This window comes from Streptomyces sp. NPDC002676, assembly GCF_053592455.1.
On record NZ_JBSFVT010000016.1, the window covers coordinates 96481 to 152854 of the forward strand.

At 71.5% G+C, this 56374-nt stretch carries 50 protein-coding genes and 3 pseudogenes (1 of these 53 cut by a window edge); 27 read left to right on the forward strand and 26 right to left on the reverse strand.

Annotation, left to right across the window (positions count from 1 at the left end; translation table 11 throughout):
- Positions 1-1606, reverse strand: a 1606-nt coding sequence (locus ACWD3E_RS32695) for an ATP-binding protein (protein ID WP_451391161.1), incomplete at its 3' end; no start/stop codon positions are given.
- Positions 1607-1950: 344 nt separating this feature from the next.
- Here ACWD3E_RS32695 and ACWD3E_RS32700 point away from each other — a divergent pair.
- Positions 1951-3006, forward strand: coding sequence for a DUF2510 domain-containing protein (locus ACWD3E_RS32700; protein WP_451391162.1), 1056 nt, complete (start codon positions 1951-1953; stop codon positions 3004-3006).
- Positions 3007-3139: 133 nt separating this feature from the next.
- On the opposite strand, the gene ACWD3E_RS32705 is transcribed toward ACWD3E_RS32700, so the two are convergent.
- Complete coding sequence (locus ACWD3E_RS32705; protein WP_451391163.1) at positions 3140-3754, reverse strand: TetR/AcrR family transcriptional regulator C-terminal ligand-binding domain-containing protein; 615 nt, start codon at positions 3752-3754, stop codon at positions 3140-3142.
- A 236-nt stretch (positions 3755-3990) separates the two neighbouring features.
- On the opposite strand from ACWD3E_RS32705, the gene ACWD3E_RS32710 reads away from it, so the two are divergent.
- Positions 3991-4794, forward strand: coding sequence for a phosphatase PAP2 family protein (locus tag ACWD3E_RS32710; protein WP_451391164.1), 804 nt, complete (start codon positions 3991-3993; stop codon positions 4792-4794).
- The gene (locus tag ACWD3E_RS32715; protein WP_451391165.1) at positions 4791-5741 is read left to right on the forward strand and encodes a hypothetical protein; all 951 of its coding nucleotides are present in this window, start codon (positions 4791-4793) and stop codon (positions 5739-5741) included. Before ACWD3E_RS32710 ends, ACWD3E_RS32715 begins: the two co-directional genes overlap by 4 nt.
- Before the next feature lie 172 nt (positions 5742-5913).
- On the opposite strand, the gene ACWD3E_RS32720 is transcribed toward ACWD3E_RS32715, so the two are convergent.
- The 3 genes from ACWD3E_RS32720 to ACWD3E_RS32730 all read right to left on the reverse strand — a co-directional run bounded on the left by ACWD3E_RS32720 (position 5914) and on the right by ACWD3E_RS32730 (position 9721).
- Complete coding sequence (locus ACWD3E_RS32720) at positions 5914-6759, reverse strand: phospholipid scramblase-related protein (RefSeq protein WP_451391166.1); 846 nt, start codon at positions 6757-6759, stop codon at positions 5914-5916.
- A 66-nt stretch (positions 6760-6825) separates the two neighbouring features.
- Complete coding sequence (locus ACWD3E_RS32725; RefSeq protein WP_451391167.1) at positions 6826-8874, reverse strand: phosphocholine-specific phospholipase C; 2049 nt, start codon at positions 8872-8874, stop codon at positions 6826-6828.
- A 172-nt stretch (positions 8875-9046) separates the two neighbouring features.
- Positions 9047-9721, reverse strand: coding sequence for an MmyB family transcriptional regulator (locus ACWD3E_RS32730; protein WP_451391168.1), 675 nt, complete (start codon positions 9719-9721; stop codon positions 9047-9049).
- Between the two features lie 240 nt (positions 9722-9961).
- On the opposite strand from ACWD3E_RS32730, the gene ACWD3E_RS32735 reads away from it, so the two are divergent.
- From ACWD3E_RS32735 to ACWD3E_RS32745, 3 genes are all read left to right on the forward strand, one after another.
- The gene (locus tag ACWD3E_RS32735; RefSeq protein WP_451391169.1) at positions 9962-10627 is read left to right on the forward strand and encodes a helix-turn-helix domain-containing protein; all 666 of its coding nucleotides are present in this window, start codon (positions 9962-9964) and stop codon (positions 10625-10627) included.
- A 20-nt stretch (positions 10628-10647) separates the two neighbouring features.
- Entirely contained in the window at positions 10648-11217 is a 570-nt protein-coding gene (locus ACWD3E_RS32740; RefSeq protein ID WP_451391170.1) for a toxin-antitoxin system, toxin component, read from the forward strand.
- A gap of 386 nt (positions 11218-11603) precedes the next feature.
- Positions 11604-11831: a hypothetical protein gene (locus ACWD3E_RS32745; RefSeq protein ID WP_451354322.1), complete on the forward strand. Its 228-nt coding sequence runs from the start codon at positions 11604-11606 to the stop codon at positions 11829-11831.
- A gap of 52 nt (positions 11832-11883) precedes the next feature.
- On the opposite strand, the gene ACWD3E_RS32750 is transcribed toward ACWD3E_RS32745, so the two are convergent.
- Positions 11884-12567 (reverse strand): 4'-phosphopantetheinyl transferase family protein, encoded by a 684-nt coding sequence (locus tag ACWD3E_RS32750; protein ID WP_451391171.1) that lies wholly within the window; start codon positions 12565-12567, stop codon positions 11884-11886.
- Complete coding sequence (locus tag ACWD3E_RS32755; RefSeq protein ID WP_451391172.1) at positions 12515-13420, reverse strand: metallophosphoesterase family protein; 906 nt, start codon at positions 13418-13420, stop codon at positions 12515-12517. The genes ACWD3E_RS32750 and ACWD3E_RS32755 overlap by 53 nt, the downstream gene beginning before the upstream one ends.
- A 281-nt stretch (positions 13421-13701) precedes the next feature.
- Between ACWD3E_RS32755 and ACWD3E_RS32760 the strand changes: the two genes are divergently transcribed.
- Both ACWD3E_RS32760 and ACWD3E_RS32765 read left to right on the forward strand, forming a co-directional pair.
- On the forward strand, positions 13702-14850 hold the full coding sequence (locus ACWD3E_RS32760) for an ATP-grasp domain-containing protein (RefSeq protein WP_451391173.1): 1149 nt from the start codon (positions 13702-13704) through the stop codon (positions 14848-14850).
- A 295-nt stretch (positions 14851-15145) separates the two neighbouring features.
- A complete protein-coding gene (locus ACWD3E_RS32765; protein WP_451391174.1) occupies positions 15146-16834 on the forward strand; it encodes a carbohydrate binding domain-containing protein in 1689 nt (562 codons plus the stop codon).
- 280 nt (positions 16835-17114) lie between these two features.
- On the opposite strand, the gene ACWD3E_RS32770 is transcribed toward ACWD3E_RS32765, so the two are convergent.
- A complete protein-coding gene (locus ACWD3E_RS32770) occupies positions 17115-18452 on the reverse strand; it encodes a 6-phospho-beta-glucosidase (RefSeq protein WP_451391175.1) in 1338 nt (445 codons plus the stop codon).
- A 293-nt stretch (positions 18453-18745) separates the two neighbouring features.
- Between ACWD3E_RS32770 and ACWD3E_RS32775 the strand changes: the two genes are divergently transcribed.
- Positions 18746-20158, forward strand: a complete 1413-nt coding sequence (locus ACWD3E_RS32775) for a glycoside hydrolase family 16 protein (RefSeq protein ID WP_451391176.1) — start codon at positions 18746-18748, stop codon at positions 20156-20158.
- Positions 20159-20195: 37 nt separating this feature from the next.
- Here ACWD3E_RS32775 and ACWD3E_RS32780 read toward each other — a convergent pair whose 3' ends face one another.
- Complete coding sequence (locus ACWD3E_RS32780; RefSeq protein WP_451391177.1) at positions 20196-21077, reverse strand: helix-turn-helix domain-containing protein; 882 nt, start codon at positions 21075-21077, stop codon at positions 20196-20198.
- 189 nt (positions 21078-21266) lie between these two features.
- On the opposite strand from ACWD3E_RS32780, the gene tkt reads away from it, so the two are divergent.
- Genes tkt through ACWD3E_RS32815 form a run of 7 tightly spaced genes read left to right on the forward strand, consistent with a single transcriptional unit; the run spans position 21267 to position 30226 of the window.
- Positions 21267-23342 (forward strand): transketolase, encoded by a 2076-nt coding sequence (gene tkt / locus ACWD3E_RS32785; protein ID WP_451391178.1) that lies wholly within the window; start codon positions 21267-21269, stop codon positions 23340-23342.
- Positions 23343-23368: 26 nt separating this feature from the next.
- Complete coding sequence (gene tal / locus ACWD3E_RS32790; RefSeq protein ID WP_451391179.1) at positions 23369-24538, forward strand: transaldolase; 1170 nt, start codon at positions 23369-23371, stop codon at positions 24536-24538.
- A complete protein-coding gene (gene zwf / locus ACWD3E_RS32795) occupies positions 24535-26127 on the forward strand; it encodes a glucose-6-phosphate dehydrogenase (protein WP_451391180.1) in 1593 nt (530 codons plus the stop codon). The genes tal and zwf overlap by 4 nt, the downstream gene beginning before the upstream one ends.
- Positions 26124-27050, forward strand: a complete 927-nt coding sequence (gene opcA / locus ACWD3E_RS32800; RefSeq protein ID WP_451391181.1) for a glucose-6-phosphate dehydrogenase assembly protein OpcA — start codon at positions 26124-26126, stop codon at positions 27048-27050. Before zwf ends, opcA begins: the two co-directional genes overlap by 4 nt.
- A gap of 1 nt (position 27051) precedes the next feature.
- On the forward strand, positions 27052-28752 hold the full coding sequence (gene pgi, locus ACWD3E_RS32805) for a glucose-6-phosphate isomerase (RefSeq protein ID WP_451391182.1): 1701 nt from the start codon (positions 27052-27054) through the stop codon (positions 28750-28752).
- A 2-nt stretch (positions 28753-28754) separates the two neighbouring features.
- Entirely contained in the window at positions 28755-29633 is an 879-nt protein-coding gene (gene gnd, locus ACWD3E_RS32810) for a phosphogluconate dehydrogenase (NAD(+)-dependent, decarboxylating) (RefSeq protein WP_451354308.1), read from the forward strand.
- Positions 29634-29638: 5 nt separating this feature from the next.
- Positions 29639-30226, forward strand: coding sequence for a histidine phosphatase family protein (locus ACWD3E_RS32815; protein WP_451354307.1), 588 nt, complete (start codon positions 29639-29641; stop codon positions 30224-30226).
- A 42-nt stretch (positions 30227-30268) separates the two neighbouring features.
- On the opposite strand, the gene ACWD3E_RS32820 is transcribed toward ACWD3E_RS32815, so the two are convergent.
- Positions 30269-32221: an ArnT family glycosyltransferase gene (locus ACWD3E_RS32820; RefSeq protein WP_451391183.1), complete on the reverse strand. Its 1953-nt coding sequence runs from the start codon at positions 32219-32221 to the stop codon at positions 30269-30271.
- A gap of 254 nt (positions 32222-32475) precedes the next feature.
- Here ACWD3E_RS32820 and ACWD3E_RS32825 point away from each other — a divergent pair, with 254 nt between their 5' ends.
- Positions 32476-33144 carry a TetR/AcrR family transcriptional regulator gene (locus ACWD3E_RS32825; protein WP_451391184.1) on the forward strand — a complete coding sequence of 223 codons (669 nt, stop codon included), beginning with the start codon at positions 32476-32478 and terminating at the stop codon, positions 33142-33144.
- 18 nt (positions 33145-33162) lie between these two features.
- Here the strand turns inward: ACWD3E_RS32825 and ACWD3E_RS32830 are convergent, their stop codons facing one another.
- Positions 33163-33759, reverse strand: a complete 597-nt coding sequence (locus tag ACWD3E_RS32830) for a TetR/AcrR family transcriptional regulator (protein ID WP_451391185.1) — start codon at positions 33757-33759, stop codon at positions 33163-33165.
- 144 nt (positions 33760-33903) lie between these two features.
- Between ACWD3E_RS32830 and ACWD3E_RS32835 the strand changes: the two genes are divergently transcribed.
- On the forward strand, positions 33904-34785 hold the full coding sequence (locus ACWD3E_RS32835; RefSeq protein WP_451391223.1) for an NAD(P)-dependent oxidoreductase: 882 nt from the start codon (positions 33904-33906) through the stop codon (positions 34783-34785).
- Position 34786: 1 nt separating this feature from the next.
- Here ACWD3E_RS32835 and ACWD3E_RS32840 read toward each other — a convergent pair whose 3' ends face one another.
- Positions 34787-35224: a PPOX class F420-dependent oxidoreductase gene (locus ACWD3E_RS32840; protein ID WP_451391186.1), complete on the reverse strand. Its 438-nt coding sequence runs from the start codon at positions 35222-35224 to the stop codon at positions 34787-34789.
- Positions 35225-35414: 190 nt separating this feature from the next.
- Between ACWD3E_RS32840 and ACWD3E_RS32845 the strand changes: the two genes are divergently transcribed.
- Entirely contained in the window at positions 35415-36638 is a 1224-nt protein-coding gene (locus ACWD3E_RS32845) for a serine hydrolase domain-containing protein (RefSeq protein WP_451391187.1), read from the forward strand.
- An 18-nt stretch (positions 36639-36656) separates the two neighbouring features.
- Here ACWD3E_RS32845 and ribA read toward each other — a convergent pair whose 3' ends face one another.
- Positions 36657-37316, reverse strand: a complete 660-nt coding sequence (gene ribA / locus ACWD3E_RS32850) for a GTP cyclohydrolase II (RefSeq protein WP_451391188.1) — start codon at positions 37314-37316, stop codon at positions 36657-36659.
- Positions 37317-37355: 39 nt separating this feature from the next.
- Here ribA and ACWD3E_RS32855 point away from each other — a divergent pair, with 39 nt between their 5' ends.
- Complete coding sequence (locus ACWD3E_RS32855; protein ID WP_451391189.1) at positions 37356-38150, forward strand: creatininase family protein; 795 nt, start codon at positions 37356-37358, stop codon at positions 38148-38150.
- Between the two features lie 125 nt (positions 38151-38275).
- Here the strand turns inward: ACWD3E_RS32855 and ACWD3E_RS32860 are convergent.
- The 5 genes and pseudogenes from ACWD3E_RS32860 to ACWD3E_RS32880 form a co-directional block, all read right to left on the reverse strand.
- Positions 38276-39208 (reverse strand): annotated as a pseudogene (locus tag ACWD3E_RS32860) (lysylphosphatidylglycerol synthase transmembrane domain-containing protein); the annotation flags it as partial.
- Entirely contained in the window at positions 39205-40179 is a 975-nt protein-coding gene (locus tag ACWD3E_RS32865) for a trans-aconitate methyltransferase (RefSeq protein WP_451391224.1), read from the reverse strand. The gene ACWD3E_RS32865 and the pseudogene ACWD3E_RS32860, both read right to left, overlap by 4 nt.
- 35 nt (positions 40180-40214) lie before the next feature.
- On the reverse strand, positions 40215-41378 hold the full coding sequence (locus tag ACWD3E_RS32870; protein WP_451391225.1) for a glycosyltransferase family 4 protein: 1164 nt from the start codon (positions 41376-41378) through the stop codon (positions 40215-40217).
- Positions 41379-41383: 5 nt separating this feature from the next.
- Positions 41384-41782: a 6-pyruvoyl trahydropterin synthase family protein gene (locus ACWD3E_RS32875; protein WP_451391226.1), complete on the reverse strand. Its 399-nt coding sequence runs from the start codon at positions 41780-41782 to the stop codon at positions 41384-41386.
- A gap of 147 nt (positions 41783-41929) precedes the next feature.
- Positions 41930-42919, reverse strand: a complete 990-nt coding sequence (locus ACWD3E_RS32880) for a zinc-dependent alcohol dehydrogenase (protein ID WP_451391190.1) — start codon at positions 42917-42919, stop codon at positions 41930-41932.
- 107 nt (positions 42920-43026) lie between these two features.
- Here ACWD3E_RS32880 and ACWD3E_RS32885 point away from each other — a divergent pair, with 107 nt between their 5' ends.
- Positions 43027-43794 carry a CDP-alcohol phosphatidyltransferase family protein gene (locus tag ACWD3E_RS32885; RefSeq protein ID WP_451391191.1) on the forward strand — a complete coding sequence of 256 codons (768 nt, stop codon included), beginning with the start codon at positions 43027-43029 and terminating at the stop codon, positions 43792-43794.
- A gap of 63 nt (positions 43795-43857) precedes the next feature.
- On the opposite strand, the gene ACWD3E_RS32890 is transcribed toward ACWD3E_RS32885, so the two are convergent.
- The 7 genes and pseudogenes from ACWD3E_RS32890 to ACWD3E_RS32920 all read right to left on the reverse strand — a co-directional run bounded on the left by ACWD3E_RS32890 (position 43858) and on the right by ACWD3E_RS32920 (position 50279).
- Positions 43858-44565: a YcnI family protein gene (locus ACWD3E_RS32890; RefSeq protein ID WP_451391192.1), complete on the reverse strand. Its 708-nt coding sequence runs from the start codon at positions 44563-44565 to the stop codon at positions 43858-43860.
- Between the two features lie 40 nt (positions 44566-44605).
- Positions 44606-45190 (reverse strand): hypothetical protein, encoded by a 585-nt coding sequence (locus ACWD3E_RS32895; RefSeq protein ID WP_451391193.1) that lies wholly within the window; start codon positions 45188-45190, stop codon positions 44606-44608.
- Between the two features lie 110 nt (positions 45191-45300).
- Positions 45301-45657, reverse strand: a pseudogene (locus ACWD3E_RS32900) (family 16 glycosylhydrolase); the annotation flags it as partial.
- Between the two features lie 63 nt (positions 45658-45720).
- Positions 45721-47085, reverse strand: a complete 1365-nt coding sequence (locus ACWD3E_RS32905) for a GH1 family beta-glucosidase (RefSeq protein ID WP_451391194.1) — start codon at positions 47083-47085, stop codon at positions 45721-45723.
- A 38-nt stretch (positions 47086-47123) separates the two neighbouring features.
- Entirely contained in the window at positions 47124-47963 is an 840-nt protein-coding gene (locus tag ACWD3E_RS32910) for a carbohydrate ABC transporter permease (RefSeq protein WP_451391227.1), read from the reverse strand.
- A gap of 7 nt (positions 47964-47970) precedes the next feature.
- Entirely contained in the window at positions 47971-48957 is a 987-nt protein-coding gene (locus tag ACWD3E_RS32915) for a carbohydrate ABC transporter permease (RefSeq protein ID WP_451391195.1), read from the reverse strand.
- Between the two features lie 5 nt (positions 48958-48962).
- The gene (locus tag ACWD3E_RS32920; protein ID WP_451391196.1) at positions 48963-50279 is read right to left on the reverse strand and encodes an ABC transporter substrate-binding protein; all 1317 of its coding nucleotides are present in this window, start codon (positions 50277-50279) and stop codon (positions 48963-48965) included.
- A gap of 196 nt (positions 50280-50475) precedes the next feature.
- On the opposite strand from ACWD3E_RS32920, the gene ACWD3E_RS32925 reads away from it, so the two are divergent.
- From ACWD3E_RS32925 to ACWD3E_RS32950, 6 genes and pseudogenes are all read left to right on the forward strand, one after another.
- A complete protein-coding gene (locus ACWD3E_RS32925; RefSeq protein WP_451391197.1) occupies positions 50476-51771 on the forward strand; it encodes an ROK family protein in 1296 nt (431 codons plus the stop codon).
- A 486-nt stretch (positions 51772-52257) separates the two neighbouring features.
- Positions 52258-53472, forward strand: coding sequence for an MFS transporter (locus tag ACWD3E_RS32930; protein WP_451391198.1), 1215 nt, complete (start codon positions 52258-52260; stop codon positions 53470-53472).
- A gap of 232 nt (positions 53473-53704) precedes the next feature.
- Positions 53705-53893 (forward strand): annotated as a pseudogene (locus tag ACWD3E_RS32935) (RNA polymerase subunit sigma-24); the annotation flags it as partial.
- A 313-nt stretch (positions 53894-54206) separates the two neighbouring features.
- Positions 54207-55217: a MarR family transcriptional regulator gene (locus tag ACWD3E_RS32940; RefSeq protein ID WP_451391199.1), complete on the forward strand. Its 1011-nt coding sequence runs from the start codon at positions 54207-54209 to the stop codon at positions 55215-55217.
- A gap of 40 nt (positions 55218-55257) precedes the next feature.
- Positions 55258-55671: a roadblock/LC7 domain-containing protein gene (locus ACWD3E_RS32945; protein ID WP_451391200.1), complete on the forward strand. Its 414-nt coding sequence runs from the start codon at positions 55258-55260 to the stop codon at positions 55669-55671.
- Positions 55672-55675: 4 nt separating this feature from the next.
- Complete coding sequence (locus ACWD3E_RS32950; RefSeq protein ID WP_451391201.1) at positions 55676-56104, forward strand: hypothetical protein; 429 nt, start codon at positions 55676-55678, stop codon at positions 56102-56104.
- 61 nt (positions 56105-56165) lie between these two features.
- On the opposite strand, the gene ACWD3E_RS32955 is transcribed toward ACWD3E_RS32950, so the two are convergent.
- A protein-coding gene (locus tag ACWD3E_RS32955; protein ID WP_451391202.1) for an ABC transporter substrate-binding protein crosses the window boundary here: on the reverse strand, positions 56166-56374 show its 3' portion. Its footprint extends 931 nt past the window's final position; only the last 209 of its 1140 coding nucleotides appear in the window; the start codon falls outside the window, past its right edge; its stop codon occupies positions 56166-56168.

The window sequence follows — 56374 nt, forward strand, 5'->3', positions numbered from 1 at the left end:
ACCGCATCCGCACGGGTCCGGGCTCATGCCGCGCGGCCTCGGCCTCGACCGTGCGGACGGCCTCCTCCAACTGGTCGTTGTGGAGCAGCGCGTGGGGCAGCCGGACCACGGCGTCGACACGCCGGTCGCCGTCGAGCCCGGGCATGCCGAGCGCGAACTGCAGGTGGTCGATGGTGACGGCGGGCGCGGTCAGCAGCGTGGCACAGCCCAGTTCGTAGAGGACGTGCGCGTGGACCTCGGGGCGGGGCGGCTCCTGCAGGGCGCGTTCCAGGCAGCGGCGGGCCGCGTCGGGCGCGCCGACGGCCAGGTGTTCGCGGGCGGCCTCGCGCAGCTGCTCGACGAGTTCCTCGTCGTCGTCCGGGTGGACCTTGAGCAGATGCCGGGAGGCCTCGGCTGCGCCGCGTCCCGTCTCGGTGACGATCTGCGCGGCGACGCCGTGCATCGCGGTTCGCATGCCGGGCGGGATGGAGTTGTAGACGGCGGACGCGATGAGCGGGTGCACGAACTCCAGCTCGCCCGTGCGCCGTTCGGTGCCCGTGGGGCCGATGGGGCCCATGGGACCCATTGGGCCCGTGGGTTCGGGTTCGGTGAGGATGCGAGCCGTGCCGAGCAGTTCCGCGCAGTCCTGGGCCACTTCGGGGCTCAGCCCGGCGAGCCGGGCGGCGAGGTCGACGCTGATCCCGGTGCCGAGGATGGCAGCCGCCCAGGCGAACTGGGTGGCCTCCAGGCCGAGTCCCTTGAGACGGTCGACGAGCCCTCCGCCGCGTGCGGACCGGTTCAGGGCACGGAGTTCGGCGGCCTGCGCCTCGACCGGCCGGAGTTCGCTGTCCTGCACTTTGGCGAGGAGTTCGACGGTTTCGTAGGGGTTGCCGCCGGTGACGGCCCACACCTCGCGGCAGAACGGGTCGTCGGCGTACCGGCCGAGGGTGGTGCGGGTGAGTCCGGCGGTGGCGGCCGGAGTGAGGGCGCTGAGGTTGCTGACGCCCGCCGCAGCGGCCACCGTGTCGAGGTGGCGGGCGCTGTCGCCGCTCACCTCGCCGGGCCTGCGGGCGACCACGACCAGCACGGAAAGTTCGTCCAGGCGTTCGACGAAGGCGGCGAGCCAGCGCAGCGTCTCCTGGTCGGCCCAGTGGGCGTCGTCGACGAGCAGCACCAGCGGCCACTCCCGCCGGGCGAGCCGGCGTACGGCGGCGACGAGGCCGTCGCACACGTACTGGGGGTCGGCGCTGCGCCCGCCGGGGTCGGCTATGCCGAGCGCGGGGCCGGCGATGTCGTACCAGTCGCCGAGGTACTCGCGAGCCTCCTCGGGGAGTAAGGAGACGAGCGCGGGCTGGAGCAGCTGCCGTACGACGTTGAACGGAACGGACTTCAGGGTCTCGCCGCCGCGCGCGGACCAGACGGTGCAGCCGCGGCGTTCGGCGATGCGGCGCGTCTCGGCCAGCAGCGCGGTCTTGCCGAGTCCGGCCTCGCCGCGCAGGAGCAGCAGGCTGCCCGCGGACGACTGATCGGCGCACAGGACGTCGAGTGCCTGTGAGACGGCCGCGATCTCCGCGTCCCGCTCCCACAGGGAAGCCGAGGCGTCCGCCGGTGGCCGTCCCTCCGTCATCCCGTTTCCTCCCCAGGCCGCCCGAATGACGTACAGAGCACGAGCGTAGCCCTCCGGTGGGGTGTGCGGTGGCCTGTCCGGGCAGCTGTTGCCCCGCCGGGTGAAAGAGCGTGCGGGCAGGCGACGCGTCTACGGGCGGACCGGCCGCCGCGCGGCCGACGGTCCGTCAGCGGGGCCTGGAATCACGAGCGATCCGTGTCCGGGCCTGCGGAGGGCGCCGAGGAGGTGCGGCGGCGGGTGTTGCGGGGATGTGACGGAAAAACCTGGGGCGGAATGTGCCGTTCCAGTGGATTGGCGGCGGATGCTCTCAACGAACTTGCACCGATGCCTCATACGGTGGGGACATGACGCAGGTGACTCCTCCCGGGTGGTACCCCGATCCCGGGCAGACGAATGACGGTCCGCCCACCGAGCGCTGGTGGGACGGCACGGCCTGGACGGACCAGACCCGCCCCACCGGGGCCGCCGCCACGTGGGGTCCCCCGCCGCAGCCGGCTTATCCGGCGCAACCCGCTCCCCCGGCCCAGCCCGCTCCCCCGGCGTACGGGGCGTACTCCGGCTATCCGGCGTACCCCGCGCCGCCGCCTGCCGTGCCCCGCCGCGGACTGCGCACGGGTATAGCCGTGGCCGTGACGGCGGCCGTGCTGGCGAGCATCGGCGTCGGGGTGTACGCCCTGACCAAGGACGACGGCGGCAGCGGGAACCGTGCCGGTTCGCACCAGGGGCCGGACGGCCAGGACGGCGCCTCCGGCGGCGGCTCGGGTGGTTCGGGAGGGTCCGGCGATTCCGGTGGGTCCGGAGGGCCGGGCGGCTCCGGAGGTTCGGGCGGCGCCTCGCCCTCGCCGAGCGGGCCGCAGGCGCCCAGGATCAAGGGCGGCGGTAAGGTCCCGGACCCGTTCAACGGGATCAGCCTGCCCGTACCGGAGGGCTGGAGCGGGCAGCCGATCAACATCGGCGCGGGGCTGTCCTCCGACAGCCACTACAAGTGCCCCGGCGACCCCTCCAAGACGTGCACGCCGGGCGGCGCGTACTCGGCGTCCTCCAAGACGCTGCACATCAGCGGCACCACCCCGGAGCAGGTCGCCAAGAACGACATCGCGGCCAACGCCAAGCAGTCCTACGGCGGCATCACCTACGGCGGCATCACCTCGCACCAGGTGCTGGCCTCCAAGGCGGTGACGGTGGCCGGGCTGAAGGGCTACATGGTGCGCTGGAAGACGGTCACCAGCAAGGGCGCCGACGGCTATGTGGAGTCGCTGGCCTTCCCCTCGCCCGACGACGCCGGGCAGATCGTCGTGGTCCGCTTCGGCGTCGACGTCGGGCACGAGGTGTCCGTCATCGACGAGATCACCCGGGGCATCACGGTGTCGTCCGGCGACGGCAACGGCCAGAACGTGTGACAGACGACGGCCGGGTGGGGCGCCCCTCCGCTCAAGAGGAGCCCCACCCGGCCGGGGTGCGCGCCGCCCCCGTCCCCACGGTGCGGCGCGGGCAGGCCGCCGTTCAGTCATCCCGTGAACGGCGGCCTGAGTCTCAGGTCAGTCCGAGCGCGGGCAGCACGGCTGCCTCCACGAACCGGACGAGGTAGTCGGAGTCGGCGTACCGGCCGCACAGGACCGGCCGGACGCGCAGGACGCCGAACATCATGGCGGGGACGTACTCCAGCGCGGGATGGCCGGCCGGGACCTCGCCCCGCTCCACGCCCCGCCTGAGTATCTCCTGGAGCGCCGCGATCTCGGGCTCGACGAGCGCCTCGCGCAGCGCCTGGGCCAGCTCCTGGTCCACCGTCATCGCGTGCGCGAGCGCCTGGTGCAGCTGGGTGTCCTTGCCGGACCAGTCACCCACGCACCGTGCGGCCTGCCGCAGGTCCTCGGCCAGCGAGCCGGTGTCGATGCCGCCGATGCGCACCCGGCTGCTGGCCCGCAGCGCGGCTGCGACGAACTGGGGCTTGGTCTTCCACTGCCGGTAGAGCGTGGACTTGCTGCACCGGGTGGTCGCGGCGACGCCGTCCATGGTCACGGACTCGTACCCGCACTCGCGGATCTGGTCCAGCACGGCGTCGAAGAACTCCCGCTCACGCTCAGGCGTGATCTTGGAGCGGCGCGAGGCGACGACCGACTCCGGTCCGTCCGCGGCCTGCGACGTCATGCGCTGCTTCCCCTCACTGCTCGTGTACGCCACGTGTGTGTCACAACTGGCTGCTGCTGTTTGTCACTACTCGTGTACGGCCCACTGCTGCATCCATCAAGAACGGGCGCCTGGCTCCAGTGTGTCGCACATCAATCGATACGCCAGTGTACCGGTACTGGACCGTATCGGTACACTGCCGTATCGGTACGGAAACGTATCGATGACTTCACGACCGTCAGCGAAGGGGCCGGGGGATGACCACCCGAACCGAGCCTGCACAGGCAGAAGCGGCGCCGGACGCGATAGCCCGTCCGCCGCTGCTGCGCGAGTTCCTGCTCGTCGCCGGACTCTTCCTCGTCTACAAGCTCGGCCGGCAGCTGGCCACCGGCCACAGCGCGGGTGCCTTCCACAACGCGCACCGCGTGTGGGACCTGGAACGGACCCTGCACCTCCCCGACGAGACCTCCATACAGTCGGCACTGCTGCACGGCCACACCCTCGTCCGCCTGGCGAACACCTACTACGCGACCGTCCACTTCCCGGCCACGCTGGCCTTCCTGGTCTGGATGTACCTGCGGCGCCCCGCGCACTACGTGTGGGCCCGCCGGGTCCTCGCCGTGGTCACCGCCGCCGCCCTGGTGCTGCCGTTCACGTTCCCGCTGGCGCCGCCGCGGATGCTGACCGGGACGGGCCTGGTGGACACCGCCCGGATCTACGGCCCGTCCGTGTACGGTCCACCGTCCAGCGACCACCTCTCCAACCAGTTCGCGGCCATGCCGTCGCTGCACTTCGGCTGGGCCCTGATGGTGGCGATCGGGCTGATGGCGGCCACCCGGTCGCGGTGGCGCGGGCTGTGGCTGCTGCACCCGCTGATCACCCTGGTGGTGATCGTGGGCACCGCGAACCACTACTGGCTCGACGCCATCGTCGCCACGGCCATGCTCGGCGTGGCCCTCGCGGTGATCCGCCCGCCGGACCGCATGCCCGGCCCCGCCGGGAAGCGCGGCACCGGCCGGCTCACCCCGCGCGAGACCGCCCTGGCGGGAGCGGGCCGATGAGCGCCGCCACCCTGGCCGCCGTGGCCCTGTCGCTGGTCTCGGCCGTCGCCTACGCTCTCGCCGCCGTCGCCCAGGAGCGCCTCGCCTCCCGCAATGCCGACGCCGGCCTGGTACGGCTGCTGTTCACCGGTGCCTGGTGGTCGGCGGTCGGCCTGAACGCCGTCGCCGCGCTGCTGCACGTGATCGCCCTGAAGTACGGCCCGCTGACAGTGGTGCAGCCGCTGGGCGCACTCACCCTGGTGGCGGCCGTGCCGCTGGGGGCGCGGGCCGCCGGCCGCCGGGTGACCGGCGCGGAGTGGCGCGGGACCGCGCTCACGCTGCTCGGTCTCGCCGCACTGCTGGTCTCCGCGTCGGGTCCGGCGCCCGAGCGGGCGCTCACACTCACCGAAGCGCTGACCGTCGCCGGTACGACCGCCGCGCTGGTCGGCCTGCTCGCCCGGCCCGGTGCCCGGCCGGGCCTGAGGCACGCGACCGCCTCCGGATTCGCCTCGGGCGTCGCCTCCGCGCTCACCCAGACGGTCACCGTGGCGGCCACGGACCGCTCCGGTCCGGTGCTGAGCGTCGAGGTGATGGTGGTCGCCCTCCTCGTCGCCGCGTTCGCCACCGGCGGGCTGCTGCTCTCCCAGACCGCCTACCGCGAGGGCCTGGGCGCCCCGCTGGCCCTGGTGACGTTGGCCAACCCGGTGGCCGCGGCGGTCATCGGCCTGACCCTGCTCGGCCAGGGCCTCAAGGGCGGCCCCGCCGGGATACTGCTGGCGCTGGCCGGGGCCGGCCTGGCCTCCTGGGGCGTGATCGTGCTCACCCGCTCGGCTCCGGAACCCGACCGCTCCGACGAACACGAGGAGCACCCGGTCGCCGCGGTCCTCGCACTGGAGGCGCAGGCGGCGGCCACGGAACCGGTGCTGGTACCCGAGCAAGCGGAGCCGGGGCACCTCAGCGCGCTGTAGCCGGGCGACTGCATACAGAAAACGGTCGACCGCATATCGCAAACCGGCGGCCGACGCCGTCCCATCGGACGCGTCGGCCGCCGTTTGCATACGGCAGCTGCCGCATTGCGTAGGGCAGCTGCGCAATGGCGTATGCCTGATGCCGTATCTCGTATGCGCCGGACCGCCCGGCTCAGCCGAGGCCGCGCGAGTCCTGCTTCAGCGCGGTGTCGACCGTCAGCGCCGTCGCCACGACGAGGCTCAGCAGCGGCTCGGGGAGCTGGTAGTGGATCTGCAGGACGTAGTTGTCCGCCGTCGTGAACAGCGTCTTGGCAAGGCCTTCCCAGGTCTTGGTGATCCGGGCGACCTCGTTGTCCGCGTGGTCGACGATGGCGAAGTTCCATGCCCGCCAGTTCTCCGCCTTGATCGCGCCGACCTGCTGGCCGTTCGCGTTCATCGCGAAGTTGATCTTGCCGATCATGTTCTTCTGGACGATCTCACCGACCGGCGAACCGTCCGGACGCGTCACGATGACCCGGGACTTGAAGATCTTCGCGGGCCGGGTCAGCATCAGCACCGGCTGACCGTAGGCGTCGCGGATCTCCAGCTTGTGGGTCAGGAACTGGTCGATGCTGGAGAGGAAGCGCAGGATCTTCCTCAGCGCGCCCTGGCCGACCTCGGTGACCGAGCCGATCTCGCGGCCGTTCTGATCCATGACCTTGTACTCGTTGGTCAGCTCGATCAGCTTGGCCTTCTGGTTCACCACCAGGACCGGCTCGGTGAAGAGGGTGCCGCCACCGGGGCCGTGCGCCGCGACGCCGGCCTGCTGCTGCACCTGGCGCTGCACCTTGGGGTCGACGGACTGCTGCTGCGGAACGGCATGCTGCTGCGGAACGGCATGCTGCGGAGCCTGCCCGGCGGCCTGCTGCGCCGGGTTCGTGTGCTCGGTCCACTGCGTGCCGTCCCAGTACCGGAGCGTCTGGGGCGCCCCGTGCGGATCGGGGTACCAGCCTGCAGGAGTGTTTGATTGCGTGGTCACCGAGGCACACTATCCTGATGTGACCGGTACCTGACCAGTCCGCACGGAGCGGTGTTCATTGCCCGTTCACTCCGTGATGAGCGCCGGGTCGCTGACGCCGGGAAGCCCGTTCTCCACGTGACCTGCGAAGCCGCGCAGATAGGCCGGGTCGGCGTCCGAGGTGACGGTGAGGTCGTACCAGCGCTTGCTCGCCGCGAGGCAAACCGTCTTGCGCACGGTCGCGCCGGGCGCCACCGTCACGGCGACGGGGCTGCCACCGTAGCCGTCGGCCAGCTTCAGCTTCGCGGTGCCGGAACCCTTGTTGGTGAAGGTGAGCTCGATGTCGTCGCCGGCGTGCCGGGCGGTGACCTCGGGCCCGGCGACCCGGTTGCGACCCTTGAAGGCGCGCACGAAGCCGTTCGGGCCGTGCACGGTCAGGTCGTAATTGCCGCCGGAGTAGACCGAGTTCCAGGTGTCGGAGACGGTCTTGCCGGCCTCGGTGGTGTAGGTCCAGGGGCCGTCGGTACGGCTGTTGGACGTGACGAGGAAGGCGGCACCCGCCTGCGCGCCGGAGGCGAAGGTGAGCGTGAACTTGCCCTGCTTCGTGTCGGCCGAACCGTCCACCGTCGGCGCGTACTTGAGCGGCCGGGTGGGGCGGCTGCCGCGCTCCTGCCTGGGCAGGGAGGGGATTGCGGGCGGGGTGGGGACGTAGTCGGGGTGGCGGACCCGGTCCGGCGGCTGGTAGCTCGTGGTGGACGGCAGCGCGACCGGCGCGGTGTCCTGCCGGGAGAAGTCGAAGGCGCTGGTCAGGTCGCCGCATATGGCGCGCCGCCAGGGCGAGATGTTCGGCTCCTGCACGCCGAAGCGCTTCTCTATGAACCGGATGATGGAGGTGTGGTCGAGGGTCTCGGAGCAGACGTAACCGCCCTTGCTCCACGGGGAGATGACGAGCATCGGCACGCGCTGGCCGAGTCCGTAGGGGCCGGCGACGTGGCCGGCGTCGCCCTTGAACAGGTCGAGCGTGGGGTCGACCGTCGACTTGCCCTGGGCGGCGGAGGCCGGTGGGTAGGGCGGGATGACGTGGTCGAAGAAGCCGTCGTTCTCGTCGTAGGTGATGAACAGCGCCGTCCTGCCCCACACGTCGGGGTTGGAGGTGAGCGCGTCCAGCACCTGGGAGACGTACCAGGCGCCGTAGTTGGCGGGCCAGTTGGGGTGCTCGGTGAAGGCCTCGGGGGCGACGATCCAGGAGACCTGCGGCAGCTTGTCCGCCTGCACGTCGGCCTTCAGCTGGTCGAAGAAGCCCTCGCCCTTGCGCGCGTCGGTGCCGGTGCGGGCCTTGTCGTACAGCGGGTCGCCGGGCTTGGCGCCCCGGTACTGGTTGAAGTAGAGGAGGGCGTTGTCGCCGTAGTTGCCGCGGTAGGCGTCGTTGATCCAGCCCCAGCCGCCGTTCGCGTCGAGGCCGTCACCGACGTCCTGGTAGATCTTCCAGGAGATGCCGGCCTGCTCCAGGCGCTCGGGGTACGTCGTCCAGCCGTAGCCCTTCTCGTCGTTGCCGAGGACCGGCCCGCCACCCTTGCCGTCGTTGCCGGTGAACCCGGTCCACATGTAGTAGCGGTTGGGGTCGGTGGAACCGATGAACGAGCAGTGGTAGGCGTCGCAGATGGTGAAGGCGTCGGCGAGCGCATAGTGGAACGGGATGTCGGCGCGCTGCAGGTACGCCATCGTCGTCGACGACTTGGCGGGCACCCATTTGTCGTACTTGCCCTGATTGAAGGCGGAGTGCCCATCGTTCCAGCCGTGCGGAAGGTCCTGGATGAAGGCCATGCCCAGGTCGTCGGCGTCGGGGTGGAAGGGCAGGATGTCCTTCGTGCCGTCGGACTGCTTCCAGACGGACTTGCCGTTCTGCGTGACCGCGCGCGGGTCACCGTAACCGCGGACGCCGTTCATCGAACCGAAGTAGTGATCGAAGGAACGGTTCTCCTGCATGAGGACGACGATGTGCTCGACGTCCTGCACCGAGCCGGTGGCGTAGCGGGCGGGCAAGGCGGCGGCGCGCTGGATGCTGCTGGACAGCGCCGTGAACGCCGTGGTCGCACCCGCCAGTTGCAGGAACCTGCGCCGGTTGACTTCGGACATGTGTGAGAGACCTCTCATCCTGACGAGCTGCATGGTCTGGAACTTGCGTGAATCTGCGCGGTGCGAGTGTTCCAAGAGCAACAAACGCCAGGGAAGGGTCTGGAGGCGCCCATGTGAAAGTTGTCCGTACAAGTGAGGTCGGTGTACGGCGTGGGCGCGACCCTGCGGCCGGTCAGCCCTCCGCTGCGGGGACGACCGTCAGGTGCGCGCCCGCGTCCCGGGACCGGCGCGCGCGGCGAGTGGTGGGCGCGGCGGGGCGGCGGGCCTCGCGCGGGATCATCGTCAGGCGCCGGTGGCCGAACTCCCGCAGCGTCCTGGTGGTCTCGTCCACGATGCGGCACTCGGTGGGACCCCGCCCCGGGTCGGGCGGGAACAGCAGGCGGACGGCTCCGTCGAGGTCCGTGGCGCCTTCGCCGACCGCGCTGATCCAGTGCGGCAGGCCGCACCGGTAGGCTGCCTCCATGATCGGGTCCTGGGCGATGTCCCGCCGGATCGCCTGGAGTTCGAGGTCGTGGCCGTAGCACTCCAGGGCGACCCTGAGGTGGGCCAGCATCGGCAGGCACCAGCCACACTCGTGCTGGCCGAGTACGTCACCGGCATCCGGGTGGAAGAGGACGAACCGCAGGAAGTTGTCCGTGGGCATGGCGCCCGGGTGCGGGCGCAACCCGCGGAAGAGTGTCTCGAAAGCGCGGTTGGCCGCCGCCACGTTCCAGCGGTGGTCGACGATCAGCGACGGGAAGGGGACGGCCTCCAGCAGCGCGGCGTAATCCTGGAGATACGCCTGGGTCTCGCGGGCGTCGGGGACGGGCCGCGGCGCCGGCCGCTGCCCACCTGCCTGATGTGCCATCGGGAGGTCACCCCTCTTGCCTCTGCGGCCTTCACGCGGCGATGCGATCCTGCTGCCCCGACAAGAGTCATGTCAACTATCGTGGCATTTCATGCCTGTTGACGGCCGGAATTCGCCACAGTTGTGGCGACACCTGGATGTGAGTTCGAGGCACCCGCTACTCTCCGGGAAGTTCACGACAACCGCTTGTGAGAACCACGGACGCACCCGAAGCCCTTGAGAGACACAGGAGTTCTGTCGGTGACGGATGGCTTTGAGGATCCGGGCGCCACGGGGACCGCTGAGCTTTCGGCCGTCGTCGCCCGCGTCACCGCGCTCGCCGACCGGCTCGGTGTACCGCACGCCGAGGTCTTCGCCGTCGGCCGGCTCTCCGTCGCCTGTGGTGTCCCGGAGGCCGTGGTCAAGGCCCTGCTCAGCGGCCGGCCAGCGGGTGAACCGGACGTCCAGGCACGCTTTCTGCAGCGGCTCGACCTGCTGCGCCGCACCCGGCTGAAGCCGAACGGCCGCAAGTACACCCAGCAGGAGATCGCCGACGGGGCGGGCATGTCCCGGCAGCAGGCCGGGGCCCTCATCAACGGCGACCGGCGGCCCACCATGGAGCACTGCGACGCATTGCAGCGGTTCTTCCGCGTGCACGCCGGCTTCCTGACGGCGGAGGACGCCGAGGCGCTGGCGGGTGCGCTGCAGCGCGCCGAGCAGGAGCTGCTGCAGAAGCTCGCCGACCGCGAGCGGGCCGTGGCCGAGGCCGCCGATACGGCCGAGGATCCGCTGGAACGGCTGCTGCAGGACCACGGGGTGCGCGGGATCGCCTGGCGGGCCGCTCAACTCCCCACCGACCAGCACCGGGACAAGGTCGCCGAATGGCTCGACATGCTCCTGGAGAGCGTCAAGCGGCCAGAGTCGTGATCCGGGATCGGTGGAGAACTGTGGGCATCGGCAGGGACATGCGCCGGCTGTGCGGCGAGCTGGTGGGCGGGCTGGACCTGCACGCACCGGCGCCGCCGCAGGAGCTGTACCACGCGCTGTGCGAGGCGATGAGCCACCGCCGCGGCCGACCGGTCCTCTTCCGTACGGCCGTCTTCCCGCCCGAAACGGCCAGCGGGATGTGGCTGGACATGGCCGACCGCGATCTGGTCGTGGTGGAGGAACGCACCGCCCCCGACCACCAGTTGGTGATCCTCGGCCACGAGCTGTGGCATCTGCACGCGGGTCACCACGGTCATCACGTCGACGACACCGACGCCGGCGTGGCCACGCGGCTGCTGGGCGACGACACCGACCCGGCGGCGCTGCGGGCCGCGGTGCGCGGTGTGGCCGCCCGCACCCGTCCCCAGCACGACGAGGCGGAGGAGCGGCAGGCCGAGACCTTCGGGCTGCTCCTGGCCAGCAAGTGCCGTACCTGGCTGGCCGGTTCGGCGTTGCGCGGGCGCGTGCAGCGGGACGACGTGGCCGGACGCATCGAGGCGTCACTGGGCTACCCGGGGCCGCAGGGCTGATGCGTGCCGGGCGGTACGCCGGTACGGCGCTGCCGAAGCCGCCACGGCCGCAGGGTCACCACGGCGGCAGGTTCGGCACGCCCTGCGCGGTGGACGACGAGCGGTGCCGGGATTCGGGCCCGCCCCGTCCCGCGCCGCGCAAGCCGCGCCGGTAGACGGGCGGCGTACGCCGGGCGCACGTCGCACTCCGTCAGCCCTTCTGCGCGCCGCCCGCGGGGCTCGCGAAAGTCGCGGGAACGTTTTCGCCTCCGCTGAGCGGGGGAACCGGGACAGCGCGCAACGGCGTTGTCAGTGGTGGGCGGCAAGCTGGGGATGCGCGCCGTGCGACGCGGCGCGCGGCGCCGCAGGGCGCGTGACCGTGACGCCGACTCGGGGAGAGCCGACCGATGCCCACCGCCGTAATGACCGACCGTGAGCGTGCTGCCGTACAGGCCTATCTGCGGCTGCTGCATACCGTGCGCGCAGCCTTCGACGGGCCACCGGACGGCGGCCGGCCCGTCGTCGTGCCGCCCGCCGTGCTCGCCGAGGCCGAACAGGCCCTGGACCGGGCGGGGCTGGCGGGAAACGAGGCGGAGTTCTTCCGGCTGCTGCGCGGCTGGTGCCCGCCCGCCTGAGCCGGCCGCGGGTGATCGTGCGGGAGCGTGCGCCGGGCCGACGCCGCCGTCGTCAGGAGTGCGGGACGACGACGGTGGTGGTCACCACTCCGTCGCGCACGCCCCACCGGCCGTCGAAGGCCTGGAGCCGACGGCCGCCGACCTCGGGGCCGGGGACGAGGAGTTCGGCGCGCAGGGTGCCGTGCCACGCGCCGTCGGGAGCGGCGTGCAGGGTGATGTCGGCCTCGGAGAAGTCCAGCCACTCGCCGGTCAGCGGGAACCACGCCTTGTAGACGGACTCCTTGGCGCTGAACAGGATGCGGTCCCAGTGCACGGCGGGCCACTGCGCGGCGAGCCGGCCGAGCCGCTGGGCCTCGGCGGGCAGGAACACGGCGTCGCCGACGCCCTCCGGGAGCGGCCCGTGCGGTTCGGCGTCGATGCCGAGGGAAGCCAGGTCGGTGGCGCGGACCAGGGCGGCGGCGCAGTAGCCGTCGCTGTGGGTCATGCTGCCGATGACCCCGGCGGGCCAGCGCGGTGCGCCCCGTACGCCGCTGACGACGGGCTGCGGGGGCACGCCGAGCTTCTCCATGGCGCGCCGGGCGCAGGCACGTACGGCGGCGAACTCGCGGCGGCGCTTGGGCACCGCGCGCGCTACGAGCGCCTCCTCCTCCGGGTAGAGCGGGGCGTCCTCCCACAGCGGGTCGTCACGGTGTGCCGCCACGGCCACGACCGACGCGGGCAGCAGTTCCTCGATCACCGGTTTCGTCCTCCGTCGGCAGGATGCGGCGCGGTCGTCCCGGGGGCCCGGGGCGCTTGCGCCACTCTCGGGGGTATCCCACGGAGACCTCTTCGAAGCGGACTCCGTCGTGCCAGGTGGTGCGGGGGATGTGCAGATGGCCGTAGACCATCGTGGCGACGCGGAACCGGCGGTGCCAGTCGGCGGTCAGTTCGGTGCCGCACCACATGGCGAACTCCGGGTACCACAGCACGTCCATCGGGTGCCGGTCCAGCGGATAGTGGTTGGCCAGCACGGTCGGCAGATCCGCGGGCAGCTCGGCGAGCCTGCGCTCGGTCTCGGCGACCCGGGCCCGGCACCAGTCCTCGCGGGTCGGGTAGGGGTCGGGGTGCAGCAGGTACTCGTCGTTGCAGACGATCCCGGTGCCGTGCGCGTAGGCCAGGCCCTCCTCCTTGGTGGCGCAGCCGGCCGGCAGGAAGGAGTAGTCGTACCCGAGGAAGAGCGGGGCGACGGCGACCGGGCCGCCCGCTCCCTGCCACACCGGGTACGGGTCCTCGGGCGTGACCACGCCCAGTTCCCGGCACACTTCGACCAGGTGTTCGTAGCGGGCGACGCCGCGGAGGGTGACCGGGTCTGCCGGGTGGGTCCACAGGTCGTGGTTGCCGGGCGTCCACAGGACCTTGCGGAAACGGCCGGCGAGGGTGGCGAGGGTCCAGCGGATGTCGGCGACGCTGTCGGCGACGTCACCGGCGACGATCAGCCAGTCGTCGTCCGTGCCGGGACGCAGCTCCTCGACGAGGGCTCGGTTCTCCGGATAGGTGATGTGCAGGTCACTGATGGCCAACAGCTGTCCGGCCCCGGCCGCAGGCTCCACCCCGCACCCCTTTCGATCATGTCGTCCGCACCACAAGAACACACGTTCCCAAACAGGGCAAGGGGATTCGAGGCCGTGTCGAGCGGCGATCGAAAGCGCTGCCGCACCCCGGGAATTCCGTAACACGCGCGTTGCACGCGGATCTCTGTGAAAGCCGTATGATCGCCCCACCATCGACGCCCCAACCTCCCCTCTCACAGGGCCGTTTGGTGACCCTTCCTTCCTCCTGCCCGGGCACGGGCCGCTGCACCGTGCCCGAAAACCCCCGAAAGGCGGCCTGCATGCCCTCTCGCGTACGCGTCTGGCTCAACCGCACGTACGCGGAGAACGTGTTCTTCATGGATCAGCTGCGGAGGAATCCCAGCGACCGCGCGGTGGAGATCCATGCGACGCACGGCGACGCCGACTCCCCCGTGCTGGCCGCCGCCGACACCGCCGACCTGGAACCGGAGGGCCTGTCCCCGGCCGGCTATGTGGAGTACGCCCTCGACCAGTGCGCCCGGCGAGGCATCGACGTGTTCGTGCCCCGGCTGCACCAGGCGGCGATCGTCGCGCACCGCGCGGAGTTCGCGGCGGCCGGTACGGCACTGCTGGCGCCGACCCCGCAGGCGGTGGCCGTGTTCGAGGACAAAGTGACCGCGTACGAGGCGGTCCGTTCGGTCGGCGTGCCGGTGCCGCCCTGGTGGCGGGTGCGCACGGCGGACGAACTCGTCGCAGCCGTCGAGGAGCTGGAGGCAGGCGGGCACCGTGCGTGCTTCAAGCCCGCCTCCGGCGCCGGCGGGGTCGGTTTCCGGGTGATCACGCGCGCCCCGTTCTCACTCACCCATCTGGACGGCTTCCCGGGCCCGTACGTACAGCTAGACCTGGTCGTCGGGGCGCTGCGGCGGGCCGAGCAGCCCGTGGACTGGCTGGTGATGCCGCGCCTGGAGCAGCCGGAGGTGTCCGTCGACTGCCTGACCGGCCCGGACAACCGGGTCCGGCTCGCGGTGGGCCGCACCAAGAACGGCCGCCGCCGCGGCTTCACGCTGCACGAGCAGTGGCTGGAGCCGGCCCGGCTGATCGCGGAGGGTTTCGGGCTGCACCACCTGTCCAACATCCAGTTCCGCATGTACGGCGACCGTCCGGTGCTGCTCGACGTCAACACCCGGCCCGCCGGAGGCCTGCACCAGCTGTCGCTGTGCGGAATCAACGCCCCATGGGCGGCAGTGCAGTTGGCGCTCGGCGAGGACCCGGGGGTGATCGAGCCGCCGTTCCTGGGCCAGGACTACACGGTGGTGTCCGGCCCGCGCCCGCTGCTGCCCGCGACGCTTCCGCGGCAGCGGGCCGGGGAGGCGGAGCTCGTGCTGCCGGCGGTTCCTGCACAGACGGCCGGGGTGGCGACCGAGGCTCTGCCGCTCCAGAACCTGCCGCTCCAGAACCTGCCGCTCTAGAACCTGCCGCTCCAGAACCTGCCGCTCCAGAACCTGGCGCTCCAGAACCTGGCGCTCTGGACCCTGCCGCTCCAGGCCGTACGCGTCGCACGAAGCGCATCCCGTTTCCGGTATGGACCAATCCCGTTCCACTCCTTGACAGTTGGATTGGTCCATACCACCTTGGTTGTCGCACCACTCAGTACTTCTCCGCACTCCCCGCACTCCCCCACACCCTGGTGCACCCCACGCACCGCAACGCACCCTCAGCACCTCCGTGCACTCCCGAACACCCCCATCCCCACAGGGAGATCGCGTGCGCCATACATCCGGGCGTCCCAGACGCCGGCTCCTCGCCCTCCTCGGCTCCGCCGCTCTCGCGCTCGGCGGGACCATCGCCCTGCCGGGCACGGCCGAGGCCGCCGACATCCTCACCAACCCCGGCTTCGAGTCGGGCAGCCTCTCCCCCTGGACCTGCACCGGCAACCTCGGTTCGGTCGTCTCCTCCCCCGTGCACGGCGGCACCAAGGCGCTCCAGGGCGCGGTGACGTCGAGCGACAACGCACAGTGCAGCCAGACCGTTTCGGTGCAGCCGAACACGACGTACACCCTCAGCGGCTGGGTACGCGGCTCGTACGTGTTCCTCGGCGTCGACGGCGGCGCCTCCACCTGGACGACATCCCCGTCGGCGTACAGCCGGCTCAGCGTCTCCTTCACCACCGGGGCCAGCCAGACGAGCGCCACGATCTACGTGCACGGCTGGTACGCCCAGGGCACCTACTACGCCGACGACATCAGCCTCGACGGACCGGGCGGCGGCGGAGGCGGCGGCGACACCCAGGCGCCGACCGCGCCCAGCGGGCTCGCCTCGACCGGCAAGACGTCCTCCAGCGTGTCGCTGAAGTGGAACGCCTCCACGGACAACGTGGGCGTGACGGCGTACGACATCTACAGCGGCTCCAGCCAGGTGCTCAGCGTCTCCGGTACGACGGCCACGGTCGGCGGGCTCTCGCCGAGCACGGGTTACACCTTCACCGTGAAGGCACGGGACGCGGCCGGGAACGTGTCGGCGGCCTCCAACGCCGTGACCGTCACGACGGACGCCGGCAGCGGCGGCGGCACCGGGTTCAAGCAGGCGGCGCCGTACCTGTACGAGGGGTGGGGCGATCCGCCGAGCCCGACGACGGTGATGAGCGCGACCGGGATCAAGTGGTTCACGATGGCGTTCGTGCTGGACTCGGGCGGCTGCACCCCCGCCTGGGACGGCAGCCGGGCGCTGACCGGCGGCGTCGACCAGTCCACCATCAACGCCGTCCGCTCCGCAGGCGGTGATGTCGTCCCGTCGTTCGGCGGCTGGCAGGGCAGCAAGCTCGGCGCCAACTGCTCCTCCGCGAGCGCCCTCTCGGGGGCGATCCAGAAGGTGATCGACGCCTACGGCCTGAAGGCCGTCGACATGGACATCGAGAACACGGACGAGTTCGAGAACGAGGCCGTGCAGGCGAAGATCCTCACCGCGCTGAAGACCGTCAAGGCCAACAACCCTGGTCTGAAGACGATCGTCACCTTCGGCACCTCGACCACCGGTCCGACCTACTACGGCAACCGGCTGATCGAGCAGGCGCAGTCGCTCGGCGCGAACATCGACGTCTTCACCATCATGCCGTTCGACTTCGGCGGCGGCTCGGACATGTACGGCAACACCGTGAACGCGGCGGAGGGCCTGAAGGCCAAGCTCAAGTCGGCCTTCGGCTGGGACGACGCGACCGCGTACTCCCACATCGGCATCTCCGGCATGAACGGCCTGTCCGACCAGCAGGAGAACACCACCCCGGCGATCTGGACCCAGATCCGCGACTGGGCGAACACGCACCACATCGCACGGCTCGCCTTCTGGTCCGTCAACCGCGACCGGCCGTGCCCCGGCGGCGGCGTGGTGAGCAACTGCTCCGGGATCAGCCAGAACAACTGGCAGTTCACGTCCATCACTTCCGGCTTCACCGGCTGAGCACACCCCGCACCAGGTCTCGACGTCCCTCCGGCTTCCGGGCCGGGGGGACGTCCTGTCGCTGCCCCCTTCTGTCGCGGTCGGCTTTTTTTCTTTTCTTTCCGACGGGGGTGTATCAGGAGCCGTCCCGCGGGCTCTACATGGTGAGGCACAACGGGGGAGCCACGGGGGAACGCAGGGGGAAACGGGGGAGCCACGGGGGAACGGGGGATCGGGCCGGCCGGCCGCTGTCACGGGGAGCGGCCGGCCGGCCCGGAGAGCGTGCCGCAGCTGCCGGAACCTACGTGAGGTAGGCCAGACCGGGGTGGACGGCGGTGTAGTCCTCGACCAGGCGCCGGGCCACGTTCACCGAGTCGACGAGCGGGTGCAGCGCGAAGGCCTTCACGGCCGCCGCACGGGAGCCGGACGCGGCGGCGGCGAGGACCTCCCGCTCGACCGCCTTGACCGCGCAGACCAGGCCGGTGGCATGGCCGGGCAGCGGGTCGACCGCGACCGGGTGGGCGCCGTTGGCGTCGACCAGGCAGGGCACCTCGATGACCGCCTCGGAGTCCAGGACGCAGAGCGTGCCGCGGTTGCGGACGTTGAGGATCAGGGTCGTCCGCTCGTCGCGCGCGATGGCCCGCATCAGCGCGAGCGCCACCTTCTCGTAGCCGCCGGACAGGTCGTCCGCCGCGCGTTCGCCGGCGCCGGCCGTCTCCCGGTTCTCGGCCATGTACGTCGCCTCGCGCTCGGCGCGGGTGCGGTCCCAGACGTCGAGGGCGCAGACGTCCGGGCGCCGGGCCTGCGCGTAGAAGTCCGCCTGCTGGTCGCGCAGGAAGGCGCCGCGGGTCTTCTCGGCCTCCTGGTAGGCGCGGACGGTCTCCCGGTTGAAGTAGTAGTAGTGCAGGTACTCGTTGGGGATCGCGCCGAGCGACTGCAGCCAGTCGGCGCCGAAGAGCCTGCCCTCCTCGAAGGAGCCGAGCAGGCGTGGGTCGGCCAGCAGGCGCGGGAGTTCGTCCCGCCCGCCGACGTGCAGCCCGCGCACCCAGCCGAGGTGGTTGAGGCCGACGTAGTCGATCCACGCCTCCCGCGGGTCGGCGCCGAGCACCCGGGCGATACGGCGGCCCAGCCCGATCGGCGAGTCGCAGATGCCGAGGACGCGGTCGCCGAGGTGGCGGGACATCGCCTCGGTGACCAGGCCGGCGGGGTTGGTGAAGTTGATGACCCAGGCGTCGGGGGCGAGGCGGGCGACACGCCGCGCGATGTCGACGGCGACGGGAACGGTTCGCAGACCGTATGCGATACCTCCCGCGCCGACGGTCTCCTGCCCGAGGACACCTTGCGCCAGCGCGACGCGCTCGTCGTCCGCCCGGCCCTCCAGGCCGCCGACGCGAATCGCGGAGAAGACGAAGTCGGCGCCGCGCAGGGCCTCGTCGAGGTCGGTGGTGGTGGTCACCCGGGGGGCGTCGGGCACCGCCGACGCCTGCTCATCCAGTACGCGGGAGACTGCATACAGTCGACTGTCGTCCGTATCGTGCAGAACGACGTCCGTCACCCGCCCTTCACCCCGGTCGGTCAACAGCGCACCGTACACAAGCGGCACCCGGAATCCGCCGCCGCCCAGAATCGTCAGTCTCACGCCTGCACCCTTTCGCTCACCTAGACGCTCGATTCTGCTCACCCGACGCCCCGTGCGGGCAGCGGCGCACGATTCCGGTCGCCGAATGAGAGATCTCCTCGAAGCGGACACCAGCCGATCCGGGCAGCTTCACCGCGTGAACTCCCGTGAGAACAAAGGACTTTCCTCGCTTCAAGCCTTGACGGCCGCAGGGCCGGGGAGCACATTGGCGACACCCTGAGAGCGCTCTCAGAACCGCGGAGGGCGCTCTGCCGGGGCTCCCGCACCTCACCCCGTAACCGAGAGGCCCCCCCATGCATGATTCCTCCGGCACATCGAGATCCGGACCCCGCTCCCGTCCCCTGCGGCGCGCGCTCGTCGCCGTCGTCGCCTCGTTCGGCCTGGCCGCGGCCGTCGCCGGCGCCGTCACCGCGCCCGCGCACGCCTCCGCGCCCACACCCCCCACCGGCTGGACGCAGGTCTTCGCGGACGACTTCGACGGCGCGGCCGGCTCCCCCGTCAATGCGGCCGACTGGCAGTACGACACCGGGACTTCTTACCCCGGCGGGGCAGCGAACTGGGGCACCGGCGAGGTCGAGTCGATGACGTCGAGCACCAGCAACGTGGCGCTGGACGGCAACGGAAACCTGCTCATCACCCCGCGCCGCGACGCCTCCGGCAACTGGACCTCCGGCCGGATCGAGAGCACGCGCACCGACTTCCAGCCCCCGGCCGGCGGCAAGCTGCACGTGCAGGCCCGGATCCAGATGCCGAACGTCACGGGCGCCGCCGCCAAGGGCTACTGGCCGGCGTTCTGGATGCTGGGCGCGCCGTTCCGCGGCAACTACTGGAACTGGCCGAGCATCGGCGAGCTGGACATCATGGAGAACGTCCAGGGCCTGAACACCGACTGGGCGACGATGCACTGCGGCACCAACCCTGGCGGCCCGTGCAACGAGACGTCCGGCATCGGCGGTTCGACCGCGTGCGCCGGGACGACCTGTCAGGCCGGTTTCCACACCTACGCGATGGAGTGGGACCGCTCGACCAGCCCCGAGGAGATCCGCTTCTACCTCGACGGCGTCAACTTCCACACCGTGAAGGCGACCCAGGTCGACGCGACGACATGGGCGAACGCCACCAGTCACGGCTACTTCCTCATCCTGAACGTGGCGATGGGCGGCGGCTTCCCTGGCGCGTTCGGCGGCGGCCCGGACAGCGGGACCGAGCCGAACCACCCGATGGCCGTCGACTACGTACAGGTGCTGCAGTCCTCGGGCGGCGGGGGCGGCACCACTCCCCCGCCGTCCGGCGGGCGGAACGCCTACAGCGCGATCCAGGCCGAGTCCTACGACGGCCAGTCCGGCGTGAGCACCGAGACCACGACGGACGTCGGCGGTGGACTGGATATCGGATACATCGCGGGCGGCGACTGGGCGCTGTACAAGGGGGTCGACTTCGGGTCGACGCCGGCCACGCAGTTCTACGCGCGCGTGGCGAGCGGGGCCGCGTCCGGGGTGAGCGGGCTGGTCGAGGTGCGCCTGGACAGCCGGAGCAACCCACCCGTCGGCAGCTTCGCGGTGGGCAACACCGGCGGCTGGCAGACCTGGCGGACGGTCCCGGCCAACATCAGCTCGGTGACCGGCACGCACGACGTCTATCTGACCTTCACCAGCGGCCAGCCGGCCGACTTCGTGAACGTGAACTGGTTCGACTTCGGTCACTGACCCCGCCCCCGGGCGGCGCTGCATCGGGGAGACGCCCCTAGCGCAGCTCCGCCCGGAAGGCCGCCGGTGTCCGGCCGGTGTGCAGGTGGAAGAACTTGGAGAAGTTCGCCGCGTCGGGGAAGCCCACGGCCACGCCGACGCGGCCGATCGGCAGGTCGGTGTGGGCGAGGAGGCGCTTGGCCTCCAGGGTCACGCGTTTGTCGATGAAGCCCTTGGGGGTCTCGCCGGTGGCCGCGCGGACCGCGCGGACGAGGGTGCGGCGGGAGTAGCCGAGCGCGTCGGCGTAGGAGCTGACGCTGTGGTTGGTGGCGAAGCTCTGCTCCACGGCGTCCCGGAACAGGGTGAACGTGGTGTCGCTCTGCTGCTGGGAGGCCTCGGCCGAGCTGGCCGCGAGGTGGGCGAGGCGCAGCAGGAACGCGGTCAGGCTGTGCCTGAGGACGGCCGTGTGCAGGCTCAGCGGGAGCGTGGCGGTGTCCTCGTACTCGCGGCGCAGTTGTTCGAGGGACGCGCGCAGCGCGGTGAGCTGGGCCGGATCGGGGTGCAGCAGGGGCGGCTGGTCGTAGCGGTAGAGCCCGGCGGCCTCGACGGTGGCGCGGGGCAGGAAGCCGGGCTGCATGGTCAGGACGGTTCCGCGGTACTCGCACTCGCGCGAGAAGCGGTGGACCTGTCCGGGGCGGATCCACAGCAGGTCACCGGCGCCGGCCTCGTACTCGGTAAAGTCGATCATGTGCCGTACGGGGCCCCCGGTGAAGAGCATGACGACGTGGAACTCGATGCGGTGGACACGGTCCAGCGGGGCGTCGGCGTGCCATCTGCGCTCGGTGCTCATCGGGCCGACCTGCATGCCCACGCCGCCGACGCTCAGGTCGACGGGGAAGGGGAACGTTCTGATCTCGCCGGGGTCGGTTCTGTCTGCCATGTCCTACTCGCGCCGCTCTTCTGTCGCTCGCCCCGCTCAAGGCGCTCGGACCCGGCGCGGGGGTGTCCCACTTTCACCACAGGCTGACACACCCTGCCCTTCCCGCTTAAAAGTCAGACTTTTAAGGTCGAACGCGGTTAACCAGCAGAGCCTTAAGTTCCATGACCTCTTGAAGTGGACTGTTATCAGATGAGCACGCAGACGCCCGACAGTCTCGAATGGACCGAACTCGACCGGCGTGCCGTCGACACCGCGCGCATCCTGGCCGCGGATGCCGTCCAGCGGGTCGGCAACGGTCACCCCGGCACCGCGATGAGCCTGGCTCCTGCCGCGTACACGATCTTTCAGAAGGTGATGCGTCATGACCCCGCCGACCCGGAGTGGGCCGGCCGCGACCGCTTCGTGCTGTCCCCCGGTCACACCTCGCTGACCCTCTACACCCAGCTGTTCCTCGCCGGCTACGAGCTGGAGCTGGACGACCTGAAGGCGTTCCGCACGCACGGCTCGAAGACGCCCGGCCACCCCGAGTACGGGCACACGGCAGGCGTCGAGACGACCACCGGCCCGCTCGGTCAGGGCGTGGCCAACGCGGTGGGCATGGCGATGGCCGCCCGCTACGAGCGCGGCCTGTTCGACCCGGACGCCCCCGAGGGCAGCTCCCCCTTCGACCACACCGTCTGGGCGATCGTCTCCGACGGCGACCTGGAGGAGGGCGTCTCCGCCGAGGCCTCCTCCCTCGCGGGCCACCAGAAGCTCGGCAACCTGGTCTTCCTCTACGACGACAACCACATCTCCATCGAGGGCGACACCGCGACCGCGTTCTCCGAGGACGTGCTGAAGCGGTACGAGGCCTACGGCTGGCACACCCAGCGGATCGAGCCCACCGCCGACGGCGACGTCGACGTCCCCGCCCTGTACGCGGCGCTGAAGGCCGCGCAGGCCGAGACCGGGCGGCCCTCGATCATCGCGATGCGCACGATCATCGCCTGGCCCGCTCCGAACGCGCAGAACACCGAGGCCTCCCACGGCTCGGCGCTCGGCGAGGACGAGATCGCCGCCACCAAGCGCGTCCTCGGCTTCGACCCGGAGCAGACCTTCGAGGTCACGGACGAGGTCCTGAAGCACACCCGCCAGGCCCTGGACCGGGGCGCGCAGGCACATGCGGCCTGGGACCAGCGGATCGCCGAGTGGCGCGCCGCCGGCCCCGAGCGGGCCGCGCTCTTCGACCGGATCGGCAGGGGTGAGCTGCCCGAGGGCTGGGAGGACGCCCTGCCGGTGTTCGAGGAGGGCAGGTCCGTCGCGACGCGTGCCGCCTCCGGCAAGGTGCTCCAGGCGCTCGGCCCGGTGCTCCCGGAGCTGTGGGGCGGCTCCGCCGACCTCGCCGGCTCGAACAACACGACCATCGACAAGAACAGCTCGTTCCTGCCGAAGGGCAACCCGCTGCCCGAGGCCAACCCGTACGGTCGTACCGTGCACTTCGGCATCCGCGAGTTCTCGATGGCAGCGGAGATGAACGGCATCGCCCTGCACGGCAACACCCGTGTCTACGGCGGAACGTTTCTCGTGTTCTCCGACTACATGCGCAACGCGGTACGGATGTCTGCGCTGATGCAGCTGCCGGTGACGTACGTGTGGACGCACGACTCCATCGGTCTCGGCGAGGACGGCCCCACCCACCAGCCGGTCGAGCACCTGGCCTCGCTGCGCGCGATCCCCGGCCTGAACATCGTCCGCCCGGCGGACGCCAACGAGACCGCGATCGCCTGGGCCGAGATCCTGAAGAGGCACGCCACCAGCCCCGCCCCTCACGGGCTCGCGCTCACCCGCCAGGGCGTGCCGGTGTACGCGCCCGACGAGGACGCGGCCAAGGGCGGCTACGTACTGCGCGAGTCCTCGACCGGGACCCCGGAGGTGATCATCATCGCGACCGGCTCCGAGGTGCAGCTCGCGGTGGCCGCGCGGGAGCAGCTGGAGGCCGAGGGGATCGGCACGCGCGTGGTGTCGATGCCGTCCGTGGAGTGGTTCGAGGAGCAGGACCGGGCCTACCGGGACTCCGTGCTGCCGCCGTCGGTGAAGGCGCGGGTCGCGGTCGAGGCCGGCATCGGTCTGACCTGGCACCGGTACGTGGGCGACGCCGGACGGATCGTCTCCCTCGAGCACTTCGGTGCCTCCGCCGACGCCAGGACCCTGTTCGCCGAGTTCGGCTTCACCCCCGAGAACGTCGCCGCCGCTGCCCGCGAATCGCTGGCCGCCGCGCGCGCCTGATCCCTACGCGACGAGAAATCAGAGAGATGAACACTGTGACCGAAGCAATCGCCACCCCCGGTTCCCTCAAGCGCCTCGCCGACGAGGGTGTCTCGATCTGGCTGGACGACCTGTCGCGGGGGCGGATCACCTCGGGCAGCCTGGCCGGGCTGGTGCAGAGCGGGGGCGTCGTCGGCGTCACCACCAACCCGTCGATCTTCCAGGCGGCCATCGGCTCCGGCGAGGGCTACGAGGAGCAGCTCACCGACCTGGCCGTGCGCGGGGTGACGGTGGACGAGGCGGTGCGGATGATGACGACCGCCGACGTGCGGGCAGCCGCCGATATTCTGGATTCTGTATACACCGCCACGGACGGCCGCGACGGCCGCGTCTCCATCGAGGTCGACCCCCGCCTGGCGCACGACACCGCGGCCACGGTCGCCGAGGCCAAGCAGCTGGCCTGGCTGGTCGACCGGCCGGGCGTGATGGTCAAGATCCCGGCGACGAAGGCCGGTCTCCCGGCGATCACCGAGGTCATCGGCCTCGGCATCAGCGTCAACGTGACCCTGATCTTCTCCCTGGAACGCTACCGCGAGGTCATGGACGCATACCTGGCCGGCCTGGAGAAGGCCCAGGAGCGCGGCCTGGACCTGTCGGAGATCCACTCGGTCGCGTCCTTCTTCGTCTCCCGCGTGGACTCCGAGATAGACAAGCGGCTGACCGCTCTCGGCACCGAGGAGGCCCTCGCGCTCAAGGGCCGCGCGGCCCTCGCCAACGCGCGGCTCGCCTACGCCGCGTACGAGGAGGTGTTCGGCTCTGCCGACAGTGCGGCACAGCCCGACGACCGCTGGCTGGCGCTGGCCGGCACCAAGGCGAACAAGCAGCGTCCGCTGTGGGCGTCCACCGGTGTGAAGGATCCTGCGTACAAGGACACGCTGTACGTGGACGAGCTGGTCGCACCCGGCACCGTCAACACCATGCCGGAGGCCACCTTGAACGCCACCGCCGACCACGGCGAGATCACCGGCGACACGGTGACCGGCGGCTACGCCCAGGCCCGTGCCGACCTGGCCGCCGTCGAGCGGCTCGGCATCTCCTACGACGAGGTCGTCCAGCAGCTGGAGGACGAGGGCGTCGCCAAGTTCGAGGCGGCCTGGCAGCAGTTGCTGGAAGCCGTCACCGAGTCCCTGAGGAGCAAGGGAGTTGACGCGCGATGACGACCGAGGCGGCTGAGCCGCAGACATCCCCCGCCGAACAGGCACCCGCTGCGCCGGCCCTGGACGCCGACTGGGCGAACCCGCTGCGCGACGACCGGGACCGCCGGCTGCCGCGCATCGCGGGTCCCTCCGGCCTGGTCATCTTCGGGGTGACCGGCGACCTGTCCCGCAAGAAGCTGATGCCGGCCGTGTACGACCTGGCCAACCGCGGCCTGCTGCCGCCGGGCTTCTCCCTCGTGGGCTTCGCCCGTCGCGAGTGGGAGGACCAGGACTTCGCGCAGGTCGTCCACGACGCCGTACGCGAGCACGCCCGCACCCCGTTCCGCGAGGAGGTGTGGCAGCAGCTCGCCGAGGGCATGCGGTTCATCCCGGGCGACTTCGGCGACGACACCGCCTTCAAGCAGCTGAAGGAGGCCGTCGACGAGCTGGACGCCTCCCGCGGCACCAGCGGCAACTTCGCGTTCTACCTCTCCGTGCCGCCGAAGTTCTTCCCGAAGGTCGTCCAGCAGCTGAAGAAGCACGGCCTGGCGAGCCCGCCCGCGGGTTCCTGGCGGCGCGCGGTCATCGAGAAGCCGTTCGGCCACGACCTGGCCAGCGCACGCGAGCTGAACGCGATCGTGCACGACGTGTTCGAGCCGGACCAGGTGTTCCGCATCGACCACTACCTCGGCAAGGAGACCGTCCAGAACATCCTGGCGCTGCGCTTCGCCAACCAGATGTACGAGCCGATCTGGAACCGGTCGTACGTCGACCACGTGCAGATCACCATGGCCGAGGACATCGGCATCGGCGGCCGGGCCGGCTACTACGACGGCATCGGCGCCGCCCGGGACGTCATCCAGAACCACCTGCTCCAGCTGCTGGCGCTCACCGCCATGGAGGAGCCGATCGCCTTCGACGCGGAGGCACTGCTCACCGAGAAGCTGAAGGTGCTGAAGTCGGCGCGGCTGCCGGAGGACCTCGGCCACAGCACCGTGCGCGGGCAGTACGCGGCCGGCTGGCAGGGCGGCGAGAAGGTCGTCGGCTACCTCCAGGAGGAGGGCATCGACCCCGAGTCGAAGACCGACACCTTCGCCGCGATCAAGCTGGAGATCGACAACCGCCGCTGGGCGGGCGTCCCCTTCTATCTGCGCACCGGCAAGCGGCTCGGCCGCCGGGTGACCGAGATCGCGGTGGTCTTCAAGCGGGCCCCGCACTCCCCCTTCGACTCCACCGCGACGGAGGAGCTGGGCCAGAACGCGATCGTCATCCGCGTCCAGCCCGACGAGGGCATGACCGTGCGGTTCGGCTCCAAGGTGCCGGGCACCTCGATGGAGATCCGGGACGTCTCCATGGACTTCGCCTACGGCGAGTCCTTCACGGAGTCCAGCCCGGAGGCGTACGAGCGGCTCATCCTGGACGTGCTGCTCGGTGACGCCAACCTGTTCCCCCGTCACCAGGAAGTGGAAGAGTCCTGGAAGATCCTGGACCCGATCGAGGATCACTGGGCGACGCACGGCAGGCCGGCGCAGTACGCGTCCGGCAGCTGGGGACCGAGCGAAGCGGACGAGATGCTCGCACGAGACGGACGGAGCTGGCGCAGGCCATGAAGATCGACCTGACCGACACCACGGCAAGCAAGATCAACAAGGCGCTGGTGCAGGGCCGCCGCGCCATCGGCTCCCCGGCCGTGGGCATGGTCCTGACGATGGTGATCGTCACGGACGAGGAGAACGCCTACGACTCGATCAGGGCGGCCGAGGAGGCCTCCCACGAGCACCCCATGCGGACCCTCGTCGTCATCAAGCGGCACGCCCGCACCCTGCGCGACCGCACCACCTCGCGGCTGGACGCCGACGTGCGGGTGGGCGCCGACGCGGGCACCGGCGAGACGGTCGTGCTCCGGCTGTACGGCGAGGTCTCCGACCACGCCGACTCCGTGGTGCTGCCGCTGCTGCTGCCGGACGCCCCGGTCGTGGTGTGGTGGCCCGTGGACGCGCCCGACGCCCCGGCCAGGGACCCGCTCGGCGCACTCGCCCAGCGCCGCATCACCGACCTGTACGCGGTCGAGCGTCCGCTGGAGGTCCTGGAGACCCGGGTGCGCAACTACGCGCCCGGCGACACCGACCTCGCCTGGACCCGGCTGACCCTGTGGCGCTCCATGCTGGCCGCGGCCCTCGACCAGTCCCGGGAGAAGGTGACGTCGGCGGCCGTGGAGGCCGAGCAGGACAACCCCAGCGCCGAGCTGCTCGCCCGCTGGCTGGAGGCCCGCCTGAACGTCCCGGTGGACCGGGTGGTGACCGGCGGCCCGTTCGTCACGGCCGTACGCCTCGGCACCGCCAACGGCGAGATCGTCATCGACCGCCCGGCGGGCCCCCTCGCCACCCTGTCGTTGCCGGGCCAGCCCTCGCGCACCCTCGCCCTGAAGGTCCGCGCCACCTCCGAACTCATCGCCGAGGAGCTGCGCCGCCTCGACGCCGACGAGATGTACGCCATCGCCCTCAAGGGCGAGGCCGCCAAGGAGAACGCCTGACATGTCCGACGCCCCGTCAGACACCCCCGAGACCGCCCGCCGGCCCGAGTGGACGGCCCTGGCCGACCACCGCGCCCAGGGCCGGCCCCACCTGCGCGACCTGTTCGCCGCGGACCCCGGCCGCGCCGAGCGGTACGTCGTGCGGGTCGGTGACCTGCACATCGACTACAGCAAGCATCTGATCACCGACGAGACCCTGGCCCTGCTCCAGGAACTCGCCGCCGCCACCGGCGTGTTCGGCCTGCGGGACGCCATGTTCCGCGGCGAGAGGATCAACATCACCGAGCGGCGGGCCGTGCTGCACACCGCGCTGCGCGCCCCGCGCGACGCGGTGGTCGAGGTCGACGGCGAGAACGTCGTCCCGGCCGTGCACGCCGTCCTCGACAAGATGGCCGGCTTCGCCGACCGCGTCCGCTCCGGCGAGTGGACCGGCCACACCGGCAAGCGGATCAAGAACGTCGTCAACATCGGCATCGGCGGCTCCGACCTCGGCCCGGCGATGGCGTACGAGGCACTGCGCCCGTACACGGCACGGGAGTTGACGTTCCGGTTCGTGTCCAACGTGGACGGCGCCGACCTGCACGAGGCCACCCGCGACCTGGACCCGGCCGAGACGCTGTTCATCGTCGCGTCCAAGACCTTCACCACGATCGAGACGATCACCAACGCCACCTCGGCCCGCTCCTGGCTCCTCTCAGGGCTGGACGATGGGGGCACCTCCCGCTCGAGCGAATTCGAGAGTGGGGGAGAGAAGGCCGTGGCGAAGCACTTCGTGGCGCTGTCCACGAACGCGGAGAAGGTCACCGAGTTCGGCATCGACCCGGACAACATGTTCGAGTTCTGGGACTGGGTCGGCGGCCGGTACTCGTACGACTCCGCGATCGGCCTGTCCCTGATGATCGCCATCGGCCCGGACCGCTTCCGCGAGATGCTCGACGGCTTCCACCTGGTCGACGAGCACTTCCGCACCGCACCGGCCGAGGCCAACGCACCTTTGATCCTGGGCCTGTTGGGCATCTGGTACGACAACTTCCACGACGCCCAGTCGCACGCCGTGCTGCCCTACAGCCACTATCTGTCCAAGTTCACCGCGTACCTGCAGCAGCTGGACATGGAGTCCAACGGCAAGTCGGTGGACCGCGCCGGACGCCCCGTGACCTGGCAGACCGGTCCGGTGGTGTGGGGCACCCCGGGCACCAACGGGCAGCACGCCTACTACCAGTTGATCCACCAGGGCACGAAGCTGATTCCGGCGGACTTCATCGGCTTCGCCCGGCCGGTCGCCGAGCTGAGCGGTGAAGTCAAGGCTCAGCACGACCTGTTGATGGCCAACTTCTTCGCCCAGACCCAGGCCCTCGCCTTCGGCAAGACGGCCGACGAGGTCCGCGCGGAGGGCGTCGCCGAGGAGCAGGTGGCCCACCGCACCTTCCGCGGCGACCACCCGACCACGACGATCCTCGCGACGGAACTGACCCCGTCCGTCCTCGGCCAGCTCGTAGCCCTCTACGAGCACAAGGTGTTCGTCCAGGGCGCCGTCTGGAACATCGACTCCTTCGACCAGTGGGGCGTCGAACTGGGCAAGGTCCTGGCCAAGCGCGTCGAACCCGCCCTGACCCAGGGCGCAGACGTGCCCGGTCTCGACGCGTCCACCACGGCCCTCGTCGCCGCCTACCGCACTCTCAAGAACGCTCAGGAGAACTGATCATGCAGCTCGGACTCATCGGTCTCGGCAAGATGGGCGGCAACATGCGCGAGCGCATCCGCCGCGCCGGCCACACCGTCATCGGCTACGACCGCAACCCCGAAATCTCCGACGTCAAGAGCCTCGAAGAACTCGTCGAGAAGCTCGACGCGCCGCGCACCGTCTGGGTGATGGTGCCGGCCGGCACCGCCACCCAGACCGTCGTCGACGAGCTGAAGGACCTGCTCTCCCCCGGTGACACGGTGGTCGACGGCGGCAACTCCCGCTGGACGGACGACGAGAAGCACGCCGCCGAACTCGGCATCAAGGGCATCGGCTTCGTCGACGCGGGCGTCTCGGGCGGCGTGTGGGGTCTGCAGAACGGCTACGCGCTCATGGTCGGCGGCGAGAAGGAGAACGTGGACCGGCTGCGGCCGATCTTCGAGGCGCTCAAGCCGGAGGGCCCGTACGGCTATGTCCACGCGGGCCGGGTCGGCGCCGGGCACTTCTCGAAGATGGTCCACAACGGCATCGAGTACGCCATGATGCAGGCCTACGCCGAGGGCTGGGAGCTGCTGGAGAAGGTCCACTCGGTGGAGAACGTCCGCGAGGTCTTCCGCTCCTGGCAGGAGGGCACCGTCATCCGCTCCTGGCTGCTCGACCTCGCGGTCAACGCCCTGGACGAGGACGAGCACCTGGAGAAGCTGCGCGGCTACGCGGAGGACTCCGGCGAGGGCCGCTGGACCGTCGAGGCGGCCATCGACAACGCCGTCCCGCTGCCCGCGATCACCGCGTCCCTGTTCGCCCGGTTCGCCTCGCGGCAGGACGACTCCCCGCAGATGAAGATGATCGCGGCGCTGCGCAACCAGTTCGGCGGGCACGCCGTGGAGAAGAAGGACTGAGCACCGTGGGTGATCTCCTGCTGGTCCGCCACGGCGAGACGGAGTGGAGCCTGTCGGGACAGCACACCAGCTTCACCGACCTGCCCCTGACCACGCACGGCGAGGAACAGGCCAAGTCCCTCGCCCCGCTGCTCACCGGACGGACCTACGCCCTCGCCCTGACCAGCCCGCTGGGACGCGCGATACGCACCGCCGAACTGGCGGGCCTGGCCGGGGCCGTGCCCGACGCCGACCTGCACGAGTGGGACTACGGCGGCTACGAGGGCATCACCACCGCCGAGATCCACCGGACCCGGCCCAGCTGGAACCTGTGGACCGACGGGGTGCCGCCCGGCCCCGAGGGGCACCCGGGCGAGTCGCCGGAGCAGGCAGGGGCACGCGCCGACCGGGTCCTCGCCCGCGTGGACGCGGCCCTGGCCGAGGGGGACGTCGTCCTCGTCGCCCACGCCCACTTCCTGCGGGTGCTCACCGCCCGCCGGCTGGGCCTGCCGCCCGCCGAGGGCAAGCTGTTCCAGCTGGCCACCGGCACGGTCAGCCGGCTGTCCACGGAGCACGGGCGGCCCGTGATCGCCGAGTGGAACAGGCGCCCGTAACCGCGCTTGCCCCGCAGCAATACCCCTGTCCCGCGGCCCGGTTCACCCCGTGTGAGCCGGGCCGCAGCGGTACAGCAACCGGGTCGTCCGGCCGTCGGGGTCGTAGGCGGCGGACGGGACGCGCGTGCAGTGGGCGGCGGTCCAGCGCAGCAGCTGCCCGGCCGGGGTGTGGGCCCGTCGCGAGCGGGGCCTCAGATCGGCGCGCACCATGACGACGTAGTGCAGCCGCCCGGAGTCGATCAGCTGCCGGAAGGCCTGGGGGGTGGGGTAGGGGACGCGTCCGGTGTAGCCGCCCATCGGCAGAACGGGGGCGTTCGCGGCGATGATGTAGGGCGCGGCGGCCTGCCAGCTGGGGACGGCCGCCAGATAGCGGGCGCCGTCCCGGTGCGCGGTCAGATACGCGAGCAGCCGCCGGTGTTCGGGGCCGAGCCGGGACAGGGCGGTGCGGTTGCGCACGCTGGTCGGGCCGACGCGGCCGAAGCCGCCGGGCTCGTTGTAGCGCGGGGAGAGCGCCGAGGCGGACCACACGGCGGGGATCAGCAGCACGGCGGCCAGGCCGACGGCGAGAGCGGCGCGGTGGCGCGCGGCGAACAGGCACAGGGCGAGCAGGCCGAGGACGACGGCGGCGGGCGCCGTCCAGGGGAAGAAGTGCGGGTACCACAGGGCCAGGGCCGCGCACCAGGCGACGTCGACGGCCAGGACCGCGGGCAGCGCCCAGGTCCGGCGGGCGCCCTGGACGACCCCGGCGGCGGCGAGCGCGGACAGGGCCACCGCGACGACGCCAAGGTAGTAGGTGTGGCCGGTCACGCTGCCGAAGCTGAATGCCGCGAAGAACGTCGCCAGCCACACCCCCCACAGCAGGTGCCCGGCGAGCAGCCGGTCGGTGCGCGGCGCCCGGCGCCGGTACAGCGCCAGCAGACCGGCCGCCAGGCCGAACGCCGCCAGCGGATACAGCCAGCCCGTCTGGGTGGCGAGGCCTGGGCTGAACATCTTCCCGACGCCGTCACCCATGCCGGCCGCCAGCGGCCCGCTCGGGTGGGCCGAGGAGTCGGCCACGATGCTGCCACTGCCGGCCGCGTCGACGCCGACGGCGTGAAAGCGGGTCAGGAAGTTGTAGCCGACGACCATCGCGTACGGCGAGTCGTTGCTGGTGCCGTCGATGTACGGGCGGCTCCCGGCCGGGGCGAGGGCCGCCACCAGCATCCACGACGCCGACACGACCACGGTCACCGCGCCGGCCAGGGCGACGTGGCCGATCCGGCGCCGCAGCGCGGCGGGGGCGGTGACGAGGTAGGTCACGGCCAGCGCGGGCAGCACCGCCCACGCCTCCATCATCTTGCACTGGAAGGCCACGCCCACCCAGGCGCCCGCGAGCAGCAGCGGGCGCAGACGGGCCCGTTCGGCGGCCCGCCAGGTGGCCTCGGCGGCCAGCAGCAGGAGCAGCACGAACGGCGCATCCTCGGTGATCGAACGGCCGAGGCCCACCGTGACCGGCGTGAGGGTGAAGAAGGCGGCGGCCAGCAGCCCGGCCCGGACTCCGGCCCAGCGGCGCACGAGCAGGTGCAGCAGCACGACGCAGCCGGCCATCTCCAGCGCCTGCGGCAGCACCAGCGCCCACGGGTGGAAGCCGAAGACCAGCGCCGACAGCGCCTGCGGCCACAGGAAGCCGGGCAGCTTGTCGAGGGTGATGGAGTTCGCCGGGTCGAAGGATCCGTAGAAGAAGGCGCTCGGGCTGTCGGTCATGCTGCGCACCGCCGCCGCGTAGAACGCGTGGTACGTGCTGTGGTCGAGGCCCCACAGGCACAGCACGGCGGCGAGCGCGGCGAGAGCGGCGAGCACCGGGCGCTCGTAGCTGTCGGCGGGGGTGCGGGGCGCTCGGGTACGGGCCGCGTGCGTGCGGGCCCCTCCGGTGCGGGCGGGGGACGGCGGCACGGACGGTGGTGCGGGCGACGGCGCGCCGAGGCTCAGGTGCGGCTCGTGGGCAGGACTCGGCATGGACGGACTTCCAGACATCACGGGGATCTCGCGTCCGCGACGCAGGGCGCACCCCGGACCGTGGTGAGTATCGGCCGCCGCGCGAGTGCCCGGCCACTGCCGCGGCCACGTCTCACCGAGGTCTCACCGCCACCACACCATCCCCTTCACCAGGGACTTCACCGACTTGGACCTCGGCGGCGGGGCTCCTCCTACAATCACGGCACGCGTGCGGGCGCTCCGGCCCGCACGCTTCTTCCGGCCGAAGGAACCCGATGACCAGCGTCGACGAACCGGTACGTCCCGGCGGGCGGGTGCGCGACGCCGCCCGCACGAAGGCCGAGATCCTCGACGTGGCGACCCAGGAGTTCGCGCGGGCCGGCTACGACGGGGCCCGGGTCGACGAGATCGCGGCCCTCACCCGCACCACGAAGCGGATGATCTACTACTACTTCGGCGGCAAGGAACAGCTGTTCACCGCGGTCCTGGAGCGGGCGTACGGGGTGATCCGCGAGGCCGAGCAGCAGCTGGACCTCGACCATCTCGACCCGGTCGCGGCGATCCGGCGGCTGGCCGAGCTGACCTTCGACCACCACGAACGGCACCCGGACTTCATCCGCCTGGTCAGCATCGAGAACATCCACGGCGCCGTGCACATCACGGCCTCCGGGAAGCTGGGGAAGATCGGCTCCCCGACACTGGAGGTGATCCGCCGCATCCTGGCCGCCGGGCAGGAGTCCGGGCTGTTCAGGGCGGACGTGGACGCGGTCGACCTGCAGGCGATGATCACCTCGTTCTGCTTCTTCCGGGTCACGGGCCGGCACACCTTCGGCGCCCTGTTCGGCCGGGACCTGCTGCACCCGGCACAGCGCGGGCGCTACCGGGCCATGCTCGGCGACATGGTGATCGCCTACCTCACGGCTGAGCCCGTACCTCACGGCTGAGCGCGCCACGTACTGACGTCAGTTCGCGGTGTCCACGGCGGCGTCCAGGAGCGGCCCGAGTTCGCGGACCACGGCGTTCAGGGGCCGTACGTCGCGTTCGGCGCGGGCCATCACGATCGCGCCCTCCAGGGTGCTGATCATCAGCGTGGCGAGGGAGCCGGCGCGGGCGGACGGTACGCCCATGCCGCTGAGGGCCTCGGCGAGCGGGCTGAGCCAGGCGGCGAAGGCCGAGGCAGCGGCCTCGCGGGTGGAGGCGCCGGCGTTCGCGCAGTCCACGGTCGCGGCGGCGACGGGGCAGCCACCGGCGAACCCCTCGGTCTCGTACTCGTCGCTCCACTGGGCGGCCATGGCGGCGAACAGGCCGCTCGGGGACGGCTCCTCCAGTCCCGCCAGGAACCGTGCGATCCGCCGTCCCGCGTACCGACCCGCCCACTCGACGGCCTCGTTGACCAGCTGTTCCTTGCCGCCCGGGAAGTAGTGCTGGAGGGAGCCGCGCGGGGCGTCGGCATGGGCGGCGACGTCGCGCATGCCGGTCGCGGTGACTCCGTCGCGCCGGATGAGCTGGGCCGCGCTGAAGACCATCCGCTCGCGCGGCCCGTGCCGCGGCTGTGTCATCGCCGACCTCCGATCCTTGCCCGGCCCACTCTATGACCGGCGTCATAACGCCCGCTACTATGACCGCTGTCATAGTCGGCCCGTCGGGTGAAGGGCGGCCCCGTGAACATCAATGACGCCGTAGACGCCGGAGACGCCGGAAACATCGCGAACACCGGTTTCATCGGTCTCGGAGTGATGGGTCAGCCGATGGCGCTGCGGCTGGCCGCCGCCGGCACACCGCTCGTGGTGTGGAACCGGACCCCGCAGCGCGCAGAGCCGTTGCGCCGGGCCGGCGCGGCGGTGGCGGCGGACGCCGACGAGGTGTTCGCGCGGGCCGGCACGGTGCTGCTGATGCTCGCCGACGAGGCGGCGGTCGACACCGTCCTCGGCCGTGGCACCCCGGCGCTGGCCGCCCGGGTCGCCGGGCGTGTCGTCGTCCACATGGGCACCACCTCGCCGGCGTACTCCCGCGCGCTGGAGGCCGACGTCCGCGCGGCGGGCGGGCGGTATGTCGAGGCGCCCGTCTCCGGGTCGCGGGTGCCGGCGGAGCAGGGGCGGCTGGTGGCATTGCTCGCGGGCGAATGGGCCGCCGTGGCCGCCGTACGGCCGCTGCTGGCACCGCTGTGCCGGAAGACGTTCGGGTGCGGGCCCGCGCCGAACGCCCTGCTGATGAAGCTGGCCGTCAACCTCTTCCTGATCACCCAGGTGACCGGGTTGACCGAGGCGTTCCACTTCGCCGAGCGGCAGGGCCTGGACCCGCGGCTGTTCCTGGACGTGCTGGACGCGGGCCCCATGGCCAGCGACGTCTCGCGGATGAAGGCGCCCAAGCTGCGGGACGGGGACTACGGGGTGCAGGCCGCCGCCCTCGACGTCCTGAAGAACAACCGGCTCATCGCCGAGGCCGCCCGCGAGGCCCGTCTCGCCTCGCCGCTCCTCGACGTCTGTCACGCCCTGTTCGAGGAGACCGTGGCGCAGGGGCACGGCGGCGAGGACATGGTCGCCGTGCTCCGCGCGATCGAGACGCGGACCGCCAAGGCGCCGTAGCTCAGCTCCGGGGCACCCCGTAGGCCCGCTCGACATGCAGGCTCAGCACCAGCCGGCGGTCGCGGACCATGGCGGCCCGGAACTCGTCCCAGTCCGGGTGCTCGCCGAGGATGTCCCGGTACAGCCGGACCAGTTCCTCCACGGTGTCGTCGTACGGGTCCTCGGCGACCGCAGACAGCTCGGCCGTGCCCTCGGCCACGGTGTACGCCCAGCGGTCGGCGCTGGTCACGTGGTACGAAGCCCGGGGGTCGCGGCGCAGGTTGCGGGTCTTGGCGCGGTCGTCCGTGACGGAGACGCGGATGATCCGCTCGTCGGGGTAGTAGGCGTGGCCGACATTGGACAACTGGGGGCGGCCGTCACGCTTGAGGGTGACCAGCACACCGCCGTGCCCTTCGGAGAGCAGCTTCAGCAGGGTGTCCTGCGTCGGGTCCTGACTCATGCTCCGATCGTATACAGCACGCGAAATACGGCATACGACATACGGCGCGCGTCCCCGCGTGCGGCGTCGCGTCGATCACACACACCGTGATGAGCCGTCGACTCCCGGTGTGCCTGGGGCACGATGAGCGCCGGGTCGTGCCGGCCGAGTCCGCCGGACCGCACCCGTACGACGCGACCGGAGGAGAGCGATGGCACAGCTGAGGCAGGAAGCCGAACCGGGCGAGGCCGGGCTGGACGCGCAGGCGCTGGACCGTCTCGACCAGCACTTCGCCCGGTACGTCGACGAGGGGCGGCTGCCCGGCTACCTGGTGGCTGTGACCCGGGGCGGCAAGGTCGCCCATCTCACCACGTACGGGCAGCGCGATGTCGCCGCGGGTCTGCCGGTAGCGGCGGACACGCTGTGGCGGATCTACTCCATGACCAAGCCGGTCACCGCCGTCGCGGTGCTGCTGCTGGTGGAGCAGGGCGCGCTGTCCCTGGACGACCCGGTCGGCCGGTACCTGCCCGCCTTCGCCAACCCCCGTGTGTACGAGGGCGGTTCGGGAGCCGAGGTACGCACCCGCGCGGCGCACGGTCCGATCCTGGTCCGGCATCTGCTCACCCATACGGCGGGGTTGACCTTCGCGTTCTACCATCACCACCCCGTCGACGCCCTGTACCGGGAGGCGGGCCTGGAGTACTCGGTACGGCCGGGCGCCGATCTCGCCGAGACGATCGACGCGTACGCGAGCCTGCCGCTGCAGTTCGAGCCGGGCACGCAGTGGAACTACTCGGTCGCCTCCAATGTGCTGGGCCGGCTCGTCGAGGTGGTGTCCGGGGTGCCGCTGGACACGTTCTTCGCCGGGCGGATCTTCCGTCCGCTCGGCATGAACGACACCGGCTTTCACATCCTCCCCGAACAGGCGGGACGGCTGGCCGAGTTGTACCGGGAGACCGACGACGGCGGGATCGAGCCGGTGGCCGGGCTGCCGGTGCACGGCCGGCCGCGGTTCCTGTCCGCCAGCGGCGGGCTGGTCTCCACGGCGTACGACTTCCATCGGTTCATGGAAATGCTGCGCCGGGGCGGCGAGTTGGACGGCACCCGGCTGCTGTCGCCGGGCACGGTCGCCCTGATGACCCGCAACCAGCTGCCCGGCGGCGCGATCCTGCGCTCCTTCGGCGCCCCGGTCCACCGCGAACCGGCCTACGGAGGCCTCGGCTTCGGCTTCAACGTCTCCGTGGTGGTCGACCCGGCCCGCACCCTCGCCCCGTCCGGCCTGGGCACCTACGGGTGGACCGGAGCCGCCACCACCGCCTTCTCGATCAACCCGAGCCACGATGTGACCGTCCAGTTCATGACCCAGGTACGGCCGAAGAAGCTGAAGGTCTTCCCGGAGCTGCGGCGGCTGGTGCACGAGGCGCTGACCGGGTGACCATGAACCACGAGCTGCTCAGGAGCCATGGGCCACGGCGTCCAGATGGGGCAGATGGTGGTCGAGGCGCTCCCGCTTGGTCCGCAGATAGGTGATGTTGCTCTCGCACGGCTCGATCAGCAACGGCACCTGTTCGGCCACCTGGATGCCGTGCCGGACCAGCGCCTCCCGCTTGCGGGGGTTGTTGGACATCAGCCGCACCGAGCGCACCCCGAGGTCGCGCAGGATCTCTGCGGCGACGCCGTAGTCCCGGGCGTCGACGGGCAGGCCGAGCGCGAGGTTCGCCTCCACCGTGTCCAGGCCCTCCGCCTGCAGGGCCATCGCACGCAGCTTGGCGAGCAGCCCGATGCCACGGCCCTCGTGGCCCCTCAAGTAGACGACGACGCCGCTGCCTTCGGCGACGACCGCACGCAGGGCGGACGCCAGCTGGTCCCCGCACTCGCAGTGCCGGGAGCCGAACGCGTCCCCGGTCAGGCACTCCGAGTGCAGCCGGATCAGCACGTTCTCGGTGCCGATGTCCCCGTGGACGAGGGCGACTTGCTCGTCACCGCGGTCGTGGTCCAGATAGCCGATCGCCTGGAATTTCCCGTACACGGTGGGCAGCGGCGCATTCACGACGCGTTCCGCGCCCGATCGCCGTGGGGTCTTCTTGCGGAGTGCGACGCTGTTTTCTGTCATGATCTGATTCCTAAAGCAGAGACGAAAGGCCGGAAAGTGATGAGTGGTTCGGGCTCGCGGACGACCGCCTTCGGAGTAATGCCGACGGACACGACGGAGGACGTACGGGCGCGTGGAGCGGCGGCGGCCGGTTCACCTCAGGTCGCCGTCCTTCCCGTAGGGAGCTTCGAACAGCACGGTCCCTTCCTGCCGTTGGCGACCGACACGCTCGTCGCCTGTGCCGTGGCGCGGGAGCTCGCCGCCGCGTACCCGGTGCACCTCCTCCCTCCGGTGACGGTCTCCTGCTCGCACGAGCACGCGGCCTGGCCGGGGACCGTCAGCATCTCCGCCGTGACCCTCCACGCGGTGGTCGGTGACATCGCGGCCTCGCTGCGCCGCTCCGGCGTCGACGCGCTCGTCGTGGTCAACGGGCACGGCGGCAACTACGTCCTGGGCAACGTCGTCCAGGAGGCCTCCGCGCGCGGGGAGCGCATCGCGCTGTTCCCGGCGGCCGAGGACTGGGAGGCCGCCGTCCGCCGGGCCGGGGTGGTCACTTCGCTGCTCTCCGACATGCACGCGGGGGAAATCGAGACCTCGATTCTGCTGCACGCTCATCCCGAATTCGTCCGCTCTGGTTACGAGTCCGCGGATTTCACCGCCGACGACCGCCGTCATCTGCTCACCCTGGGAATGTCCGCCTATACCGAATCGGGTGTCATCGGCCGGCCTTCCCTCGGCTCGGCGGAAAAGGGCAGGGAACTGCTGGCGAGCCTGGTGGAATCCTTCGGAGCGTACGCCCGGCTGCTCACCTCGGGCGACGGCCCGGAGCGGGCCGAAGGGCCGGCGCAGGGGTGATCGGGGGTGCGGGCAAGGGGGTTGGCGCGCAGCCCGGCCCCCCAGCGGGCGACGAGGACGACCGCGCCGGGCAGGCTCGCCACGAAGCTGAGCACCCCGTACACCACGGCGACCGCGACCCCGTTGCCCGCGCCGAGCCCCGCCGTGCCGAACGCCCAGGCGGTGACGCCCTCGCGGGGGCCGAAACCGCCCACGTTCAGCGGCAGTCCCATGGCGAGCAGGGCGAGGACCGCGAGCGGCAGCAGTACGGTGGCGGAGGCGGCGGAGGCGGTGGATCCGGCGACGCGGGCCGCGACGACGAACATGGCGAGGTGCCCGGCCAGTACGACGACGGAGGACAGCCAGATACCCGGCCCGCCCCGGCGGGACAGCAGACCCCGGCGGGCGTCACCGAAGGTCGAGCGCAGGGCCCCGCCCCCTGAGGAGGGCGCCCGGTTCATGCGGACGGCGACGATGACGGCGAGCGTGCCCGCCGCGCCGAGTACCACCAGTGGGGCGGCATCGCGCACGGTGTCCCGGACCGGGGACGGCAGCACGAGCAGCAGCACGGCTCCGCACACGGCCAGCGCGATCTGCCCGGCGACCCGCTCCACGACGACCGCGTTCACGCCGCGCCGCATGTCACCGGCGCTCCGGCCGTGCCGTACCGCACGGTGCACGTCGCCGACCACCCCTCCGGGCAGGGCCGCGTTCAGGAACAGCGCCCGGTAGTAGTCCGCGACGGCGGGCCCGAGCGGCAGCCGGATCCCCAGCTCCCGTGCCACCAACTGCCAACGCCACGCGCTGCACACGGTGGTGACCGCGCCGATGCCCGAGGCCACGAGCAGCGTTGCGAGGTCGATCCGCCGCAGCCCGTCCAGGAGGACACCGGTACCCAGCCGCCACAGGACGAAGGCGAGGATCACCACACCGGCGACGGTACCGAAGTGGGCACGCAGAGCCGCAAGTTGTGCGCGGGCGGAGGGCCGCGGAAGCTGCGGGGGCCGCGGGGTTACGGCAACGGCATCGCGCAACGGCTGCTTCGGCAGGGGCCCGGCCTGTGCCGTTCGCGTGCTCATGACGCGCCGTCCGCCGGCCGGGCCAGCGCCAGCAGGTCGCTGTGGTGGACCACCACCCGCAACTCCCCCGCCTCGCAGGCGGCCAGCCGCTCCCGCAGGTAGCGCTCGGCGGGCTCGGCCAGTGCGGGCCGCTGTTCGACGGCCGCGCCCACCCAGCCGCGCAGCCACTGCGCGGTCAGCGCAAACTGCCCGGGACCGAGCCGCCAGGGGCTTGGGTGCACCCGTACCGTCGCCCCGCGCTCGGCGAACGCCTCCCCCGCCACCGCCACCGCGTCCGGGCCGAGCAGTCCGGTGCGCCGCTGGTGGGCGTTGAACGCCTCGGCGATCTCGGCGTCCAGCGGGTCGGACGGGGTGAGTTCGACGCGGCCCGCGACGGACAGGGTGAGCAGGGCGGGACAGCCGGCCCCGGCGCAGGCGTCGGCGAGGGTGACGACCTCCTCGCGGGTGAGTACGTCGAGCAGCGCGGAGGCGGTCACCAGGGAAGCCCCGGTCAGCACCTGCGCGGTCAGCCGGCCGAGCTCACCGCGGCGCGTCTCGACCGTGACCCGGGCGCCGTCGGCGGCGGACCGGCAGGACGCGGCGGCGGCGAAGTGCAGCAGGTAGGGGTCGCGGTCGTGCAGGATCCAGTGCTGGGCGCCGTCCAGGCGGGGGGCCAGCCAGCGGCCCATGGAACCGGTGCCGCACCCCAGGTCGTGCACGACCAGACCGTCGGCCCGGCCCGGCGGTCCGGCCAGCCTCGTGCGCAGCGGGTCGAGCAGCTCGTGCGCCCGCGCCGCCGCGTCGGCCGGCTCCCGCAGCCGCAGCCACTCGGGCGCGTACCGCGGCGGCTCCTCGGAGCCACTGCCGCCGTCGCGCAGGCGTACGGTGGCCCGCTCACCGGGCGGGGCGACGGGGCCGGCACCGGCGATGACCGGGGAGGCGTGGTCGCCCGGTCCGCCACGGGCAGCCGTACCGTGTCCGCCGCCGTCCATACTCTGCCTCTCCGCCTGCGTCTCGGTCCCGCCGCTCATGCCGCCCTCCCCGCCGTGCCGGAGAGCCGTTGCAGGACCGCGGCCAGGCTGCGGGCGGTCGTCGCCCAGCCGTCGAGGGCCGAACGGCGGCTGCGCGCGGAGGACTTCAGGCGGCGCCGTACACCGGCCTCGCCGAACCAGCCGCGCAGCTCCGCGGCGAGCGCGGCGGGGTCCTGCGGCGGGACCAGGATGCCGGGCACGCCGCCGTCAGGGGCGCGGCCGAGCGCTTCCGGCAGGCCGCCGACGTCGGTCGCGAGGACGGGGATGCCGCGGGCGAGGGCCTCGGTGACCGCCATGCCGTACGTCTCGGCGCTGGAGGCGAGGACCATCAGGTCGGCGGCGGCGTACCCGGCGTCGAGGGCGGCGCCGGAGCGCGGCCCGGTCAGGTGCAGCCGGTCCGTCAGCCCGTGCTCGGCGATCAGGGCGCGCACCCGGGCGACGTACGCGGGGTCGTGGGCGAGTCCGCCGACGCACTCGCAGGTCCACGGCAGGTCCCGTACCGCGGCGAGGGCCTCGACCAGCCGGTGCTGGCCCTTGCGCGGGGTCACGGATGCCACGCACAGCAGGCGGGAGACGCCGTCGGTACCGGGCGCGAGGGGGGCGATGTCGGCGCCGGGGGCGGCGACGTGCACCCGTTCGGGGGCGAGTCCGTGGTGGGAGACCAGGCGGCGCACGGCCCACTCGCTGGTGGCGATCACCGCGGGCACCGCCCGCAGCACGCTCCGCTCGCGGGCGTCGAGGCGGGCGGCCAGGGCCGGGCCGAGACCGGTCTCGTCGCCGAGGGGCAGGTGCACCAGCACCGCGAGCCGCAGCCGCCCGGCCTCGGGGACGACGACCTCCGGGACCGCGCAGGCGACCAGGCCGTCGAGCAGCACGACGGAGTCGTCCGGCAGGCCCGCCAGGGTGCGGGCGAGGCCCTCGCGGTCGGCCCGGGCGGGGCGCGGCCAGTCGCCGGGCGCGGTGTGCCGCTCGGCCCGCCAGCCGAAGCCGGGCAGGTCGAGGCAGACCCGGCGGTCGTAGGCGTTGCCGCCGCTGGGCACGGCCGGGTCGTCGACACCGCCCGGCATGACGAAGTGCACGGTGCGCAGGCACATGGGGACGCTCCTGACGGCCAGGCCGGCCGGCTCGGTCAGGGCGGTCACGTCGCCGAGGTCGCTCACGTCGGTCACAGGCCACGCTCGTAACTCGCCCAGGCGATGTGCGACTCGTGCAGGGTGACGGTGATGCCCGCAAGGCCCTTGGCGCCTTCGCCGAGGGCGCCCTTGTGGACGCGTTCGGCGAGCCTGTCGGCGATGACCTTGGCGAGGTACTCGGTGGAGGTGTTGATCCCCGCGAATTCGGGCTCCTCGTCGAGGTTGCGGTAGTTCATCTCGCCTACGACGGTGCCCAGTTCCCGAGTGGCCAGGCCGATGTCGACGACGATGTTGTCCTCGTCCAGCTGTTCGCGGCGGAACGTGGCGTCCACGAGGAACGTGGCGCCGTGCAGGCGCTGCGCGGGCCCGAACACCTCGCCGCGGAAGCTGTGGGCGATCATGAGGTGATCGCGGACGGTGATGCTGAACAACGGACGGCCCTCCAGGTGCGCGGCGTCTGGTGCCCCCACGGTTCGTGAACCGGCTTCTGACGGGGGCTGACGAGTAGTACGGCTCTTCGCTTCCCCGTGTTCAGCTCTCTCTCACTCCTTTCCCGACTCGGTCCGTGCCCCTTTTTCTCAGGTCAGCGCCGCATCGCCGTACTTGATGCGGTGGCACAGGGCCGGGATCTCACCGGATGCGAGCTTCGGCATGACCTCGGGGAGTTCCTCGAAGGCGCTCTCCCCGGTGACGAGCGCGTCCAGCGCCGGATCGGCGAGCAGGTCGAGGGCGAGGGCCATCCGGTCGGTGTAGGTGCGGCCGGGGCGGGCGGCCGGGGAGACGGTGCCGACCTGGCTGGCGCGCACGGTGAGCCGGCGGGAGTGGAAGGCCTCGCCGAGCGGCAGGGCGACGCGACGGTCCCCGTACCAGCTCAGTTCCACGACCGTGCCCTCGGCGGCGAGGAGTTCGAGGGAGCTGGCCAGGCCCGCTTCGGTGGCGCTGGCGTGGACGACGAGGTCGCAGCCGCCGAGGGCGTCCGCGGGAGTGGCGAAATCGACGCCGAGCGCTGCGGCGGTCCGCGCGCGGGCCGGGTCGGCGTCGACGAGCTGCAGCCGTACGCCCGGGAAGCGGGCGAGCAGTGCGGCCACCGAGCAGCCGATCATGCCGCCGCCGACCACCGCGATCCGGTCCCCTGCCAGCGGCGCGGCGTCCCACAGGGCGTTGACGGCGGTCTCCACGGTGCCGGCGAGCACGGCCCGCCCGGCGGGCACCCGTTCGGGCACGACGGTCACCGCGCTCACCGGAACGACGTAACGGCTCTGATGCGGATACAGGCAGAAGACCGTACGGCCGATCAGCGCATCCGGTCCCTCCTCGACCATCCCGACGTTCAGGTAGCCGTACTTCACCGGACCGGGGAAGTCGCCCTCCTGGAAAGGTGCCCGCATCACGGTGTGCTGCGACTCGGGAACCCCGCCGCGGAACACCAGCGTCTCCGTGCCCCGGCTGACACCGGAGTACAGGGCGCGCACCAGCACCTCCCCCTCGGCGGGCTTCGGCAGGGTGAGGTCGCGCAGCTCGCCGTGGCCGGGCGAGCGGAGCCAGAACGCGCGAGCCGGTCGGTTCATCGGCATCCTCCTGAACGATGGGGTAGTTGTCCACGTACCGAGAAGTGCACAGGCCGCGCACAGTACGCGGCGTTGATCGACTCTGTCACTCGGCCGGAGGGTGAGCGGTGGCCCTGAACAACACGTACGACGCGAGGCCGGTCCAGCAGGAGACCGCGGTGGGAGCGGGCGTGCAGATCCTGCTGCTCGCCCTGCTGGGCGCGGCGATCGGCCTGGGGCCTGCGGGCTGGCTGACGGGCCTCGCGTTCGCGTTCGCCACCTGGGCGGTCCTCTCCCGCGCCCTGCACCGCTCCCGGCCGCGCTCGTTCGGGCCCGCCAACCGGGTCACGCTCGGGCGGGCCACCCTGGTCGGCGGGGTGACGGCGCTGGTCGCGGACTCCTTCGCGAGTTCGCCGCCGGTCACCGTGCTGGTCGCCCTGACGGCGGTGGCGCTGCTGCTGGACGGTGTCGACGGCAAGGTGGCCCGGCGCACGGGTACCTCCACCGCGCTCGGGGCCCGCTTCGACATGGAGGTGGACGCGTTCCTGATCCTGGTGCTGAGCGTGTACGTGTCGATGCGGCTGGGCCCGTGGGTGCTGCTGATCGGCGGTATGCGGTATGCATTCGTCGCGGCGGCCCGTGTCGCGCCCTGGCTGAACGCTCCGCTGCCGCCGTCCTTCGCCCGCAAGACGGTCGCCGCGATCCAGGGTGTCTGCCTCCTGGTGGCGGGCTCCGAACTGCTGCCGCACATGGCCGACGTGGCGATCGTGGCGTCGGCGCTGGGCTCACTGCTGTGGTCCTTCGGCCGGGACGTGCTGTGGCTGTGGCGCAGCTCCCGTGCGGGCGCGGACGAGGCGCCGGCGGAGCGGAGGCTGGTGGAGCAGGCGGCGCGCTGAGGACGCACGAGGGCCCGGACCGGCTGCCGGTCCGGGCCCTCGGTCTGTCGTCCTCGGGCGGGGTTACGACCGCGCGGAGCGGCTGCGTACGACGGCGAAGGCCCCCGCCGCCAGACCCAGTACGCCGACCACGAGCCCGGCGATGCCCAGCCCGCGGGCCGTGGAGTCGCTGGAGTCGGCGGCCTTGGTGGTGCTGTTGCTCTTGGCGGGGGCCGGTGCGGCGCTCTCCGCGCCCGCCGTGAGCTTGAGCACCGGCGCCGGGTTCTCCGGCTCCTCCCCGCCGGCCGGCGTCTCGATCCAGCGGGCGACCTTGCCGTCGGAGTAGGTCTGCAGCGTCTTGAACGTCAACTGGTCAGTGTCGTCGGGCAGTTGTCCGAAGGCGACGTCGAAGTCCTCGTACTGTCCGGCGCCGATCCTCCCGCCCGTGAAGGTGATCTCGGAGACGGCCTCGGTGATGGTGCCGTCGTCGGTCTTGACCGGCGTCTTGAGCTTGGTGGTGGTCACCTTGGGGGTCCAGCCGTCCTGCGGGTGGACGAGGACGCCGAGAACGGGGTGGTCGGTGGGCAGGAAGACCTGCACCTTGGTGGTGGAGGCGCTGTCCTCTTCGCCCGGGACGCGGAAGGTGAGTACGCCGTCCGTGGCTCCCTTGGCGTAGCTCTCCGGGTGGACGGTGACGTGCGCGGAGGCGACGCCGGCCGCGGCGAGGGCTGCGGCGGCGGTCAGGGCGGTGACGGTTGCGGCGCGGCGCAGCACCGTGCGGGTCGTGGACATGGGTGAGTGGATCTCCGTACGACTGAAGGAAGTTGACAGGTCAGCTCGGGTACGGGATCGGGGCCGGGGGTCCGCGGCGGCTCACGGCGTGCCGCAGCCGGAGCATGCGCGCCGGTGGGGGGTCGGCGGGGGCCTGTGGACCGCGGCCGGCGGGCGAGGGCAGCGGGGCGTCCCGCCGCCAGGCGGCCAGGCCGGGTACGAGGGCGGCGGTGCGGCGCAGCAACGACCACAGCGCGGCCTCGCCCCGCCGCAGCCACCAGGCGGCGGCGAGGGCGGCGAGGAGGTGGGCGGGCAGCGCGTGCAGGTGGGCGTCCGCGCCGGACGCCTCGGCCGTGCCGCCGGCGGGCGAGGTCGCCAAGTGCACCGTGGTGGCGGGGACGGCCGCGTCGAAGGCGAGGTGCAGGCCCGCCTGGACGGCGAGCATCGCCCCGCCGATGCCCGGCAGGGACCGCTCCCGCGCGCCCAGCGCCCAGCCGCACGCGAACACGGCGAGGAATCCGGCGCCGTCGGCCCACAGGGGCGGCAGCACTCCCATGCCCAGCCCGTGTCCGGCGACGGCCAGCAGCACGCACACCGCGGCGAACACCGCGGCACGCAGCCCCCGTACCGCCACCGACGCACTCATCGTGGGGAATCCTCCCACGCCGCGGCATGCGCCACGACGGCGAGAGCGGGCGGTTGCGCTCCGCCCGGCCTGCCGTCCCCCGTGGTGTCACGGGCACCCGGCCCTGCCGGTCAGCCCTTCTGCTCCACCCGCACCCAGTCGATCTCGGCCTGCGCTCCCCCCGCCGCGACCCTGTCGACGCCGGCCTGCGGCAGGCCCCACTAGGGGCTGGTGACGTGGTTCCAGCCGGCCGGGTAGGCGCCGCCGAGGGCGAGGTCGAGGATGACGTACTGGTCGTGGTCGTAGACCCACTTCCCCCGGGTGGACTCCAGCTTGTTGCGGGTCGTCTCCTGCACCAGGCGGTCGTCGACGTGGAAACGCATCGCCGTCGGGGTCCATTCGACGGCGTACGTGTGCCACTGGTCGGCGGTGCCGCCGTTCGGACAGGTCTGGCGGGCGCCGATGTTGCCGTCCGCGAAGTAGCCGGGGCTTGTGGGGTGGGAGGTGCTCCGGGATGCTGCTCCTTGCGCTGCCTCCGGACCGGCCCAGGCTCAGGCGGCCCGGCGGGTCCGGCCGCGGTGGACGCGGACGATGTCCGCGTACCGGTGCCCGCTGCCCTTGATCGTGCGGACCTGGGTGCGGTAGTCGACGTGGACCAGGCCGAACCGCTTGGCGTAGCCGTACGCCCACTCGAAGTTGTCCAGCAGGGACCAGGCGAAGTACCCGGCGAGCGGGGCGCCCTTGCGGGCCGCCGCGGCGCAGGCGGCGAGGTGCGCCTCCAGGTAGTCCTGGCGCTCGGGGTCGTCGATGCTGCCGTCGGGGCGGACCACGTCCGGGAAGGCGGAGCCGTTCTCGGTGACGTAGATCTTCCGCGCCCCGTACTCCTCGGTGAGCCTCAGCAGCAGCGTCTCGATGCCGCTCGCGTCGATCTCCCAGTCCATGCCGGTGCGCGAGACACCCGGCCGGCGCACGGAACGCGCGCGCGGGGCGGGCCCCTCGGGGTCGTCGGCGACGTAGGCGGGAAAGTAGTAGTTCAGGCCCAGCCAGTCCAGCGGTGCCGCGATGGTCTCCACGTCACCGGCCTGTTCGGGGAGTTCGACGCCGTACACCTCGCGCATGTCGGCCGGGAAGCCGCGGCCGTGCACCGGGTCCAGCCACCAGCGGTTGACGTGCCCGTCGTGGCGGCGGGCGGCGGCCACGTCCTCGGGACGGCCGGTGGCGGGGTGCACGGTGGAGAGGTTGTTGACGATGCCGACCTGTGCGCCGGGGGCGGCGGCACGGATGGCCTGCGTGGCCAGACCGTGGCCGAGCAGCAGGTGGTAGGAGGCGCGCACGGCGGCGGTCAGGTCGGTCAGGCCGGGGGCCATCGTGCCCTCCAGGTGGCCGATCCAGGCCGAGCAGGAGGGCTCGTTGAGCGTGGCGAAGTGGGTGACGCGGTCGCCCAGGCGGGCGGCGACGGCCGAGGCGTATTCGGCGAACGCGAGGGCGGTCTCGCGCGCGGGCCAGCCGCCGCGGTCCTGGAGCACCTGCGGGAGGTCCCAGTGGTAGAGCGTGACGGACGGGGTGATGCCGGCCTCCAGCAGGGCGTCCACCAGCCGGTCGTAGAAGGCGAGACCCTCGGGGTTGACCGGGCCGTCGCCACCGGGCCGCACGCGCGGCCAGGCGACCGACAGCCGGTAGGCGCTGACGCCCAGTTGGCGCATCAGGCGGATGTCCTCGCGCCAGCGGTGGTAGTGGTCGCAGGCGACGTCGCCGTTGTCGTCGTTCGCGATCTTGCCCGGGGTGTGCGAGAAGGTGTCCCAGATCGACGGCGACCTGCCGTCCTCGGCGACGGCCCCTTCGATCTGGTACGCCGCTGTGGCCGTGCCCCACAGGAAGTCGTGCGGGAAGGCGGCGAGGTCGATACGTTCGGACACAGAAGTCCCTTCGGGATCAGGGGTGTCGGTCGTCAGGGTCACTTGACGGCGCCCGCCGTGAGGCCTGCGACGAGGTAGCGCTGCAGGAGCAGGAATCCCGCGACCACGGGCACGCTGACGACCAGCGAGGCGGCCATGATCTGGTTCCAGTAGACGTCGTTGAGCGTGGAGTAGCCCTGGAGGCCGACGGCGAGGGTGCGGGTGGTTTCGTTGGTCATGACGGAGGCGAAGAGCACTTCGCCCCAGGCGGTCATGAAGGCGTAGACGGCGACCGCGACGATGCCGGGGATCGCGGCCGGCACGACGATCCTGAGCAGCGCGCCGAGCGGCCCGCAGCCGTCCACCAGCGCCGCCTCGTCCAGGTCGCGCGGCACCGAGTCGAAGTACCCGATCAGCATCCAGATGGAGAACGGCAGGGAGAAGGTGAGGTACGTCAGGATGAGCCCGCCGCGGGAGCCGAACAGGGCGATACCGGTGGCGTTGCCGATGTTGACGTAGAGGAGGAACAGCGGGAGGAGGAAGAGGATGCCGGGGAACATCTGCGTCGACAGCACGGTCACCGTGAACACCCGCTTGCCGCGGAAGTCGTAGCGGCTGACCGCGTAGGCGGCGAACACCGCGATGACGACCGAGCACAGGGTCGCGGAGCCCGCCACGATCAGCGAGTTCACGAAGTACCTGGCGAGCGGGACCGTCGACCAGATGTCGATGTACGGGCGGATGGTCACGGTGCTGGGCAGCCAGCGGAACTTGCCGGTGACGTCGGCGAGGGGCTTCAGCGAGCTGGAGATCATCACGTACACCGGCACCAGCACGAACGCGGTGAGCAGCGTCAGGAAGATCCGCCGCGACCACAGGAACGAACGGGGCGGCGCCATGGGCGAGTTACGCATCGAAGGACCTCCGTCCGCGCGAGGTCACCAGCAGGTATCCGCCGGTCACGAGCAGCAGGAAGAGCAGCAGCAGGACGGACATGGCGGATCCGGTGCCGAAGTTCCAGGTGACGAAGGAGGCTTGGTAGATGTGTACGGAGATCAGGTCGGCGGCCTCGGGAGCGGCCCTGCCGAAGAGCACGTACGGCGTGTTGAAGTCGTTGAACGTCCACAGGAACAGCACCAGTACGAGCACCTGGTTGACCGGCCGCAGTGACGGCAGGGTGATGCGGCGGATCTGCTGCCACATGCCGGCCCCGTCCAGGGCTGCTGCCTCGTACAACTCGCCCGGGATGTTCTGGAGTCCGGCCGTCACGATGAGGAAGGCGAACGGCCAGCCCTTCCACACCGACACGGTCAGCAGGGCGTAGAAGCTGTTGTCGCCGATGAGCCAGAACGACGGCTTGCCGGTGAGGTGCAGCTGGTCGTGCAGCACGTGGTTCACCAGGCCGTTGTCGTGCTGGAACATGAACACCCAGGTGATGACGGCCGCGTAGACGGGCAGCGCGTACGGCACCAGGAACAGGGCGCGCAGCAGCCCGCGCCCGCGGAAGGTGTCCTGCATGCAGATCGCGGCGGCGGTGCCGATCAGCCAGCACAGGGCGACGGACAGCAGGGTGAAGCCGACGGTGACGAAGAAGGAGTGCAGCAGAGCTTCGCCGACGGGGGCGTCGAAGTCCACCGACACCTTGTAGTTGCCGAGACCGGACCAGGGGGCGGTGCCCCAGTCACGGATGTAGAACTGGGTGAGTTCCTTGAAGCTCATCACGATGCCGATCACCATCGGCACCAGGTGGACGAGGAGTTCGAGGAGCAGGGCGGGCAGGAGCAGCAGGTACGGGAGCGAGACGCGGCGGATCCGCCCGGTGCGGCGGCGGGGTTCGCGCGCCGCACCGGGGGAGGTCGTGCCTGCCGGCTCCTTGAGAGCGGTGGTGGTCATCGCGTTCAGGCCGCCGGCATCTGCTGCTGGGCCTTCTCCAGTTTCGCCTTGACGGAGTCGGCGGTGACCGCGCGTCCGGCGGCGGAGTCGGCGAACAGCTCCTTCACGGCCGTACCGACCGTCGTCTCGAACTGCGACTCGGCGGGCACCTGGGGCAGGGCGGCGGCGCTGGTGGCGAGGGTGCTCTTCAGCACTGCGCCGTCCGGCGAGTTGAACGCCGCGTCGCCCTGGGCGGCCTTGACCGGCGGGATGGTGGAGTAGGCCTTGTTGAGGACGGTCTGCTCGGCGTCGCTGGTCATGAACTTCACGAACTTCGTCGCGCCGTCGAGGTTGTGGCTGTTCTTGAAGACGGCGATGTTGATGCCGGCGACCATCGAGTTGACCTGGGTGCCGGTGCCGGGGGTGCCGGACTGCACGGGCACGGGGGCGATGCCGTAGGCGTCCTCGTTCATGCCCTGGGACTTGAGGTTGGCGGAGGCGGACTGCCACAGCAGCATGGCCTGCTTGCCCTTGGCGAAGTCGCTGACCGACTGGTTCTGCGCGTACTCGGCGTCACCGGCCGGGATGGCCTTGTCCGTGGCCATCAGGTCGACGTACTGCTTGACCGCGTCGACGACCTTCGGGTTGGTGAAGTCGGGCTTGCCGTCGGGGGTGAAGAAGTCGGCGCCGTGCTGCTTGGCGAAGACGAAGACGTGGTGGATGTTCTCCGACACATTGGCGCCCTCGGCACCGAGCACCGACGCGCCCTTCGCCCTGATCTTCTTCCCGTCGGCTACCAACTCGTCCCAGGTGGCGGGGGGTTGGCTGATGCCTGCGTCGGCAAAGAGCTTCTTGTTGTAGTAGAGCGCGTACGCCATCGAGTACAGCGGCACCGCCGCCGGGTCCTTGCCCTCGGCGCCCGTCGAGCCGAGCGCGGAGTCCACGAAGCGGCCCTTGCCGCCTATCTTCGCGAAGTTGCTCGTGTCCCACGGCAGCAGCGCGCCGGTCGCCTGGAGGGAGGCGCTCCAGGTGTTGCCGATGTTCAGCACGTCCGGGCCCTGGCCCGAGGTGGTCGCGGTGAGGATCCGGTTGAGCAGGTCGGACCAGGGCACGACCTCCAGCTTCACCTTGATGCCCGTCTGCTTCTCGAACTTGTCGAGTTCGGGCTGCAGGACCTGCTTGTCGACCGCGATGCTGGCGCCCTGGTTGGAGGCCCAGTACGTCAGCGTCTTCGGCGAGTCGCCCGATCCGCCGCCGCTGGACGAACCTCCTCCGCAGGCCGTGGCCGCGAGGGCGAGAGACATGACGACGGCGCCTGTGGCCGCGGCTCGGATGCTGCGCATGGCTCCTGGTGTCCCTTTCCGGGAGTCGAGAACCCCGGGGGCTGCTGCGTGGAGACCGGCACCCCGTTCACCACCCGAAGGCTCTCATCACTTAATTTAGGACGTGAGTTAAACCTCAAGAGAATCGCTCGTCAAGGGATCCGGCAGCGGCAGCGCGGCCGGACGGCCGGAAATCCGCGCGAACCAGGGAGGCAAGGTGGCAGGGCTGAGCGGCCGTACGGCGCGTGACCTGCGGCGGGAGAGCCGCAGCGCCGTTGTGCAACGGTTGTATTTCGACGGGCCGATGAGCCGGCTCGCCCTCGGCACGGCCACGGGGCTGAGTTCGGGCTCCGTCAGCACCGTCGTGGCCGAACTGCTCGCCGACGGCCTCGTGGAAGAGGCGGGCGTCGTCGGCTCCGAGGTCGGCCGGCCGCGCCGCCTGCTGCGGGTACGACCGGGCGGCGGACGACTGATCGGCGTGGATGTCGGTGAAACCCGGGTGCGGGTGGCGCTGTTCGACCTCGCGCTCAATGAACTTGTATGCGCGGAACGCCTGTTGGGCCCGGCCGGACACGAGGTCGGTGCCGTAGTCGGCCATGTGCACGATGCGATCGCGGAGGTGCTCCGCACCACTGCGGCATCCGCCGGATCCGCCGCCGATGATCTGCTCGGTGCCGGTATCGGGGTGCCCGGCATCATCGAGGACGCCGGGGCGGACGGCGCCGTCGTCCACGGCCAGACCATCGGCTGGGACGCGGTGCCGCTCGAACGCCTGCTGCGCATGACCGGTGAACTCCCGCCGCACGTCCCGTACTTCATCGACAACGGCGCCAAGACCCTGGGGCAGGCGGAGTTGTGGTTCGGCGCGGGACGCGGAGCGCGCAGCGCCGTCGTGGTGCTCCTCGGCTCCGGGGTCGGTGCCTGCGTGGTCACCGAGGAGGCCGCGCAGGGGCGGGCGGTGGAGTGGGGGCATGTGACGCTGCGGGTCGCGGGGCGCCGGTGCCGGTGCGGGGCGTACGGCTGCCTGGAGGCGTACGCGGGCGCGGAAGCGCTCGTGGCGCGCTGGCGGGAGGCGGGAGGGAGGCCTGCGGCCGGGGCCGGAGAGGAGGCCGCGCTCGCGGAGCTGCTCATCGCCGCGCGGCCCGGCCCGGGACGGGAACCGGAGCCGGTGGCCGCGGCCGTCCTCGCCGAGACCGCCGAATACCTCGGGGCCGGCCTGTCCGACCTGATCAACCTCTTCCAGCCCGAACGCGTCCTGATCGGCGGCTGGGCGGGCCTGCGGCTCGGCGGCGGCTTCCTCGGCCGCGTCCGCGAACACGCCCTCGCCCACGCCCTGCGCCACCCCGCCGGCCGGGTCCGCATCGAGCTCGGCCGGCTCGGCCCGGACGCCGTCACCATGGGCGCGGCGGTCCTCCCGCTGGCCGCGTTCTTCGCCCGCGGCGCCACCCGCCCCCGGCCGCGCCCGAACCCGTCCCCCGCGTGGCGGGCGGCACTGGACGGAAGGCTGGCGTGAAGGACAGGGGGAACATTCTCCGCGAACTTTCCCTTTCCCTCTCCAGGCACATCCCCCCGAAATGCCATCGACACGCGTGAACTTACCGGCCAATCCGTTTGCACCCCATTTCGCCGATACGTCAGGGCAGCATCCGCGCCGACGAGTTGAGCCTTCCTTTTTCGGACATTCATGCATGAGGAATCCACATCTCCGTTCCCGCCGCAGCATGTAATACGCGGGGCTGCACAGGATCCGCCGACTGCCCGCACTCCCCCATGAGTTGGCCGAAAAGCATCGTACGTTCTCCCTGGTCGGAGCCCATCGCAAGGCGCCGTTCGGAAGTCCTCGGAAGTGCGGGGGCGTTGCTGAGGCGAGGAGTACGGTGTGAAAGTTGCCGCTTGCCTTCGCTCCCCCGGTCCCGCGGGCCTAATCTGTTCTGCACGCGGCGTGAATGGGCGCGGCAGACGGATGGATTGGACTCGATTGGACACACAAAAGGGGCGGATGCCGAGGTTCGCCGTGCTGCGCCGGAGTACGACGATCCCGACCGCGGCTCTGATATTGATCGCGGGCACGCTGTTCTCCCGGATCGGTGACTCCCTCGCTTCCCTCGGCCTGGTGCTGGACGCCGCGGACAAGGGCATCGACTTCGGCGTGACCGAGGTGTTCCTCGCGGACCTGGTGCCCACGGTCGTCGCCGCGCCCGTCATCGGCATGGTCGTGGACCGGTTCAGCGCACGGTCGGTGTGCCTGTGGTCGCTGCTGGCCCAGGCCCTGTGCCTCGGTGCGGCCACGGGGCTGCCCGGTTTCCATCTGCGGGTGGCGCTGATCGCGCTGTCGGGTCTGGCCGGGGTGGCGTCGGTGGCCGCGGGATTCAAGATGCTGCCCGCCGTCGCCGGTGAGCAGCACACCGGCCGGGCCAACAGCCTGCTCACGGCGGGCCTGTCGGCGGCGGGTCTGATCGGGCCGGCGCTGGCCGGCTTCCTGCACTCCGTGTGGAACACGGCCGTACTGCTCGGCGTCGACGGCGTGTCCTTCCTGGTCCTCGCCTGGTGCACGGCGCTGGCGGTGCCCCGGGCCGTGGACGTCGCGATCGGCCGCAAGCCGGCGTCGAAGCTGTCGGACGGCTACCGGGCGCTGCGCGACGCGCCGGTCGTCGGCCCGCTGATGCCCGCGCTCGCGGCGGCGATGCTGGCCACCAGCATCGAGGTCGTCGCCGGAGTCTTCTACCTGCGGGACGTGGCCAACGGCAACGACACCGTCTTCGGCCTGTTCCTGGCGACCTGGGCGCTGGGCAGCATCCCGGGCGCGCTGCTCGCGGGCCGTGCAGGCTGGGCGAACCGGCACACAGCACTGATCCTCGGCGGTGTGCTCGGCATCTCGCTGGGCCTGCTGTTCGCCGGGCTGATCCCGGTGGCCTGGGTGCTGTTCCCGCTGTTCCTGCTGGGCGGGTTCGGCAACGGCGCGTGCAATGTGGGCCTGCGCAACGCGGTGCACGCCCATGTGCCGTCCGAGGTGCACGGAAGCGCCTGGGCCTGCTTCCAGGCGCTGTCCCGCTCCTGCATCGGCCTCGGCTATCTGCTCGGCACCCCGAACAGCCTGGTCTCCAGCCGGGGTCAGGTGATCGTCTCCGGGGCGATCCCGCTGGCGTCCGTCATCTGGGCGACGCTGGTCACCCTGCGCCGCCGGCAGCCCGCCCTCGGGGAGGCGTCCGGCTGAGCCGGCCGGGGCGGCCGCTGCCGGGTGCGCGGCCTGCACGAAGTACTCCCGCTCGTTCCGCAGCCGCGCGATCCCGGCGCGGATCTCCTGCGGCCCGGTGAACTCCACATCGGCCTCGGGGATCCGCCACACGCCGTCGTGTGCGAACAGAGACGCAAAGCGGTCGTAGTCGCGCATCATCACGGCATCGGTGAACTCGGCACGCAGCGCCTCGATCTCGATTCGGTCGGTCCGGCGCGCGTACTACGTGGGCGAGTGGATCCCCGAGCCGCTGCCCGACCGAGCCGAGTGGATCAGCGGCCGCCCGGGCACCGCCACGGCAGACCCCGCCGACCCGGCCGACCGGGTCACCCTGGACGAGTCGGTCGGCATGGCCTTCCTCGTCGCACTCGAATCCATGACCCCGGCACCGCGGACGGCGGCGGCATGGTCAGCGCCACGCTCCGCCCGGTCGAAGGCGTCGAGCGGCTCGCTCACTTCATCCTCGACATCGCCGACCAGCGGCGTCGTCACCCCGCCCGGCGCGCACGTCGGAACGGGCACGGAGGAGACAGCAAGCGTCCCCGAATCGGTCAATTAAGGGCTCGACAACGGCTGTTGAACGGCGAGACACATCATCTTCCGTCACCTCCGGACAACGAGCGCGAACCCGGCCGAAACGCATGTCACGACTGCTAGACATACCCCCCTCAGAGGGATGCGTCAGGCATGTGTGCGACAGGGCAAGGGGTGTGATGTCGGGTTCTCGGTTCGCCCTCGACCGTGCCGGATACGGACTGCTGTCCCACACCCTCACCGAGTGCGCGCGGAACGCGGTCACCGGGGCTTTACGGGTCTCCGGACGGCCCGGCGGCTCCTTCCATCTGCGGGACGGACTCGTCGTCGCCGTCGAGAGCCCCGGCGCCCCCGGACCCGAGGCGCTCCTGCTGCGCTCCGGGCGGGTCAGCCCCGAGCAGTGGGACGCACTGCTGCGCGAGCCCGGCGCCGGACGCTGGCCGGAGGCGGGGCTCGTCGCCCACGGGTACGCCGGGGCCGCCCAGCTCAGGGTCGTACGCCTGATGGCCCTGCAGGACGCCGTGTTCGCGGTCGTCGCGGGCCGGGTGGAGGGTGTCGAACTGCTCGCCGAGCGGACCGGGCCGCCCGCGGCGGTCGCCGGTGAGACGCCCCTGCGGCTGCTCCAGGAGGCGAGGCGCAAGCTCACCGCCCTCGCCGTGCTGCCCTGCCCCGTCCTGCCCGAGCGCGAACGCCCCGTCCCCGCGCCCGGAACCGCCCCGGACGACGAACGACTGCCGCCCGTACGACGGGAGTTGCTCACCCGCGTCAACGGCCGCCGTACCGCCCGCGACCTCGCCTTCCTCACCGGCCGCGGCGTCTACACCACCACCGTCGAGCTCGCCCGCATGCTCGCCGACGGCCTCCTGACCTGCGCGGACGCGAGGACGGCCACGTTGACGTTCCCGGTGCGCACCCCGGCGACGGGCGTGCTGCGTCCGGTACGACCGCGCAGGGCCATCGGGCAGGTCGTACGGCTGGAAGAAGACGTACGGCCGGCAGAGAACCTGCCGCCGGGAGAGAGCGAGCCGCCGAAGCCGCCTCAACCACCGCCACCGCCACGCGAGTTGCCCCAGCGTGAGCCCGGGGCCAGTGGCATCACCGAGTCTCTCGCCGGCGCGAAGCGCGAGGCGAGCTGGAAAGGGTTCTTCCGCCTGCGCCACCGGATCTGGTCCCCGGATTCCGGCAACTGACGCACGCGGCGAACCACGAGAACGTTCAGGGAGTTCAGCAATGAATCACGAGGCCTTGGCCATGGAGATGCGCGGACTGCGCGAACAGGTCACCGGCATCACCGACACGGCAGTGGCAGCCGCCGACGGACTGCTCATCGCCGCGGACACCGCGGACTCGATCGACCCGGAGGGCCTCGCCGCGATCGCCGCCGCGGGGCTGGGCCTCGCCCGCCGCACGGCCGAGGTGACCAGACGCGGCACGCTGCGCCAGACGGTCGCGTACGGCAGCCACGGCTGCGCCGCCTTCTACGCGGTGGGGGAGACCGCGTTGATGGTGGTCCTGGGCGACGAGGGCATCGACATGAACCGGCTCCACGAGGAGGCACGACCCACCCTCGCCCGTATCGACTCGATCCTGACCGCGCCCGCGACTGCGCCGGCCGTGTCCGCGACGAAGACCGGGGAGGTGTGAGCCGATGGCGTCCAAACACATGACAGCCGGTTTCTCCGACCAGGTGATGAGCCTGGTCAAGACGCTGCGCTCCGAGGCGCCCGACTGCGTCGCCACGGGCGTGGTCGACATGGCGACCGGAATGCTGCTGTCGTACGAGACCGTCGACAACCACCCGCCCGAGGTCCTCGACCTGCTCGCGGGCGCCACCCTCGACCTGTTCCAGGGCCGCACGGTCGTGATGATCGAGGACGTGTTCAAGGAGCGCCGGGGCATAGCCAGCGACCAGCACTTCTTCCAGGAGATCCTCGTCAACAGCGACAACCTCACCCATCTGTTCATCCGCATGAACGAGCAGCAGGACGTCGTGGCCGTCGTCGTCTGCCGCAAGTCCGTGAACGTGGGCATGCTCTTCGCCCAGGCCAGGCGGGTGGTGCAGAGCCACAGCCTCTGAGTACGCGCCCAGCCACGGGCCCCTTCCGGTGCGGAAGGGGCCCACCCCGGGCCGTCCCCCTCTAGCCGGAGACGGCCTTCGACCAGCCCCGCATGACCGTCTTCCTCGCCTTCTCCAGTTGCGCGTCCGACGGGAACTGCGGTGTTCCCTCCACCGTCGGCAGTCGTGCGGCAGCGGCCTTGTCGAGGGTGCCGTCCCGTTCCATGGCGTCCATGAGCACCGGGCGGGCGTAGCCGGCCAGCCGGAGGTTCTGGCCCTCCGGGCTGAAGA

What these genes read in the sequence shown, in the direction of transcription:
- ACWD3E_RS32700 (WP_451391162.1), top strand. Translation starts at nt 1,951, where the DNA reads ATGACGCAGGTGACTCCTCCCGGGTGGTACCCCGATCCCGGGCAGACG.
- ACWD3E_RS32705 (WP_451391163.1), bottom strand. Translation starts at nt 3,754, where the DNA reads ATGACGTCGCAGGCCGCGGACGGACCGGAGTCGGTCGTCGCCTCGCGC.
- ACWD3E_RS32710 (WP_451391164.1), top strand. Translation starts at nt 3,991, where the DNA reads ATGACCACCCGAACCGAGCCTGCACAGGCAGAAGCGGCGCCGGACGCG.
- ACWD3E_RS32715 (WP_451391165.1), top strand. Translation starts at nt 4,791, where the DNA reads ATGAGCGCCGCCACCCTGGCCGCCGTGGCCCTGTCGCTGGTCTCGGCC.
- ACWD3E_RS32725 (WP_451391167.1), bottom strand. Translation starts at nt 8,874, where the DNA reads ATGTCCGAAGTCAACCGGCGCAGGTTCCTGCAACTGGCGGGTGCGACC.
- ACWD3E_RS32730 (WP_451391168.1), bottom strand. Translation starts at nt 9,721, where the DNA reads ATGGCACATCAGGCAGGTGGGCAGCGGCCGGCGCCGCGGCCCGTCCCC.
- ACWD3E_RS32745 (WP_451354322.1), top strand. Translation starts at nt 11,604, where the DNA reads ATGCCCACCGCCGTAATGACCGACCGTGAGCGTGCTGCCGTACAGGCC.
- ACWD3E_RS32760 (WP_451391173.1), top strand. Translation starts at nt 13,702, where the DNA reads ATGCCCTCTCGCGTACGCGTCTGGCTCAACCGCACGTACGCGGAGAAC.
- ACWD3E_RS32775 (WP_451391176.1), top strand. Translation starts at nt 18,746, where the DNA reads ATGCATGATTCCTCCGGCACATCGAGATCCGGACCCCGCTCCCGTCCC.
- ACWD3E_RS32780 (WP_451391177.1), bottom strand. Translation starts at nt 21,077, where the DNA reads ATGGCAGACAGAACCGACCCCGGCGAGATCAGAACGTTCCCCTTCCCC.
- tkt (WP_451391178.1), top strand. Translation starts at nt 21,267, where the DNA reads ATGAGCACGCAGACGCCCGACAGTCTCGAATGGACCGAACTCGACCGG.
- tal (WP_451391179.1), top strand. Translation starts at nt 23,369, where the DNA reads ATGAACACTGTGACCGAAGCAATCGCCACCCCCGGTTCCCTCAAGCGC.
- zwf (WP_451391180.1), top strand. Translation starts at nt 24,535, where the DNA reads ATGACGACCGAGGCGGCTGAGCCGCAGACATCCCCCGCCGAACAGGCA.
- opcA (WP_451391181.1), top strand. Translation starts at nt 26,124, where the DNA reads ATGAAGATCGACCTGACCGACACCACGGCAAGCAAGATCAACAAGGCG.
- pgi (WP_451391182.1), top strand. Translation starts at nt 27,052, where the DNA reads ATGTCCGACGCCCCGTCAGACACCCCCGAGACCGCCCGCCGGCCCGAG.
- gnd (WP_451354308.1), top strand. Translation starts at nt 28,755, where the DNA reads ATGCAGCTCGGACTCATCGGTCTCGGCAAGATGGGCGGCAACATGCGC.
- ACWD3E_RS32820 (WP_451391183.1), bottom strand. Translation starts at nt 32,221, where the DNA reads ATGCCGAGTCCTGCCCACGAGCCGCACCTGAGCCTCGGCGCGCCGTCG.
- ACWD3E_RS32825 (WP_451391184.1), top strand. Translation starts at nt 32,476, where the DNA reads ATGACCAGCGTCGACGAACCGGTACGTCCCGGCGGGCGGGTGCGCGAC.
- ACWD3E_RS32830 (WP_451391185.1), bottom strand. Translation starts at nt 33,759, where the DNA reads ATGACACAGCCGCGGCACGGGCCGCGCGAGCGGATGGTCTTCAGCGCG.
- ACWD3E_RS32840 (WP_451391186.1), bottom strand. Translation starts at nt 35,224, where the DNA reads ATGAGTCAGGACCCGACGCAGGACACCCTGCTGAAGCTGCTCTCCGAA.
- ACWD3E_RS32845 (WP_451391187.1), top strand. Translation starts at nt 35,415, where the DNA reads ATGGCACAGCTGAGGCAGGAAGCCGAACCGGGCGAGGCCGGGCTGGAC.
- ribA (WP_451391188.1), bottom strand. Translation starts at nt 37,316, where the DNA reads ATGACAGAAAACAGCGTCGCACTCCGCAAGAAGACCCCACGGCGATCG.
- ACWD3E_RS32855 (WP_451391189.1), top strand. Translation starts at nt 37,356, where the DNA reads ATGAGTGGTTCGGGCTCGCGGACGACCGCCTTCGGAGTAATGCCGACG.
- ACWD3E_RS32865 (WP_451391224.1), bottom strand. Translation starts at nt 40,179, where the DNA reads ATGGACGGCGGCGGACACGGTACGGCTGCCCGTGGCGGACCGGGCGAC.
- ACWD3E_RS32880 (WP_451391190.1), bottom strand. Translation starts at nt 42,919, where the DNA reads ATGAACCGACCGGCTCGCGCGTTCTGGCTCCGCTCGCCCGGCCACGGC.
- ACWD3E_RS32890 (WP_451391192.1), bottom strand. Translation starts at nt 44,565, where the DNA reads ATGTCCACGACCCGCACGGTGCTGCGCCGCGCCGCAACCGTCACCGCC.
- ACWD3E_RS32895 (WP_451391193.1), bottom strand. Translation starts at nt 45,190, where the DNA reads ATGAGTGCGTCGGTGGCGGTACGGGGGCTGCGTGCCGCGGTGTTCGCC.
- ACWD3E_RS32910 (WP_451391227.1), bottom strand. Translation starts at nt 47,963, where the DNA reads ATGGCGCCGCCCCGTTCGTTCCTGTGGTCGCGGCGGATCTTCCTGACG.
- ACWD3E_RS32915 (WP_451391195.1), bottom strand. Translation starts at nt 48,957, where the DNA reads ATGACCACCACCGCTCTCAAGGAGCCGGCAGGCACGACCTCCCCCGGT.
- ACWD3E_RS32920 (WP_451391196.1), bottom strand. Translation starts at nt 50,279, where the DNA reads ATGCGCAGCATCCGAGCCGCGGCCACAGGCGCCGTCGTCATGTCTCTC.
- ACWD3E_RS32930 (WP_451391198.1), top strand. Translation starts at nt 52,258, where the DNA reads ATGCCGAGGTTCGCCGTGCTGCGCCGGAGTACGACGATCCCGACCGCG.
- ACWD3E_RS32940 (WP_451391199.1), top strand. Translation starts at nt 54,207, where the DNA reads ATGTCGGGTTCTCGGTTCGCCCTCGACCGTGCCGGATACGGACTGCTG.
- ACWD3E_RS32945 (WP_451391200.1), top strand. Translation starts at nt 55,258, where the DNA reads ATGAATCACGAGGCCTTGGCCATGGAGATGCGCGGACTGCGCGAACAG.
- ACWD3E_RS32950 (WP_451391201.1), top strand. Translation starts at nt 55,676, where the DNA reads ATGGCGTCCAAACACATGACAGCCGGTTTCTCCGACCAGGTGATGAGC.